The 57,671-nt window shown below is 34.8% G+C and carries 52 protein-coding genes and 1 riboswitch (1 of these 53 running past the window's edge); of the genes, 13 read left to right on the top strand and 39 right to left on the bottom strand.

Annotated elements, in window-relative coordinates:
- The 8 genes from ACEN2H_RS07730 to ACEN2H_RS07695 all read left to right on the top strand — a co-directional run.
- Window positions 1–787, top strand: the 3' portion of a protein-coding gene (locus ACEN2H_RS07730; protein WP_441731751.1) for a Gfo/Idh/MocA family protein. The gene continues 377 nt to the left of window position 1, outside the view; only the last 787 of its 1,164 coding nucleotides appear in the window; its start codon lies beyond the left edge, outside the window; its stop codon occupies window positions 785–787.
- Between the two features lie 31 nt (window positions 788–818).
- Window positions 819–1,871: a sugar phosphate isomerase/epimerase family protein gene (locus ACEN2H_RS07725; protein ID WP_441731750.1), complete on the top strand. Its 1,053-nt coding sequence runs from the start codon at window positions 819–821 to the stop codon at window positions 1,869–1,871.
- Between the two features lie 18 nt (window positions 1,872–1,889).
- A complete protein-coding gene (locus ACEN2H_RS07720) occupies window positions 1,890–2,252 on the top strand; it encodes a c-type cytochrome (protein WP_441731749.1) in 363 nt (120 codons plus the stop codon).
- Window positions 2,253–2,312: 60 nt separating this feature from the next.
- A complete protein-coding gene (locus ACEN2H_RS07715) occupies window positions 2,313–3,782 on the top strand; it encodes a Gfo/Idh/MocA family protein (RefSeq protein ID WP_441731748.1) in 1,470 nt (489 codons plus the stop codon).
- 34 nt (window positions 3,783–3,816) lie between these two features.
- A complete protein-coding gene (locus ACEN2H_RS07710) occupies window positions 3,817–4,539 on the top strand; it encodes a 3-keto-disaccharide hydrolase (protein WP_441731747.1) in 723 nt (240 codons plus the stop codon).
- A 68-nt stretch (window positions 4,540–4,607) separates the two neighbouring features.
- Entirely contained in the window at window positions 4,608–5,834 is a 1,227-nt protein-coding gene (locus tag ACEN2H_RS07705) for a nucleoside permease (RefSeq protein WP_441731745.1), read from the top strand.
- 28 nt (window positions 5,835–5,862) lie between these two features.
- Complete coding sequence (locus ACEN2H_RS07700) at window positions 5,863–6,756, top strand: hydroxypyruvate isomerase family protein (RefSeq protein WP_441731744.1); 894 nt, start codon at window positions 5,863–5,865, stop codon at window positions 6,754–6,756.
- A gap of 23 nt (window positions 6,757–6,779) precedes the next feature.
- Entirely contained in the window at window positions 6,780–7,655 is an 876-nt protein-coding gene (locus ACEN2H_RS07695; protein ID WP_441731743.1) for a sugar phosphate isomerase/epimerase family protein, read from the top strand.
- Window positions 7,656–7,744: 89 nt separating this feature from the next.
- Here the strand turns inward: ACEN2H_RS07695 and ACEN2H_RS07690 are convergent, their stop codons facing one another.
- The 26 genes from ACEN2H_RS07690 to ACEN2H_RS07565 form a co-directional block, all read right to left on the bottom strand.
- Complete coding sequence (locus ACEN2H_RS07690; RefSeq protein WP_441731742.1) at window positions 7,745–8,443, bottom strand: DUF4240 domain-containing protein; 699 nt, start codon at window positions 8,441–8,443, stop codon at window positions 7,745–7,747.
- A 59-nt stretch (window positions 8,444–8,502) separates the two neighbouring features.
- The gene (locus ACEN2H_RS07685; RefSeq protein WP_441731741.1) at window positions 8,503–10,158 is read right to left on the bottom strand and encodes a M1 family metallopeptidase; all 1,656 of its coding nucleotides are present in this window, start codon (window positions 10,156–10,158) and stop codon (window positions 8,503–8,505) included.
- Window positions 10,159–10,208: 50 nt separating this feature from the next.
- A complete protein-coding gene (locus tag ACEN2H_RS07680; protein WP_441731740.1) occupies window positions 10,209–11,423 on the bottom strand; it encodes an ATP-grasp domain-containing protein in 1,215 nt (404 codons plus the stop codon).
- 4 nt (window positions 11,424–11,427) lie between these two features.
- Window positions 11,428–12,858 carry a leucyl aminopeptidase family protein gene (locus ACEN2H_RS07675; RefSeq protein WP_441731739.1) on the bottom strand — a complete coding sequence of 477 codons (1,431 nt, stop codon included), beginning with the start codon at window positions 12,856–12,858 and terminating at the stop codon, window positions 11,428–11,430.
- Window positions 12,859–13,995, bottom strand: a complete 1,137-nt coding sequence (locus tag ACEN2H_RS07670) for an alpha/beta hydrolase (RefSeq protein ID WP_441731738.1) — start codon at window positions 13,993–13,995, stop codon at window positions 12,859–12,861. It abuts the gene before it with no gap.
- A gap of 139 nt (window positions 13,996–14,134) precedes the next feature.
- Window positions 14,135–14,734 carry a bifunctional phosphoribosyl-AMP cyclohydrolase/phosphoribosyl-ATP diphosphatase HisIE gene (hisIE, locus tag ACEN2H_RS07665; protein WP_441731737.1) on the bottom strand — a complete coding sequence of 200 codons (600 nt, stop codon included), beginning with the start codon at window positions 14,732–14,734 and terminating at the stop codon, window positions 14,135–14,137.
- A gap of 70 nt (window positions 14,735–14,804) precedes the next feature.
- Window positions 14,805–15,560 (bottom strand): imidazole glycerol phosphate synthase subunit HisF, encoded by a 756-nt coding sequence (gene hisF / locus ACEN2H_RS07660; RefSeq protein ID WP_441731736.1) that lies wholly within the window; start codon window positions 15,558–15,560, stop codon window positions 14,805–14,807.
- 39 nt (window positions 15,561–15,599) lie between these two features.
- Window positions 15,600–15,962 carry a glyoxalase gene (locus tag ACEN2H_RS07655; protein ID WP_441731735.1) on the bottom strand — a complete coding sequence of 121 codons (363 nt, stop codon included), beginning with the start codon at window positions 15,960–15,962 and terminating at the stop codon, window positions 15,600–15,602.
- A 13-nt stretch (window positions 15,963–15,975) separates the two neighbouring features.
- Window positions 15,976–16,704 (bottom strand): 1-(5-phosphoribosyl)-5-[(5-phosphoribosylamino)methylideneamino]imidazole-4-carboxamide isomerase, encoded by a 729-nt coding sequence (gene hisA / locus ACEN2H_RS07650; RefSeq protein ID WP_441731734.1) that lies wholly within the window; start codon window positions 16,702–16,704, stop codon window positions 15,976–15,978.
- 14 nt (window positions 16,705–16,718) lie between these two features.
- Complete coding sequence (gene hisH, locus ACEN2H_RS07645; RefSeq protein WP_441731733.1) at window positions 16,719–17,300, bottom strand: imidazole glycerol phosphate synthase subunit HisH; 582 nt, start codon at window positions 17,298–17,300, stop codon at window positions 16,719–16,721.
- Window positions 17,301–17,400: 100 nt separating this feature from the next.
- Window positions 17,401–18,537, bottom strand: coding sequence for a bifunctional histidinol-phosphatase/imidazoleglycerol-phosphate dehydratase HisB (gene hisB, locus ACEN2H_RS07640; protein WP_441731732.1), 1,137 nt, complete (start codon window positions 18,535–18,537; stop codon window positions 17,401–17,403).
- Between the two features lie 36 nt (window positions 18,538–18,573).
- Window positions 18,574–18,999, bottom strand: a complete 426-nt coding sequence (locus tag ACEN2H_RS07635) for a DUF2846 domain-containing protein (protein WP_441731731.1) — start codon at window positions 18,997–18,999, stop codon at window positions 18,574–18,576.
- A 25-nt stretch (window positions 19,000–19,024) separates the two neighbouring features.
- Window positions 19,025–20,077, bottom strand: a complete 1,053-nt coding sequence (hisC, locus tag ACEN2H_RS07630) for a histidinol-phosphate transaminase (protein WP_441731730.1) — start codon at window positions 20,075–20,077, stop codon at window positions 19,025–19,027.
- On the bottom strand, window positions 20,067–21,359 hold the full coding sequence (gene hisD / locus ACEN2H_RS07625) for a histidinol dehydrogenase (protein ID WP_441731729.1): 1,293 nt from the start codon (window positions 21,357–21,359) through the stop codon (window positions 20,067–20,069). The genes hisC and hisD overlap by 11 nt, the downstream gene beginning before the upstream one ends.
- 64 nt (window positions 21,360–21,423) lie before the next feature.
- A complete protein-coding gene (gene hisG, locus ACEN2H_RS07620; protein WP_441731728.1) occupies window positions 21,424–22,281 on the bottom strand; it encodes an ATP phosphoribosyltransferase in 858 nt (285 codons plus the stop codon).
- Window positions 22,282–22,575: 294 nt separating this feature from the next.
- Window positions 22,576–23,088: a DUF2231 domain-containing protein gene (locus tag ACEN2H_RS07615; protein WP_441731727.1), complete on the bottom strand. Its 513-nt coding sequence runs from the start codon at window positions 23,086–23,088 to the stop codon at window positions 22,576–22,578.
- A gap of 47 nt (window positions 23,089–23,135) precedes the next feature.
- Window positions 23,136–24,254, bottom strand: coding sequence for a VIT1/CCC1 transporter family protein (locus ACEN2H_RS07610; protein ID WP_441731726.1), 1,119 nt, complete (start codon window positions 24,252–24,254; stop codon window positions 23,136–23,138).
- A gap of 9 nt (window positions 24,255–24,263) precedes the next feature.
- Window positions 24,264–25,382 (bottom strand): efflux RND transporter periplasmic adaptor subunit, encoded by a 1,119-nt coding sequence (locus tag ACEN2H_RS07605; protein ID WP_441731725.1) that lies wholly within the window; start codon window positions 25,380–25,382, stop codon window positions 24,264–24,266.
- An 11-nt stretch (window positions 25,383–25,393) separates the two neighbouring features.
- Complete coding sequence (locus ACEN2H_RS07600) at window positions 25,394–29,728, bottom strand: CusA/CzcA family heavy metal efflux RND transporter (RefSeq protein WP_441731724.1); 4,335 nt, start codon at window positions 29,726–29,728, stop codon at window positions 25,394–25,396.
- Window positions 29,729–29,785: 57 nt separating this feature from the next.
- Window positions 29,786–31,180, bottom strand: a complete 1,395-nt coding sequence (locus ACEN2H_RS07595) for a sensor histidine kinase (protein ID WP_441731723.1) — start codon at window positions 31,178–31,180, stop codon at window positions 29,786–29,788.
- 6 nt (window positions 31,181–31,186) lie between these two features.
- Window positions 31,187–31,849, bottom strand: a complete 663-nt coding sequence (locus ACEN2H_RS07590; protein ID WP_441731722.1) for a response regulator transcription factor — start codon at window positions 31,847–31,849, stop codon at window positions 31,187–31,189.
- A 13-nt stretch (window positions 31,850–31,862) separates the two neighbouring features.
- Window positions 31,863–33,305, bottom strand: a complete 1,443-nt coding sequence (locus ACEN2H_RS07585; protein WP_441731721.1) for a DUF3570 domain-containing protein — start codon at window positions 33,303–33,305, stop codon at window positions 31,863–31,865.
- Between the two features lie 8 nt (window positions 33,306–33,313).
- On the bottom strand, window positions 33,314–33,523 hold the full coding sequence (locus ACEN2H_RS07580) for a DUF4266 domain-containing protein (RefSeq protein WP_441731720.1): 210 nt from the start codon (window positions 33,521–33,523) through the stop codon (window positions 33,314–33,316).
- On the bottom strand, window positions 33,516–34,505 hold the full coding sequence (locus ACEN2H_RS07575; protein ID WP_441731719.1) for an FAD:protein FMN transferase: 990 nt from the start codon (window positions 34,503–34,505) through the stop codon (window positions 33,516–33,518). The genes ACEN2H_RS07580 and ACEN2H_RS07575 overlap by 8 nt, the downstream gene beginning before the upstream one ends.
- A gap of 7 nt (window positions 34,506–34,512) precedes the next feature.
- Window positions 34,513–34,947, bottom strand: a complete 435-nt coding sequence (locus ACEN2H_RS07570; RefSeq protein WP_441731718.1) for a thioredoxin family protein — start codon at window positions 34,945–34,947, stop codon at window positions 34,513–34,515.
- Window positions 34,948–35,582: 635 nt separating this feature from the next.
- Window positions 35,583–36,587, bottom strand: a complete 1,005-nt coding sequence (locus tag ACEN2H_RS07565; protein ID WP_441731717.1) for a zinc dependent phospholipase C family protein — start codon at window positions 36,585–36,587, stop codon at window positions 35,583–35,585.
- Window positions 36,588–36,683: 96 nt separating this feature from the next.
- Between ACEN2H_RS07565 and ACEN2H_RS07560 the strand changes: the two genes are divergently transcribed.
- Complete coding sequence (locus ACEN2H_RS07560) at window positions 36,684–37,421, top strand: YoaK family protein (protein ID WP_441731716.1); 738 nt, start codon at window positions 36,684–36,686, stop codon at window positions 37,419–37,421.
- 54 nt (window positions 37,422–37,475) lie between these two features.
- Here ACEN2H_RS07560 and ACEN2H_RS07555 read toward each other — a convergent pair whose 3' ends face one another.
- The 12 genes from ACEN2H_RS07555 to ACEN2H_RS07500 form a co-directional block, all read right to left on the bottom strand.
- Window positions 37,476–39,503 carry a hypothetical protein gene (locus ACEN2H_RS07555; RefSeq protein WP_441731715.1) on the bottom strand — a complete coding sequence of 676 codons (2,028 nt, stop codon included), beginning with the start codon at window positions 39,501–39,503 and terminating at the stop codon, window positions 37,476–37,478.
- A 77-nt stretch (window positions 39,504–39,580) separates the two neighbouring features.
- Window positions 39,581–40,327, bottom strand: a complete 747-nt coding sequence (fabG, locus tag ACEN2H_RS07550) for a 3-oxoacyl-[acyl-carrier-protein] reductase (protein WP_441731714.1) — start codon at window positions 40,325–40,327, stop codon at window positions 39,581–39,583.
- Window positions 40,328–40,513: 186 nt separating this feature from the next.
- The gene (locus ACEN2H_RS07545; RefSeq protein WP_441731713.1) at window positions 40,514–41,836 is read right to left on the bottom strand and encodes a Na+/H+ antiporter NhaC family protein; all 1,323 of its coding nucleotides are present in this window, start codon (window positions 41,834–41,836) and stop codon (window positions 40,514–40,516) included.
- Between the two features lie 60 nt (window positions 41,837–41,896).
- A riboswitch (SAM-I-IV-variant riboswitch) is annotated at window positions 41,897–41,993 on the bottom strand.
- A 117-nt stretch (window positions 41,994–42,110) separates the two neighbouring features.
- Window positions 42,111–42,533, bottom strand: coding sequence for a hypothetical protein (locus ACEN2H_RS07540; protein ID WP_441731712.1), 423 nt, complete (start codon window positions 42,531–42,533; stop codon window positions 42,111–42,113).
- An 89-nt stretch (window positions 42,534–42,622) separates the two neighbouring features.
- Window positions 42,623–43,495 (bottom strand): succinate--CoA ligase subunit alpha, encoded by an 873-nt coding sequence (gene sucD / locus ACEN2H_RS07535; protein ID WP_441731711.1) that lies wholly within the window; start codon window positions 43,493–43,495, stop codon window positions 42,623–42,625.
- An 85-nt stretch (window positions 43,496–43,580) separates the two neighbouring features.
- On the bottom strand, window positions 43,581–43,943 hold the full coding sequence (locus ACEN2H_RS07530; protein ID WP_441731710.1) for a nuclear transport factor 2 family protein: 363 nt from the start codon (window positions 43,941–43,943) through the stop codon (window positions 43,581–43,583).
- A gap of 2 nt (window positions 43,944–43,945) precedes the next feature.
- Window positions 43,946–44,875, bottom strand: coding sequence for a UDP-3-O-(3-hydroxymyristoyl)glucosamine N-acyltransferase (locus ACEN2H_RS07525; RefSeq protein WP_441731709.1), 930 nt, complete (start codon window positions 44,873–44,875; stop codon window positions 43,946–43,948).
- A 62-nt stretch (window positions 44,876–44,937) separates the two neighbouring features.
- Complete coding sequence (gene efp, locus ACEN2H_RS07520; RefSeq protein WP_441731708.1) at window positions 44,938–45,504, bottom strand: elongation factor P; 567 nt, start codon at window positions 45,502–45,504, stop codon at window positions 44,938–44,940.
- An 80-nt stretch (window positions 45,505–45,584) separates the two neighbouring features.
- Window positions 45,585–46,370: an acyl-ACP--UDP-N-acetylglucosamine O-acyltransferase gene (lpxA, locus tag ACEN2H_RS07515; protein WP_441731707.1), complete on the bottom strand. Its 786-nt coding sequence runs from the start codon at window positions 46,368–46,370 to the stop codon at window positions 45,585–45,587.
- Between the two features lie 83 nt (window positions 46,371–46,453).
- Window positions 46,454–47,842, bottom strand: coding sequence for a bifunctional UDP-3-O-[3-hydroxymyristoyl] N-acetylglucosamine deacetylase/3-hydroxyacyl-ACP dehydratase (locus tag ACEN2H_RS07510; RefSeq protein WP_441731706.1), 1,389 nt, complete (start codon window positions 47,840–47,842; stop codon window positions 46,454–46,456).
- Entirely contained in the window at window positions 47,835–48,878 is a 1,044-nt protein-coding gene (gene lpxD / locus ACEN2H_RS07505) for a UDP-3-O-(3-hydroxymyristoyl)glucosamine N-acyltransferase (RefSeq protein WP_441731705.1), read from the bottom strand. Before lpxD ends, ACEN2H_RS07510 begins: the two co-directional genes overlap by 8 nt.
- A gap of 28 nt (window positions 48,879–48,906) precedes the next feature.
- On the bottom strand, window positions 48,907–50,148 hold the full coding sequence (locus ACEN2H_RS07500) for an HD domain-containing protein (RefSeq protein ID WP_441731704.1): 1,242 nt from the start codon (window positions 50,146–50,148) through the stop codon (window positions 48,907–48,909).
- 202 nt (window positions 50,149–50,350) lie between these two features.
- On the opposite strand from ACEN2H_RS07500, the gene ACEN2H_RS07495 reads away from it, so the two are divergent.
- From ACEN2H_RS07495 to ACEN2H_RS07480, 4 genes are read left to right on the top strand one after another with little or no spacing between them, the layout of a single operon-like run.
- Window positions 50,351–50,851, top strand: a complete 501-nt coding sequence (locus ACEN2H_RS07495) for a GbsR/MarR family transcriptional regulator (protein WP_441731703.1) — start codon at window positions 50,351–50,353, stop codon at window positions 50,849–50,851.
- 18 nt (window positions 50,852–50,869) lie between these two features.
- Window positions 50,870–51,991, top strand: a complete 1,122-nt coding sequence (locus ACEN2H_RS07490) for an efflux RND transporter periplasmic adaptor subunit (RefSeq protein ID WP_441731702.1) — start codon at window positions 50,870–50,872, stop codon at window positions 51,989–51,991.
- A 31-nt stretch (window positions 51,992–52,022) separates the two neighbouring features.
- A complete protein-coding gene (locus ACEN2H_RS07485; protein WP_441731701.1) occupies window positions 52,023–55,196 on the top strand; it encodes an efflux RND transporter permease subunit in 3,174 nt (1,057 codons plus the stop codon).
- Complete coding sequence (locus ACEN2H_RS07480; protein WP_441731700.1) at window positions 55,186–56,586, top strand: efflux transporter outer membrane subunit; 1,401 nt, start codon at window positions 55,186–55,188, stop codon at window positions 56,584–56,586. Before ACEN2H_RS07485 ends, ACEN2H_RS07480 begins: the two co-directional genes overlap by 11 nt.
- A 97-nt stretch (window positions 56,587–56,683) precedes the next feature.
- On the opposite strand, the gene ACEN2H_RS07475 is transcribed toward ACEN2H_RS07480, so the two are convergent.
- Entirely contained in the window at window positions 56,684–57,478 is a 795-nt protein-coding gene (locus tag ACEN2H_RS07475) for a 3-keto-disaccharide hydrolase (RefSeq protein WP_441731699.1), read from the bottom strand.
- Window positions 57,479–57,671 lie beyond the last annotated feature (193 nt).

The following is a 57,671-nucleotide window of genomic DNA, read 5'->3' as shown; positions in this document are numbered from 1 at the left end:
AGACGAAACTGGATTAATACTTTGCTTGACTCATACTTATTCAGGTTATCCAATGGTGAAACAAGCCAAAGCAATGGTTGCAGAGGGGAAATTTGGTAAAATCAGAAAAATTTGGGTGGAATACCCTCAAGGATGGTTAAGCACTTTGTCAGAGAGAGAAGGAAATACACAAGCAGCGTGGCGAACAGATCCAAAAAAAGCTGGAAAAAGTTCAGTTATGGGAGATATTGGAACTCACGCAGCTCAATTAGCAGAATATATTTCAGGAGGAAAAATCACAGATATATGTGCTGAATTAAACACCTTAGTTGAAGGCAGAGTTATGGATGATGATGGAGCCGTTTTACTAAAATTTGACAATGGTGCAAAAGGTGTTTTAATGGCTTCACAAGTAGCAGCCGGAGAAGAAAATGCTTTAAAAATTAGAGTTTACGGCGAAAAAGGAGGGCTAGAATGGTTACAACATGACCCAAATACTTTAATTGTAAAATGGTTAAATGAACCAACTCAAATACTAAGAGCTGGAAGTAATTATAATAATTTATCTTCATTTGCCACTCATAACTGTCGAACTCCAGGAGGACATCCTGAAGGTTATTTAGAAGCTTTTGCAAATATCTATCGGAATTTTGCTTTAACATTATCTTCTAAATTAGAAGGAAAGTTGCCTAGTCCGGAAATGTTAGACTTTCCATCGATTGAGGATGGTTTGCGTGGTATGGCATTTATAGATAGTGTTGTTGCATCGGCACAATCCGAAAAAAAATGGACTCCTTATGTTTTATAGATTAATAATTATTTAAGTTTAGACAATAAATATGACTACAATAAAAGGACCCGCAGTTTTTTTGGCCCAATTTATAAGTGATGAAGCTCCTTTTAATTCCTTAGACGGAATTTGTAAATGGGCTGCAAATTTAGGTTTTAAAGGAATTCAAATGCCTACACATGATCCCAGATTCATCGATTTGCAAAAAGCAGCAGAAAGTAAAACCTACGCTGAGGAATTAAAAGGAAAAATCGCTTCTTATGGATTAGTAATAACCGAATTATCCACTCATTTACAAGGACAATTAGTGGCAGTTCATCCTGCTTATGATGATCTTTTTGATGCTTTTGCACCAAAAAATGTTCGCGGAAACCCAAAAGCAAGACAAGAATGGGCTGTGCAACAATTAAAATTTGCTGCGAAAGCTTCACAAAATCTAGGTTTAAATGCTCATGCCACTTTTAGTGGTTCTTTGCTTTGGCAATATTTTCACCCTTGGCCACAGCGACCTGAAGGCTTAGTGGAAGACGGATTTGCAGAATTAGCTAAACGCTGGCTTCCTATTTTAAATGAATTTGATACTAACGGTGTTGATCTTTGTTATGAAATTCACCCTGGCGAAGACTTATTCGATGGAGAAACCTATGAGATGTTTTTAAAGGCAGTAAATAATCATTCGAGAGCTTGCATTTTATATGATCCCTCTCATTTTGTTTTACAGCAATTAGATTATATAAAATATATCGATTTTTATCACGAGCGAATAAAAGCATTTCATGTAAAGGATGCCGAGTTTAATCCTACTGGAAAACAAGGAACTTTTGGAGGATATCAGAGTTGGGTAAACCGAGCTGGTCGTTATCGTTCACCAGGAGACGGACAAATAGATTTTAAAACTATTTTTAGCAAATTATCACAATACGATTTCAAAGGATGGGCCGTAATGGAATGGGAATGCTGTATAAAAAACCAAGAAGATGGAGCCAAAGAAGGCGCTGAATTTATTCGAAACCACATTATAAAAGTGACTGATAAAGCTTTCGACGATTTTGCTGCTGTTGATGCTAATCCAGCTTTTAACAGAAAAATTTTAGGATTATAAAACTTAAATTAAATTAAAATGAAAATATTATTGCCAATAGGCCTTCTAGCTATGATTTTTTTAACCTCTTTTAAAACAGAAAATGTAAAAGATGATTATATTCAGCCTACAACAATTATTCAAAACACAGCTGCAGAGAAATTAATGGCGAAATCAGACTGTATGGTGTGTCATAACAAAGAAAAAAAAATCATAGGACCGTCCTTTGTCGATATTGCTAATAAATATCCAGCAAATACAAAAAATATTAATTATTTAGTTGATAAAATTATAAAAGGTGGATCTGGAGTTTGGGGATCAATTCCTATGGGTGCTCATGTTGGCTATAATAAAGAAGATGCAAAAACCATTGTTAAATATATTCTCTCTTTGAAAAAATAAGGTTTCTACAGTTTTATTCATAATTAACTCCAATTAACTAATAACTGAAATATCTGCTTTATGAAAGACAAAAATAACGCTATAAAACCGGAAGATAAAATTACTCAAAACCGACGTGACTTTATAAAAACAAGTGCCATCGCAGCGGCATCATTTATGATTGTTCCTCGTCATGTGTTAGGAAGAGGATTTGTAGCGCCAAGCGATCGTTTGGTAATTGCTAGTATTGGTGTCGGTGGCAAAGGACAATCGGATATTGCTATGTTTAGTAAAAGCGGTAAAGCGGATATTGGTTTTCTATGCGATGTAGATACCCGCAGAGCTGCTAAAACTGTAAATGCTTTTCCTAAGGCTAAATTTTATAAAGACTGGCGCGAAATGTTAGATAAAGAGCACAAAAACTTTGATGCAGTCTCTGTATCGACGCCAGATCATAATCACGCCATTCAAACTTTAGCAGCAATGCAATTAGGCAAGCACGTTTATGTTCAAAAACCGATAGCGCATGATTTGTATGAAGCTCGAATTTTGACACAAGCAGCTAAAAAATACAAAGTGGTAACTCAAATGGGGAATCAAGGTTCCTCTAATGACGGTACTAGAATCTTGAAAGAATGGTATGAAGCCGGATTAATTGGTGACGTGCATACGGTTCATGCTTGGACAGATCGTCCGGTTTGGCCTCAAGGAATTCCTTGGTCTACTTTAAAATCAGAAGTTCCAAATGAATTGGATTGGGATTTATGGTTGGGAACTGCTCCATATAAACAATATGTAAACAAATTAGTCCCGTTTAACTGGCGTGGCTGGTGGGATTATGGAACAGGTGCCATTGGTGACATGGGCTGTCATTTAGTAGAGGCTCCATTTAGTGTTTTAAATTTACAGTATGCCAAAGACGTACAATGCAGTGTGGGGTCAGTTTATGTAGATGAATTCAAAAGAGGTTATTTTCCAGAAAGTTGTCCGCCTTCAAGTCACGTAACTTTGACTTTTCCAAAAACAGAAAAAACTAATGGTGACGTTACTTTGCACTGGATGGATGGTGGAATTCAGCCAGAACGTCCTTCTGAGTTAGAACCCAATGAGATTTTTGGAGATGGTGGAAACGGAACTTTATTTATTGGAACTGAAGGAAAAATGATGTGTGACACTTATGGTGAAAATCCACGCTTACTACCTTTAAGTAGAAATGAAAACATCAATGTTACAAAAAAATATCCCCGTGTAATAGACGGTGCTAATGGTCATTATAAACAATGGATTGAAGCATGCATCGCAGGACACGGCAAAAATGAATTAAGCTCTCCATTTGAAATTGCTGGCCCATTAACTGAGACATTATTAATGGCTAATCTCGCAATTAGAGGATATGACGTTCATAAAGAAATTTTAGGTGAAGACGTTTATCCCGGTCGTTCGGCAAAACTATTGTGGGATAATAGCAATATGAAAATTACAAATTTTGATGAAATCAATCAGTTTGTAAAAAGAGATTATCGGGAAGGTTGGAAAAACCTAGTATTATAAATTATCTGAATTTTTTAAATTAATAAATAGTAATATGATCAAGAATACATTTTTAGTCCTAATAACATTTGCAATGATTCAAACTACACACGCTCAAAGAGGTTTTAAGCCAATTTTTGATGGAGAAACTACTGCAGGATGGCACACTTATGGCAAAACTACCGCTGGAAGCGCTTGGAAAGTAGAAGACGGCATTTTACATTTTGATCCAGCTGCTGCCAAAGATGGTGAAGGTGGTGATCTTGTTACTGATAAAGAATACACTAACTTTCATTTAAAATTGGAATGGAAAGTTGCACCAGAATCGAATAGTGGTATTATTTTTTATGTAAATGAAGACTTAGAAAAATATAAAAACACCTACAACACAGGCCTAGAAATGCAAATTTTAGACAATGAAGGACATCCTGACGGGAAAATTGAGAAACACCGAGCAGGAGATTTATATGATTTAATAAAAAGCACTTCTGAACCAGTAAAAGCTGTAGGGGAATGGAATACGGCGCAGATCGTATGCAAGTTCGGAAAGTTAACTTTTGTATTAAATGATGTTTTTATAGTAGAAACCACTCTTTGGGACGATGCATTTAAAGAACTGGTGGCGAACAGTAAATTCGCTGGTTGGGAAGGTTTTGGAATCTTTAAAACAGGGAAGATTGCCTTACAAGATCACGGTGATAATGTCTGGTACCGAAATATCCAGATTAAAGAATGGAATACCATGAACATTACAACCGGATGTGAAAATGGAATGTAATTTATAAAAAAATCGTTTTCCTTACAATAAACCATCAATCAAATCAAAAAATAATTAGCCAAAACCAAATGAATACAACGATCCGATTAAAATTATCTATAATGATGTTCCTGGAATTTTTTATCTGGGGAGCTTGGTTTGTCACCCTTGGAACTTATTTAGGAAGTAATCTAAGTGCTAGTGGCTCAGAAACTGCAGCCATTTTTTCTACCCAATCATGGGGCGCCATAATCGCTCCTTTTATTATTGGTTTAATTGCCGATCGTTACTTTAATGCGGAGAAAATATTAGGAATCCTTCATCTTGCAGGTGCTTTCTTAATGTACCAAATGTATCAATCAGAAGAAGTTGGTATTTTTTATACTTATGTCTTGAGCTACATGATTTTATATATGCCTACTTTGGCTCTAGTCAATTCAGTCTCTTTTAACCAAATGAAAGATCCGGAGAAAGAATTTGCTAATATCAGAGTTTGGGGAACTATTGGTTGGATCATTGCCGGCTTATCAATCAGTTATTTCTTTCATTGGGATTCTACCGAAGGAATAAGTTCAGGTTTACTTAAAAACACCTTTTTACTAGCTGGTATTGCTGCCTTTATTTTAGGTCTGTTTAGTTTTTCGTTACCAAAAACTCCACCTAAAGTGAGTGATGAAAAAATAAAAATTGGAGATATTATAGGCCTTGATGCTTTAAATTTATTGAAAGACAGGAACTTCTCCATCTTTTTTGTTTCGTCTATTCTAATTTGTATTCCGCTAGCTTTTTATTATCAAAATGCAAATCTCTTTTTAACCCAAGCCGGAGTTGAAAATCCAACTGGAAAAATGGCTATCGGTCAAATATCAGAAGCCTTATTCCTTTTATTAATTCCTGTGTTTTTTGTACGATTTGGTTTTAAGAAAACAATTTTAATCGGTATGGTAGCCTGGGCGGTGCGTTATGTTTTATTTGCCTACGGCAATGGTGGAGATTTAAGCTTTATGCTCATTATTGGAATTGCTTTACATGGCATTTGCTATGATTTCTTTTTTGTTTCAGGACAAATTTATACTAATTCAAAAGCAGGAGAAAAATATAAAAGTGCCGCTCAGGGCTTAATTACTTTAGCAACTTATGGTGTGGGAATGCTTATTGGTTTTGCAGTAGCGGGATGGATAACAGATAATTATAAAACTTTAGAAGGAGGTATTAATTGGCAAATGGTTTGGATTATTCCAGCAGGAATAGCCTTTGTTGTCTTTTTACTTTTTGCTATATTTTTTAATGATAAAAAAGAAACTAGATCTGTTTAAGTTTTTACAAACAATTAATAAATAAATCATGAATTCAAACTTAAGTAGAAGATCCATAATAAAAGGAGTTTTAGCTGGCACTGCAGCTTTAGGAATTCCAGGAAGTTTTTCAGCTTATGCTTCGGAAAATGACTTTTTAAAGAAGGAATCAGGTATGCTAAAAGGCAATATAAATCATTCAGTGGCGCGCTGGTGTTTTAGTGATTTTGATATCGAAACTCTCTGCATTGAAGCTCAAAAAATAGGGATAAAAGGAATCGATTTAGTAGGACCAAAAGATTGGCCAATGCTTAAAAAATATGGACTTGAATCTGCCATGTGCAATGGAGCAGAAATTAATTTAGTAGATGGGTTTAATAATCCAAAATTTCATGAAACACTCATCCAAAATTATTCAGAAATGATTCCACTGGTAGCCGAAGCCGGTTATACGAATCTAATTTGTTTTAGCGGAAACCGTAGAAATATAACCGACGAAGATGGTTGGAATAATTGTGTTCTTGGTTTACAAAAATTAATTCCTTTGGCTGAAAAGCACAATGTTATTTTGGTAATGGAATTGCTAAACAGTAAAATTGACCATCCAGATTATCAATGTGATCGAACTTCATGGGGGGTAGAATTAGCGAAGCGTTTGAAATCAGAAAACTTTAAATTGCTTTACGATATATATCACATGCAAATTGATGAAGGCGATATCATTCGAACCATCAAATATAACCATCAGTATATTGCTCATTATCATACTGCGGGAGTTCCTGGTAGGAATGAAATTGACGAAACCCAAGAATTAAATTATAATGCAATAATGAAAGCTATCCATGAAACAGGTTTTAAAGGATTTGTAGCACAAGAATTTATGCCTAAGAACACAGATAAATTGACCTCCTTAAAAAAGGCTATATCAATTTGTGATATATAAAAAAAAACTAATATTTAGAACTCATGATAAAAAGAAGAACTTTTTTAATAAACACCGGATTGGCATTAGGAGCTATAGCTATTGCGCCTACATTTGCTTTTAATTCAACAAAGAGAGCAATTGGAATTCAATTATGGACCTTACGAGATACTTTACCAAAAGACGTTAAAGGAGTATTAGCACAAGTTGGAAAGGCTGGCTTTACAGAAGTAGAAACTTTTGGCTATGCAGCAGACAAAGGCTTTTTTGGTACTTCTGTTAAAGATTTTAAATTGATACTTGATGATAATGGTTTGAAAGCTACTAGTAATCATTTCGATTTTAATTCGATGATTAAAGATGGTTCTACTGATCTTGTGCAAAACTATATAGAAACTGCAAATCAGCTAGGAAGTGAATATGTTACTATTCCTTACATAGTTTCCGAATTACGAGGAACTACTGGAGATGATTACAAAAAACTAGCCTTGCAAATAAATAAAGTGGGAGAACTTTGTAAAGCTGGAGGGTTAAAATTAGCTTATCACAATCATGATTTTGAATTTACAAAATTTGGATCAACCAATGGATATGAGATTTTATTGAATGAAACGGACAAAAACCTGGTTGATTTTGAAATAGATCTGTACTGGGCAGTTCGTGCCGGTCATAATCCTTTACAATTATTCAAAGAGCATCCGGGGCGTTTTAAAATGTGGCATGTAAAAGATATGGATAAAGTTAATCCGGAATGGAATGCAGAAATTGGAACTGGATCAATCGATTTTAAAGCAATTTTCGCTCAAGCGGAATTGGCAGGAATGAAACGCTTCTATTTAGAACACGAATCAAACTACAAACCAAATCCAATAGAATCTGCAGTAACAAGTTTTAATTACATATCTAAATCGTTAATATAAGAATTAAACGATTTATACAAATGGAAAAGCGGTATTCATAAAGGAATTTTTGAATACCGCTTTTTTTTAGATATCAAAAAGAAAATCAACTATTGCTTCCAAAGACTCTTAAACAAAACGGGACATATATTTTTCATAGTTTGCGGCTCTTCAACATTCCAATTAAATTCTAGTAGCGGATAATTTTCATCATTCGTTACAAATTGGTCATAATCAATAAAAGAATATAAATCTTCTCCCGTACTATTTTTGAATGCATTCATTGCCACGTACCAAAACCCCTCAAATTCATACGATTCTTTATCTTCAACAACTTGTTTAATCAAACTGTCCGGATTTGCTTTTACACTATAAAACACCTCTTTGCCTCTAGAGATTAACCAGCATCTAAAGTATTCAAAACCACCATCTGAAATACCAGCACTAACAATATAAGCAGCACACCATAGCTCTGAATTATAAGAATCAAAAAGAAGCTGATCTGTTCTAAGACGAAAACCAACCATTTCAATTGGGGTGAGTTTTTGAATTTCGCTAATCAAAAAAAGCTCTTGGTCTTCTTGATTATCAGTTTCTTTTAATGAATTTTCTATTATCGCCCAATAAATATCTTCATCAAGCATTTTACTTGATTTAGTAAACGGTACTGTATCAAAAGCAACTGTCAAGCTGCCTTCCTGCATTTCGTTGCTATAAATAGACTTCTCTGTAGTTGAATTATTATTTTGTCCAAAAGTAACACAGCTTAACAATAAAAAAGAAAGCAGTAAAGTATATAAATTTCTCATAAAATTGATGGAATATAATTAGGAAAATATTCTATATTCCATTGTAAAATTAGGAAATTTTATTCTGTTATATTGAATCCTGCCACATAAAAATTGTTGTCAATTTCTAATTTTGGGTTTTCCAATGCAATCGTTTCCTGCTTCCAAGTTGTTAGGGGTTTTAACCATTTTTCTTCTCCGTTGATTGTGATTTTTACTGGTATGTCAAAGCCACTAACGCAATTAGTCCAACGAAATCCTAAAGTTTTATCCTTAAAATAATATTCTAATGTAGGTATTCTTGTATCTCTTAAGTACTGATTAAAGAATGGATTTAAATCTAAACCTACTTCAGAACTCAGGTAATCTTCTATTTGTTTAGTAGTGACCGTTTGATGATAAAAAGTACTGTTTAGGCCTATAAGAATAGTTCTCCATTTTTCATCGTCATTTACTATTTGGCGTAAAGTATGTAGCATATTAGCTCCTTTGTAATACATATCGCTGGAGCCTTCGTTGTTAACATTATAGTTTCCAATGATGGGTTTGTCATTCTGGATATTTTTTCTAATTCCTCTAAAATAACTATAACCTGCTTCTTTTCCATAGTAATATTCAACAAAAAGACTTTCAGAATAGTTTGTAAAACTCTCATGAATCCACATGTCAGCGATGTCTTTATAAGTGATGTTGTTAGCAAACCATTCATGTCCCGATTCATGAATGATGATAAAGTCAAATTTTAATCCCCAACCTGTTCCACTTAAGTCTCGTCCACGGTATCCGTTCTTGAAACCATTCCCATAAGTCACAGAACTTTGGTGTTCCATGCCTAAATAAGGAGCTTCAACTAGTTTGTAACTATCTTCATAAAAAGGATAAGGACCAAACCAGTGTTCAAACGCTTTCAACATTCGGGGAACGTCTTTAAATTGTTCTTTGGCTTTCGCTAAATTGTCCCTTAAAACATAATAAGTGCAATCTAAATTCCCTTTTTCGCCCTGATATACTTCTGAGAAGGAAACATAATCACCAATATTTATATTTACTCCGTAATTGTTAATCGGATTAGATACATACCAATTATAGGTTTTTGTTCCATCCTTTAATTTATTGACGCTCAGCAAGCGACCATTGGACACATCCATCAAATCTCCCGGTACATTTACGCTAATAAGCATGTTTTCTACCTCGTCATACATATGGTCTTTGTTCGGCCACCAAACACTAGCTCCTAATCCCTGACAAGAGGAAGCTATAAATAATTTGCCCTTATTATCTTTTTTCCAAGTGATTCCTCCGTCCCAAGGTGGATTAACAGCTACTTTAGGTTTCCCTCCATAAAAAATAGTTAGCTCCCTTATTTTCCCGATTATTTGAGTTGCTTCTAATTCGATAAAAAAAGCATTGCCTTCTCTAGTATATTTTAAATCTTTTCCATCCTGAATTACTTTATAAATATTCATCGGTGACTGCAGATCAATTTGCATACGATTGTACTCTTGCAACACTTGATATTTAATAGTGTTAGACCCTGTAATCGTGCTGTCTGAAGGGTTAACTTTAATATCTAAATGATAGGATTTTACATCCCACCAAGCTCTTTCTTTTGTTATACTGCCCCTCAAGCTATCTTGTCTTGTAAAAGAAACAGTTTCCTTATCTAAAAGGCCTTGTGCTTTTGTACTATTTGAAATAAAAACTGAAATAAAAATAAAAATAAAAAAATTTCTCATGAATTTGGAACCTTTAATACTATTGCTAATTTAGAAACTAAATCATATGATTAATGGAGTTTTGTCACTTTAACTTGTTCTACCACTACGGCATAATCAGCTACCAATCGATCGACATAATCATTCAGCAATTCTAAAACTCTTTCGTTTTTGTCTGACTTTACAACTAAACCTGCATGATATTCCAATGGGACTTTAAAACAAACTTCTGGATCCGAGAAAGAAGATAAATCAGGATCTTGATATTTAGATAAAGTTAATACTATTCCGGCGTAGCCTTTTTTAACTTTTGGCAGGCTGTATTTTTTTTCTTTGACTAAAGCGTCTTCGATTGCAGCCCATTCCTTCCATAGGTTGATGTTTGATGCAGCTTCTACCATTTCGGCCAAATGAGCTCCTCCAACTCGAGATGATGTTTCCAAAAAATAAATTTCACCGTCTTCACTGTTTTTGATAAATTCCGTATGTGCAGCACCGTATTTCAATCCAAAACCTTTCAAGACTTGTTCATTTACCTTTTTTATTGCCTTGTCATCTTCTGAATTATAAGAAATATTGGAACTGCGAAACACACCACCCGCTTGTGATATTTCCATGGGGGTAGCAGAATATTTTGAAGTCAAACTAAAAATAATTTTGCGGTCTAAAATCAAACTATCACAATGATAAACATCTCCAGCTTTGAATTGTTCCAATAAATACTTGAAACGGTTATTTCCCATTTCGTTTATGTGCATCCACAAGCTTTCTTTATCAAATACTTTTATAATTCCAGTTGCAGAAGCTTCAGAGCGAGGCTTTAATACCCATGGAGCCGCAACAGTATCAGCAAAAGTATTAATGTCATGGTCATTAAATAAGGAGCAAAAAGAGGGACTGCTAATTCCACAACTTTTCGCTCTCATTCGCATCGCCAGTTTATCTCTAAAATACCTTCCTGTCGTTTGGCCCATTCCGTCAATTCTCAGGTTTTCCCTAAGATAAGTTGCTTTTTCAACATCATAGTCATCTAATGCTACAATGGCATCTACTTTATTTGATTTCATCAAATTACCGACTCCCAGTAATAAATGCTCAAGGTTCCATTCGATATCATGACCTTCCATGTAGAATATTTCGTCTATAGAGTCATGTGGCCATGGCTTATCTCGCAATTTTTCGCTTGTTACAAGATATACTTTGTTGCCCAAATTTTTTAAGTGAATCAAAAAATCAGCACCCTTAAAATAATTTGAAATACAGATGAAGGTTTTAGCATTTTTCATAAGCTTATAAATTTTCGATGAATTTAGTTAATAAATGAACTCCATACGCAGTGGCATGTTTGCTTTTGGCAAATTCGTCGTCTCCAAAAGCAACGCCAGCAACATCAAGATGTGCCCAAGCTGGATGTTCCTCAGTGAAATATTCTAAAAATTTTGCAGCACTTATGGCGCCGGCGACTGGTTTTCCGCTATAATTCTTTACATCGGCGATATCACTTTCGATATCTTGTTTATAAATATCCCAAAGTGGCAATTGCCAGAGACGCTCCCCAATAGAATCTCCCGCTTCTTGCAGTTTCTTCGACATGGATTCGTTATTGGTAAACAATGCACCGGCTTCATAACCTAAAGTTCCCACACTACTTCCTGTTAATGTGGCAATATCGACAATATATTCCGGCTTGTAATTTTTAATTAAATAAGATAATCCATCAGCCAAAACGAGTCGGCCTTCTGCGTCAGTATCAATAATTTCAATCGAATTTCCACTGTAACTTGTGATCACATCACTAGGTAAAAATGATTTACTATCCACCGAATTTTCTGCACAGGGAACAATTGCAGTTACTTTTATGGGCAATTGTAAATCAGCAATGAGTTGCATAGCACCAAATACTGCACCTCCTCCGGCCATATCACATTTCATATGGACCATTCCTGCAGTTTTTATATTTAGGCCACCAGTATCAAAGCTAATTCCCTTACCCACCAGCCCAACATGTTTTAAACCGTCCGTTTCCACTTTCGGGCTATACTTCATGATGACGAATTGCGGTTCATTTTCACTGCCTTTTCCAACGGCCAGAAATGCTCCTAGCCCTTCTATTTTGCATGCGTCAAAACCCAGAACTTCGACATCGAACCCATATTTAGCGCCCTTATCCAATGCCCATTTCGCCATATATTTTGGAGTAACCTTGTTAGGCGGTAAATCAACCAGAGATAAGGTCTCCAGTTGTGCACGTGCAATTTTTATAGCTTTATTAACCGAATCGGTATGGTCTATTCCAGACAAAATATCTAATTCAAAATCAGTATCTAAAAATGGATGATCATCTTGTTTTTTGAAATGGCCTAAACTGTACGTTCCCAGAAGTAATCCAGAAATAGCGGCTTCAACTTGGTCACTACTGAATTCTGAAGGAAGGAACAAAGCAACATTTTTAGTAAAAGCTTCCTTTTCCTGTGAAGCAATCCTGCGGAATGTCGTTTTTAACGATTTATAATCAATTGATTTTCCTAAACCTATAAATATAAAGGTGTTGTTGTTTTTTTCAGCTAAATAATGGCTGTCTTTTTTTCCGTAAAATACTTTGGAAGAAACCTCTACATCATCAAATTTAATGGGAATCAAGTTTTTGTTGCTGGTTTCAAAAACCGGAACTAAAACTGTTCCAGAGAATTTTTCTAAGTTTTGAATTTTTTTTGTTTTCATTTAATTGTCTTTATCAGTAAAAAAAAGCCATTCAATTGCTTTTGGGAATTCATCACTCCAATAAATTTCGTTGTGTTTCCCCAGTTTATTGATGCTTAAATTAATTTTCATTTTATCTTTTACAACTTCGCTTGAAAGCATGTGGTTTTTAAAGCTTTTGACATGCTCAATCATTGTTTCGCTTTCATCGCCTCCAGCATATAAATAAATTTTAGTGTCTTCGATACTTTCATCCGCGACATTAATTTTCAGATCTGGTTTCACCCAAAGTGAAGGAGAAAAAATCATTAATTTCCCAAATACTTCGGGATAGCGTAATCCACTAAAAATACTGATTAAACCTCCCATGGAACTGCCTCCTATTCCCGTATGTTGCCTTTCCTTTTTTGTTCGAAAGTTACTATCAACATAGGGTTTTAGAGTTTCTGTCACAAAACGAATGTATTTTTTTCCCTGACCTTTCCCTAAGACAGTTTTCCCTACATTGTATTCTTTCAAACGATCTTCTTCGGCATGTTCTATAGCAATAACAATAATTTTACCTATCTTATATTCCGACATTACGGCTAATTTCTTATCAATTTCCCAATTTCCGTATTCGGCATTTTCATTAAATAAATTTTGAGCGTCCTGCAAATACATAACAGGGTAACTTTCGCCTGAATTATCATAATCATGTGGAAGCAAAGCCCATATTTTTCGCGTCTTATTTAGCTGCGGAATTTCAAAAGAATCAGAAATCAGCATTAGCTGTGGCAAGAAATTTTGTTTGAAAGGCAACCAATTTTTCCGCCATCTCGCTACATATTCCTTCTGAATCCCTGTGTGTTTCTTTGTGGATCTGTTTTCCGTGCGATTACCAGCGCTGTCAATTTCTACTTCACTCCAATCTCCTTTGGTAAATTTATATAAAAGAGTCTCTGGATAATCAAAATCGTGGGCAAATTTGTAGTGATACAAGCCCGTGCCAATCTTCTCCATCATAAAATCTTTATCCTGAGTACGCCATTGGTTAAAATTACCGGAAAGATAAACTGGACGTGAATCGTCTTCATCAGTAGTAAGTATCAAATGTAGGCCTGTTTTTATAATGGTATAATTTAAATCTTTAGTGAACATTTTATTATCAAAATTCATAGCTTGCATTGTGGTATTTTTCTAAAATATAAAAAGTAAATATAAGGGATTGTAAATCGATAAAAAAGAAAAAAGAAACCCCGACAGCAAATCAATTCGCTATTGGGGTTTATAAAATATCATTAACCGGTAAATCTTTCTATTTCTGACGACTTTTTAATACATTAATGACATCATTAATTTTAAATCCTTTGGCTTGAAGCAGTATAAGGTAATGAAAAAGTAAATCTGCGCTTTCACTTAGAAACAAATCATCGTTATCATCCTTAGCTTCTATAACCACTTCAACGGCTTCTTCCCCTACCTTTTGTGCTATTTTATTCATTCCTAATTTGAACAAAGAAGCCACATAACTTTTTTCAGAATCGGCGTTATTTTTTCGAAGTTCAATAGTATCCTCTAATGCTGAAATAAATCCATAATCTAATTTATTTTCTGTTTGCCAGCATGTGTCCGCACCAGTGTGACAGGTAGGACCCACAGGTTTTGCTTGAATTAACAAGGTATCACCATCACAGTCATTTTTGATATCAACTAAATTCAAAAAATTTCCACTTTCTTCTCCTTTTGTCCAAAGCCTTTGCTTTGAGCGACTGAAAAAAGTTATTTTCTGAGTTTCAATTGTTTTTTGATATGCTTCGGAATTCATGTAACCCAACATCAAGACTACTTTAGTTTCGCTGTCTTGTATAATTGCTGGAATCAATCCGTCAGCGCTTTTTGAAAAATCTATATTCATTTTTTATTATTTTATGATTGAAAAATTAAAAGATTATCAGATCTGATTTCTTTTCCCTTTTTTCTATGTTCTATAACCTTACCTCGATATTATTGCTCTTTAATTCTTGTTTCAAGGTCTTAATTTGAATTTCCTTAAAATGAAATACGCTCGCAGCCAGAGCTGCATCAGCTTTTCCTTCTGTAAAGCTATCTACAAAATGTCGTATGTTTCCCGCACCACCAGAGGCTATTATTGGGATGTTCACCAATGTCGATAATTTAGCCAAGGCCGCATTGGCAAATCCATTTTTAGTACCGTCATGATCCATCGAGGTAAACAAGATTTCTCCTGCCCCTCTCTCAGCTACTTCCTTAGCCCAGTCAAACAAGTTCAATTCAGTAGGTACTTTTCCGCCTACTAAATGTACGACCCATTCGCCAGCAATCTGTTTCGCATCGATGGCTACAACTACGCATTGGCTTCCAAATTTTTGTGCCAAATCATTAATCAACTGCGGGTTTTTTACTGCAGATGAATTGATAGACACTTTATCGGCTCCATTTTGCAATAAAATAGCAACGTCTTCAACCGATGAAATCCCGCCACCTACAGTAAATGGAATATTAATAGTTGAAGCTACCTTACGAACCAATTCAATCAAGGTTTTTCTCTGCTCTTCCGTTGCTGAAATATCCAGAAAAACTAACTCATCAGCTCCTTCATCTGAATATATTTTGGCCAATTCTGCAGGGTCGCCTGCATCTCGTAAATCAACGAAATTGACTCCTTTTACGGTTCTTCCATTTTTTATATCGAGACAAGGTATTATTCTTTTTGTTAACATTATTTTTTATTTTCAATGCGTATTAACACTACAATTATTTTATATAAACTCACCAAAATGCCAAAGTATACCAGAAGGATCATGCACAAAACACTCTTTTCCCCATTCTAATTCCCGAATAGGAACCAATTTAACACTTGAATATTTAGTTTTAAGTCCTAAATTTAATAATTCAATCCAAAATTGATTCACATTTTCGACCTCCATGAAAACCATTGTGTTTTCTATCCAATCTTTTACAAAAGCATTTTGTAAATAAAACCCAAATCCATCTAAATCAAAATAACAAATGCTTGTTGATATATAGTTTTCTTTAAAACCAAGGTCACGATAAAAACTTCGCGATAAATCAAAGTTTTTGGCACCAATAAACGGACGAATTGATTTTGCTTGATGTTTCATTTTAATTTTCTATTTATACCGATGCTATGATATATTGTTCCAATTGCTTCAACGAAATTCGTCCTTCATAAATCGCTTTTCCAATGATTGTTCCCTCGCAGCCTAACTCGGCTAGTTTTGGCAATTCATCAAAAGTAGAGATTCCTCCTGAAGCAATTAATTTTACCCCTTTGGCTTCCGCCAAAATCTTAGCGTATAAATCAAAGGAAGGTCCTTCAAGCATACCATCTTTGGCAATATCTGTACAAATAACGTACTGTATTCCTTTAGCTTGGTAATTTTGAATGAAAGGAACTAAGTCTTCTTTTGACTCTTCTAACCATCCCGAAATCGCCACTTTTTCATTATTCGCATCCGCACCCAAAATGATTTTTTCGGAACCATATTCGGCAATCCATTTTTCGAAAATCGCTCTATTTTTTACAGCGATACTTCCACCTGTGATTTGGTTTGCACCACTTTCGAAAGCAATCTTCAAATCAGCATCCGATTTTAAGCCCCCACCAAAATCAATTTTTAATTTGGTTTGAGTCGCAATTTGTTCCAATATCTTATAATTGACGATTTGGCTTGATTTGGCACCGTCTAAATCAACCAAATGCAAATATTCTATTCCGTGAGCTTCAAATGATTTCGCTACCTCTAGCGGGTTCTCATTGTATATTATCTTAGTATTGTAATCTCCTTTAGATAAGCGAACACATTTCCCCTCTATGATATCTATGGCTGGTATTATACGCATAATTTGTTTAAAGTTTAAAGTTTAAGGAAATTTCCCAGAATTTTTTCTCCTACATCCCCACTTTTTTCTGGGTGAAATTGGGTTCCGTAAAAATTGTCTTTTTGTAAAGCAGAAGCATATTCAACTTCATAGTTAGTCGTAGCAATAGATTCAGCACAATCAGGTGCGTAGAAACTATGAACTAAATACATGTATTCGTTTTCATTAACTCCCTTAAATAAATCTGATTTAAGGTTATAAATGTTGTTCCAGCCCATTTGTGGTACTTTAACTTTTGGAGAAAACTTGAGTACATCAACATTAAATATCCCCAGTCCTTTTGTATTCCCTTCCTCGGTTTCGTTGCACATCAATTGCATACCCAAACAGATTCCAAGAACAGGTTGTTTCAAAGTTTGTATCAAAGTCTCCAAACCACTTTCTAAAAGCATCTTCATCGCCGAACTTGCCTCGCCTACGCCCGGAAAAATCACCTTGTCGGCTGCCTTGATCTCCTCCGGATTGTTGCTCAAAACCGCTTTATATCCCAATCTTTCAATAGCAAACATAATGCTTTGAATATTCCCCGCTCCGTAATTTATGATTACTATTTTCATTTATTTAATCTTAATGTTGTAAAGTCAAAAGTCATGAGGTCAATTATAAACACCTATTTATAGGGACATTTGACTTTAATACTTTTGACCTTAGGACTTATTAAAGCATCCCTTTTGTTGATGGCAAAATCATTTTTTCGGTATCGCGTTTTACAGCTACCTTAATTGCTTTGGCGAAAGCCTTAAAAATAGCTTCAATCTTGTGGTGTTCGTTTTGTCCTTCCGCTTTGATGTTGATGTTGGCTTTAGCCCCATCAGAAAAAGACTTAAAGAAATGTAGAAACATTTCCGTTGGCATTTTTCCTACCATTTCCCGTTTGAATTCAGTTTCCCACACTAGCCAGTTTCTTCCGCCAAAATCAATCGCTACTTGTGCCAAGCAATCATCCATTGGTAAACAAAAACCATAACGCTCAATCCCTAATTTGTTTCCTAATGCTTTCGCAAAAACTTCTCCTAGGGCAATCGCTGTATCTTCTATGGTGTGGTGCTCATCGACTTCCAAATCTCCTTTTACGAGAACTTCCAAGTCCATTTGTCCGTGACGTGCAATTTGGTCCAACATATGGTCAAAAAAGGCAATTCCCGTTTCGATTTTACTTTTTCCGGTTCCGTCCAAATTTAAATTGATGAAAATATCTGTTTCATTCGTTTTTCTAGAAATCGTTGCTGAACGTGCTTCTAATTTAAGAAACTCATAAATCACTTTCCAATTAGTACTTTGTAAACATATAACCGAATCTAATTCTTCTCTTTTAGCTTCGATTTCACTACTCCCTATACCTTCCGTGGTATTCATGAAAATAGCTTTAGCACCCAAGTTTTTGGCAAGCTCTACATCGGTCAATCGATCTCCTAAAACGAATGAATTGGCTAAATCATAGGCCGGATTATCGATATACTTGGTCAACATTCCAGTTCTGGGCTTGCGTGTTGCTGCATTGTCTTCAGGAAAAGACCGATCTACAAAAATATCATCAAAAAGTACTCCTTCATTCTCAAAAGCCCTCAAAATGAAATTTTGTGTAGGCCAAAAAGTTTCTTCAGGAAAACTGGGCGTTCCCAAACCATCTTGGTTGGTTACCATCACCAACTCAAAATCCAACTCCTTGGCGATTTTAGCCAAATATTGAAATGATTTTGGATAAAATTCTAATTTATCCAAACTATCTAATTGGTATCCTTCTGGTTCTAAAACGATCGTTCCGTCACGATCGATAAAAAGTACTTTTTTCATTTTATATCTTTTTATTAAAAATGCTTTTTTATAATATTACAAACATTTTGTATCCTCTTCCATTTTTGCAATCTTTTGTTTGGCAGTATTTTCAGTTACTTCCTCACAGTAAATATTATTAACAAATACGCCGGTTTCAAATACAAGTTGTACATAAGTAATTTTTCCTGATTCTATTTGAACTTCAAATTTTTCTGCTTTTTCTTTTGATACTTTTCCTCCAAATTGTACAGAACACTCATGTTTACCCACAGGAACTTCATGAACAGAATATTTCTTATTATTCAATTTACAAACAAATTCTCCGTCTATAAATGTTTTAAATGCTGCTGCAGATCCAGTAAAGCCTGTGGAACGTAGAAAATAAATTTTTCCAGTCTCCGTCTTTTCCTTGTCTTGTGCTTTCACTAAGGAAATAAAACTTAATGAAATTAAAAGTGTCACGATCAATTTTCTATACATATTTATTTTATTTAAAAATTTATAACTAGCTAATCGCCAATAATGCATCCATTAATTTTTTATTTTCTTCCGCTGTTCCAATAGTCAATCGCAAGGTATTTTCACACAATGCTTGCGTAGTCCTGTTTCTAATAACAATTCCTTTGGCAATTAATTCATCGTATCTTTTTGTAGCATCATCCACTTTTATTAATACAAAATTGGCCTCGGTGGGATAAATTTTAAAAACAAATTTAACTTCATTTAAGACTTTAAGTAAATCTTCCCTTTGTATTGTAATTGAGTTAATCTCAAATTGGATTTTTTCCTTATCTGCCAATCTTTCTAATGCTCTTTTTTGTGTTAGTTCATTAACGTTATATGGCGGTTTTATTTTGTTTAAAACAGAAATTACCGCACTGGAAGCATAACAAATTCCCAAACGAATCCCTGCCAAACCATACGCTTTTGAAAGAGTTTGCGTTATAATTAAATTAGGATATTCGTCAAGTTCGTTTAACCAACTTTGCTTTTGTGAAAAATCGATATACGCTTCGTCGATAACCACTAAACCTTTAAAATTCTGAAGTATGGTAACTATGCTTTTATCAGAAAAAGAATTCCCGGTAGGATTGTTAGGAGAACATAAAAAGATCATTTTAGTATCATCATCGACAGCATCCAAAATCGCATCAATTTCAGGCTGGAAATCATTTGAAAGCAGTACTTCTCTATTCTCAACTGCATTAATGTTTGCCAAAACTCCATACATTCCGTAAGTCGGTGGTAATGTGATAATGTTATCAACTTTAGGCTCACAAAAAGCTCTGAACAACAAGTCCAATACTTCATCACTTCCGTTTCCAAGTAAGATTTGATTGGTTTGCAAATTTCTTTGTTTTGCCAAAACCGCTTTTACACTACTTTGTTGTGGATCTGGATAGCGATTAACCCCTGTTTGATATGGATTTTCATTTGCATCCAAAAATATCATTTTTGTCGTGTCGAAACCCTCAAATTCGTCTCTGGCAGAAGAATAGGGTTTCATCTTCAGTACGTTTTCACGAACTAAAGTGTTTATATCAAAATTATTTTTCATCTTCAATCGATTTTAATCTTAAGCTAACGGCATTTTTGTGCGCTTGTAAACCTTCGGCTTCTGCCATAATCTCGATAGCCTTCCCTATGTTTTGAATCCCTGCTTTGGATATTTTTTGAAACGTCATCGATTTAGTGAAACTATCCAGATTTACGCCACTATAATTCTTTGCATAACCATTTGTTGGTAAGGTATGGTTGGTTCCTGAAGCGTAATCACCAGCACTTTCAGGTGTGTAATTTCCGATAAAAACCGAACCTGCATTTTCAATACTATCAATATAAAAATCATCGTTAGCAGTGCAAACAATAAAGTGTTCAGGACCGTATTCATTTATCAATTCCAATGCTATTTTATCGTTCTCAACGAAAATTAGCTTTGAATTAGCAATTGCCTTTTCGGCAATCTCTTTTCTTGGTAAAACTTCCATTTGGATTTGAATTTCCTCTTCAACAGCATCGATAAGTTTTTTTGATGTTGAAACCAAAATTACTTGGCTGTCAATTCCGTGTTCTGCTTGAGACAACAAATCGGATGCCACAAAAGCTGGAACAGCTGCATCATCGGCAACAATCAATAATTCTGAAGGTCCTGCCGGCATGTCAATAGCAACGCCAAACTGAGTAGCCAATTGTTTTGCTACGGTTACAAATTGATTTCCAGGTCCAAAAATTTTAAACACTTTCGGTATCGTTTGAGTTCCAAAAGTCAGACCGGCAATGGCTTGAATCCCTCCTACTTTTAAAATTTTAGTGACACCACATAAATGAGCAGCATAAAGAATCGCTGGGTTTATATTTCCTGTTTTATCCGGTGGCGAACACAACACAACTTCTTTGCAGCCCGCTATTGCAGCCGGAACTGCGAGCATCAAAACCGTTGAAAATAAAGGAGCTGTTCCTCCAGGTATATATAAGCCCACTTTTTGAATTGGTCTTTTTTCTTGCCAACAATTTACACCCTCAATCGTTTCGACTTCCACTCGGTTCGTTCTTTGGGCGACATGAAACTTTTCAATATTGCTTTTGGCCAGCTGGATTGCTTCTTTCAGTTCTCCTGAAACATTGGTTATCGCCGTTTCAATTTCTTGATTCGAAACTTCCAGGTTTTCAAAAGTGACGCCGTCAAACATCGAAGTGTATTTTGCAATAGCAGCATCGCCTTTCTTTTGTACTTCCTTAAAAATTTCTTTTACGGTAAGTTCAATATCATCGACAGTCTTTGTCGGTCGCTCTAGTATAGCTGACCATGTCTCTGATTTTGGATTGTATATTTTATTCATTCTAGTTTAATTTAAAGATTCAAAAATAGTTCAATATCTAATTACTACTAAAAAGTATTATAGTTTAAAGCACCATTTTTTCAATAGGGCAAATCAAAATTCCTTCTGCTCCAGCCTCTTTCAATTGGTCAATTACATCCCAAAAAGTGTCTTTGTCAATCACTGAGTGTACACTGCTCCAACCTTCTTGCGCCAAAGGCAAAACAGTTAAACTGCGTAGAACAGGGAGTATCTTACCTACCGCATCTATTTTATCATTAGGTACATTCATCAAAATGTATTTTGATTTTCTAGCTCTTAAAACCGATTCAATTCTAAACTTTAAAGTATCAATTAGTTTTTGAACTTCAGGCGTTACTTTTGGCGAAACCGCTAACACAGCTTCACTTTTATAAATAATTTCAACTTCTTTTAAGTTGTTTTTAAATAAAGTGCTTCCGCTTGATACGATATCGACAATGGCGTCAGCAAGACCAATATTTGGAGCGATTTCTACAGAACCTGAAATTTGGTGAATATCAACTTTTAATCCAAAAGAATTGAAGTATTCGATCACTGTATTAGGATAAGAAGTTGCGATACGCAATCCATCAAGATCTTTTATGGAATTGTATTCAAATGCTTTTGGCACCGCTACAGAAACTTTACATTTTGAAAACCCTAGTTTTTGTATTACTTGAATTCCTTTTCCTTTTTCGACCAATAAATTATCGCCTACAATAGCAATATCAACTACCCCATCAATTAAGTATTGAGGAATATCTGAATTTCTTAAATATAAAACCTCTAATGGAAAGTTAGACGCTTCCGCTTTTAGTTGGTCTATACCATTGTTGATAGAAATACCACAATCTTTTAGAATTTGGATACTATCTTCGTTTAAACGTCCCGATTTTTGAATTGCAATTTTTAATGTACTCATTTTTTTGTTTTTAGTATTCTTATTATTAAATCTGAGTACAAAATGGGCCAATAAAAAACCCGTTTGATGTACTCAAACGGGTTTTAAAATATGATGATTTACATGCATACCATTAACACTTCGCCTGAGAGCAATAATGAAAATGATGATGATGTAACTGTATTGTAAACATAAGTGATTTATAATTTTAGAACTTTAATTCTTTTGCAAATATACATGATATTTTATTGGGAGAGCCATTTTAAATATAACTTAACATGAATTTATTGTTAAATAACTATTTAGTAATTGATTTTAATTAGTTTCACTGCCATCATGACTTTCATTTTTGATATCGTCAACACTTTTTATCAGCGAATTAACACTGTCGTTCCTAATTTCCGTATGACGAATTTCGCCTCCGGAAGTTCCTACTCCTATTGCTACTATGGAAGCAGCAAGCGAAAGAATTAAAGTTAGATATGATAATGTTTTAGCAAATTTATTGTTTTTAACGGAGCTATATAAAGACAATAAGCTGAAAATTCCAGTCGCATATAACAGTATAGCAAATTTCTCAGCGAGCTCTTCATGCTCATGAATTATTTTTTTTCCAATGCTAGGCAAGTCTTCAACTAATTCCTCTGCTCCTTCGCCTGTAGCCATGCTGGCAATAGCGAAAACAGCGGCAATTACAAACAAGACATACGCCGTGTTTTTTACCGAATTGTTCTTTAAAAACAATCCAACTACTAAAATTCCAAAGCCCAAAAAAGTGACTATTATTGGAAAGTGATTTACAGCAAGGTGTAAGTGAGCATCATTCATAATTTTATAATTTTAATAGTACGTTAATAACAACAAACTTAATCAATTTACCCCGCTAATGAAACTCCTATTAGAGAACCAATTCCGTAGGTCACGGCGGCTGCGCCCAATCCGAAAAGCACTTGTCTAAAACCAGAAAAGAACACACTTTTTCCGGTGAGCAAAGTAATTGCAGCACCAATACCAAAAAGCCCTATTACGCTACTCCCCAAACTTAATAAAATGGCATTTTTTCCATTTAAAAACATAAAAGGATAAAGGGGAATAATAGCGCCTATCGAAAAAAGTACAAAAGAAGCAATTGCAGCTTCCCAGGCCGAACCGCCTAATTCTTCTTTATCGATCCCTAATTCTTCTTTAATAATTGCGTCTATTGCCGTTTCTGGACTTTCGAACGCCTTATCGGCAAGTTTTATAGCCTCTTCAATACTCATACCTTTCGCCTGGTACAATAAAACCAACTCTTTTTTTTCTTCTTCTGGAGAAGCTTCGAGTTCTTCCGTTTCTAAATCGATTTGCCTCTGATTCAATTCCCTTGAACTCTGTACTGAAAGCCATTCTCCTAATGCCATGGAAATGGCACCAGCCATTAAGCCTGCAATTCCAGTTAATAATATCGTGTTATTTGATACCGCTGCTCCGGCAACTCCCATCACTAAACTCATATTAGAAACCAATCCGTCATTCGAACCTAAAACGGCGGCGCGCAATGCATTACCGCCAACGGATTTATGACGACTTTCAAACTTTGATAGAAAACCTCCTGAAACATTAAAAGCCGCGTTTTCATTAACCGCTTGAATTATTTTGAGATGATTGTGTTCAAAACCCGTTGGTTTTTCTCCACTTTCTATTTTATTTTTTAAAGCATTAACCGCAAATTGCTTCTCAATATCGGACAAGCTACTAATTATAGATCCGTAACCAAAAACCTTTCCTAATTTCAGCTGAAACTTAGCTCTTGAAGATGGCAGCGGCATTTTATAATTGGGTTCTAAACCCAGTACTTTAGCTAGCATGTGCTCTGCATGCCCTTTTTCGATTTCACCAAGACTTTGCAGGACCCGAACTAAATTATCGTCAGTTTGTATGGCGGCGATACTTTCATACAAAAAAGCTGTGTCAACCTCAGTTTGCAGTTGACCTTTTAATTTATTTAAATCCATAACTTTTTATTAATTAACCAAATCAAAAACACCTTTTACTAAAATTTTAGATGAAGAATTAATTTGAGTCCCTGAAAGAATTTCAACAAATTTTTCTAACCGCTCCCCAACTTTAACCGGCACTTTTTTGAAGGAGAAACGATTGTTTTTATCTTCTTTCAATAAAAGTACGAAGTTTTTATTGTTTTCAGTTATCAACGCTTCGGCAGGAATCGCTAATGCCTTTTTTGAATCAACGACAATTGCCGCTTCAACAAACATCCCCGTTATTAATTTTTGTTTCATATTTTCATCTAAATGACCGTGAACATTGATAGTTCTATCATTGCCTTCAATCGATTTACCTACTAAATGTACTTTAGCATGAAAGACTTCATTTGTGGCTTCTGGAACTGTAAAATTAATATCTTGATCTACTTTTACCTTTAAAATGTCTTTTTCGAAAACATTCAATTCTAAGTGCAGATGACTGTTTTGAATAATTTCAAGCATTACATCTGAAGGGGCTACATACATCCCTACATTTGCTTTCATAACAACAATGTCTCCTGAAATCGGGGAAAAAATCGTAATTACTGAAGTTAATTTCCCTTGTTCTACATTAGAAGGACTTATATTTAACAACTTCAATTTAGCCCTAAGACTTTGATACATCCCTTTGGCTCTGCGATAATCGCTTTCCGCTTTCAAGTAATTTTTTTGAGAAGTAATTTTTTCATCAAATAGGGTTTTCTGGCGTTCATATTCTGATTTTAAATACTTAATTTGCTCAGCTACCTCAAGATATTCTTTTTGAATATCTAGAAAATCTGTATTTTCCAACGTCAATAAAGCCTGACCTTTAATAACCTTATCTCCAACCAATAATCTTGTCGACTTAACGTTACCGCCAACAAAAGTAGTCACTTGGGCTCTGTTTTGCGGCGGAACATCTATTTTACCTGAGGTTTTTACGGTTACTTCAAAGTTTTGCACCGTTGGATTCGCAATTTCCATTGCAGATGATTTAAATTGATTAGTTGTAACGCTAATTATGTTCTCATCTTTAACTGCGATTTCTTCTGCTTTCTTATCCTTACAGGAAAACAAAACAATTGACAGGGCTAATAGATATATAGATTTATTCATTTTTAAAATTTTTAGAAATTAAGGTATTGTGCATCAAGTTGGGTTCTGTTGAATTGAAGTACGTTGTCCAAGTACTCTGCTTGAATGTCAGTTGCATTTTCTAAACTTTGGATGTATTGAAAGAAGTCAATTTCGCCATGTTTATAACTTAGATTCCCCACCTTGATGATTTCATCCGACAACTTTTTTCCGTATTGATTATAGTAATTGATCGCTTCCTGATATTTCGCTAATTCATTCTTTTTTTGGTCGATAAACTGTTCACGCTTTCGTTCTTCATTTTGCTTTTGTTGCTCCCAACTTTGCAATTCAAGTTGCGCAACTTTTGATTTCGAAATATTACCTGAAAATAAAATCGGAACCCCAATCCCAATTTGGAAGCCATTTATTGATTGTGACAATCCTTTATTTGACCCTCTGAAATACTCCATATTAAAATCAGGTAGCCAATGTTGCTTTTGGAGGTTGATTTGACTTTTATAACTGTTCGTAACACTCTCTAAGTAATCTATATGTATATTTTTACTTAATTCATTAGTTAAAATTAGTATTGGAGTTAACGAATTGTTTGTTATAACTATTTTTTCATCCTTTTGAATTAATGAATACAATAAATCATACTGTGCTTTTTTGTCGTTCCCAATCTGCAAAAGCTTCGTTTTTATTTGTCTAAATTTAGCTTGCGCGGTGATTTTTTCAAGATAATTTGTTTCCCCTAATTCGAATCGTCTGTCGCTTGCTTTTGAAAAGTTTTGATACAAACTATCTAAATACAAATACAAGTTTTCTTGATTTTGTAAATACACGATTTGATAATAGACTTTGGAAATTTCTAATGAAAGTTTATTTTTTTGAATTTTAAAGATGGCTTTTTCCTTTTCATATTCAGTCGTATTTAGCTTCTTTTGCGCTGAATAAACCGTTGGAAATGAAAAACGTTGTTGTATTCCAAAGACATTCAACTGCTCATTATTGAAGGCTAAGTTGTTTTGATCAGAATTATAATAAATATTGGTTTTTTCAAATGTAAATGCACTATTTATGTTCGCCTGATATTTATCTACCTGTAATTGAGCTGCTTTTAACCCTTTATTACTATTGACAGCACTTACTATCAAACTATCTAATTCTTTATTGGTGCTTTGTGAAAAAGCAACTGAACTACTTAATATCAGTAAAATAATGTAAGTTGTGCTGCGATGTTTTTTGAATTTAGGTTTTTTGAAGTCTTTTCCATCAAAATATTTATAAAGAATGGGTAATACAACCATCGTTAAAATAGTTGCTGTAAACAATCCTCCTATTACTACTGTTGCCAGAGGTCTTTGTACCTCGGCCCCCGCAGAAGATGAAATGGCCATGGGTAAGAAACCTAGTGCCGCAGCCGCAGCAGTTAATAATACGGGACGTAATCTATCTGTGGTACCTTTTAAAATAAGTTCATCAATGCTATTCATACCCTGGTGCTTTAGTTCTTTAAAATGTTCAATCAACACTATTCCGTTTAGAACTGCGATACCAAACAGCGCTATAAACCCTACTCCCGCCGAAATACTAAATGGTAGCCCCCGCATCCATAAAAACAGTACGCCTCCAACTGCAGATAACGGTATAGCGGAGTAAACCATTAAGGCTTCTTTGACAGAACCAAAAGCAAAATACAATAAAATAAATATTAAGAATAAAGCGAGCGGAACAGCAATCATCAGTCTAGCTTTCGCACTTTGTAAGTTTTCAAATTGCCCTCCATATTCAACAGAATAGCCCGTGGGCAATTTAATTTCAGTATTTACAATTTTTTGAATATCAGTTACTACACTTTGCAAATCTCTGTTTCTTACATTTATTCCTACCACTATTCTTCTATTGGTATTGTCCCTAGATATTTTAGCAGGACCTTCAGTGTATTCTATGTTTGCTAGTTCCTGCAAAGGAATTTGTTCTCCTGAAGGAGTTGCTACATATAGATTTTTTAAATCATTTATATCAGTACGATTGGCTTTATCTAAACGAATAACCATATCAAAGCGTTTTTCACCTTCAAATACATTGCCTACCGTTTTTCCCGCAAATCCAAGGGTAATCATATCGTTTAAATCCGAAATATTCAAACCATACCGAGCAATTTTAGAACGGTCATATTGTACCACCATTTGGGGCAATCCTTCTGTCTTTTCAACAATAATATCAGATGCTCCTTCCACTTTTTCAATCGCTTTTTTAATTTCTTGGGCCTTTCTAGCCAAAACATTCAGATCTTCACCGAATACTTTTACGGCTACATCTGATCTCGTACCAGATATTAACTCATTGAAGCGCATCTCTATAGGTTGTGTAAATTCGATTTCCATATTTGGGATTTCTTTTGAGATAGCCGCTTTTATTTTGTCCGCTAGCTCATCTTTGCTAGTAGCAGAAACCCATTCCGATTTTGGTTTTAGTTTTACAATCACATCACTTTCTTCCATGCTCATAGGATCTGTAGGAACTTCAGCAGCGCCAATCCTACTTACAACTTGCTCAACTTCCGGAAAATTTTTCAGGATAATTTGCTCAATTTTAGTTGTTGTAGCAATCGTTTTTGTTAATGTTGTCCCCGTTTTTAGGACAGGCTGAATAACAAAATCCCCTTCATCCAGTGTTGGAATAAACTCTCCTCCCATAGTCGTAAATAAAGCCACGGCCATTAAAAGTAGTCCTACAGCACCATACATAACTTTTTTAGTATTACTTAATGCCCAAGTGATAACAGGTAGATACCAGGAATTTAATTTGCAAATTAACTTACTAGATAAAGAATTTGGGGTTTCTTCTTTTGGTTTTAAAAACAAAGAAGAGGCAACTGGAACATAAGTAAAACAAAAAATCATTGCTCCTACCAAGGCAAAGCTAAAAGTCATAGCCATGGGCTTGAACATTTTTCCTTCGATGCCAGAAAGAGAGAGGATAGGAATAAAAACGATGAGGATAATCAACTGACCAAAAATAGCCGAATTCATCATTTTTGAAGCACTCTTATATGTTATCTGGTCAATTTTAACTTGTCTATCTTCTTTTGAAAGAGGGCCTAATTGAGCTGCTTTACTGGCGATCTGAAATGCAATAAACTCTACTATAATAACTGCCCCGTCTATTATTATTCCAAAGTCAATAGCTCCTAAACTCATTAGGTTAGCATCTATGCCAAAAATATTCATCAATGAAATTGCAAAAAGTAAGCACAACGGAATCACTGAAGCTACAACTAATCCGGAACGCCAATTTCCTAATAATAAAACCACCACAAAAATCACGATTAAACATCCTAAGAGAAGGTTCTCGGCAACAGTAAAAGTTGTTTTAGCGACTAACTCACTACGTTCCAAAAAACCATTGATATAAACACCTTCCGGCAGTGACTTTTCAATTAAGGCTATTCTGTTTTTTACATCGGTAATTACCTGCTTAGAATTAGCTCCTTTTAGCATCATCACTTGCCCCAATACCTTTTCACCTTCTCCATTACCTGTTATAGCGCCAAAACGGTTAGCGGTACCAAAACGGACATCAGCGACATTTTTAACATAAATGGGCAGTCCATTGACGCTTTTAACCACGATGTTTTCAATCTCTTTTAGCGATTTTACTTTCCCTTCAGCACGTATAAAATAACTTTGGTTGACTTTTTCAATATATGCTCCACCGGCAATACCATTGTTTTTTTCAAGTGCATTAAAAACATCTATGGTAGATATATTCATTGCTTTTAAACGTGATGGACTTATTGCAATTTCATATTGTTTCAAATACCCTCCCCAAGTATTAATTTCAACAACTCCTTTTATTCCTGAAAGTTGCCGCTTAATTACCCAATCTTGTATTGTTCTTAAATCGGTGACAGAATATTGATTTTTAAATTCAGGTTCTACTTCCAAAGTGTATTGATAAATTTCCCCAAGGCCTGTAGTTATGGGGCCCATCTCTGGAGTTCCGAAACCAGCTGGAATTTTATCTGAAGCTGACTTGATTTTTTCCGCAATTAATTGTCTAGGCAAATAGGTTCCCAAATCATCATCAAACACAATAGTTACCACAGATAATCCAAATTTTGAAATAGAACGAATTTCTTTTACACCAGGCAGATTAGCCATCTCAATTTCTACGGGATACGTAATATATTGCTCGATGTCTTGCGTAGAAAGGTTTCGTGAAGTTGTTATTACCTGTACTTGATTGTTAGTGACATCAGGAACCGCGCCGATAGATATATTAAATATGGAGTAGACTCCAAATCCAAAAATACCCAAGGTGAACAGTAATACAATAAGTTTGTTTTTAAGACTAAAAGCAATTATTTTTTCGAGCATTTTTTCTACGTTTTGTCGTACAAAGATACATTTAAAACCAGATATTTATCTTAAGAACTACTTAAGGTCTTCTTCGTACAAGCTTAAAATAACTGAAGTTCCAATATCTTTTTGGCTAGAAATATGAATATCAACCGCAAGCAATGCACATAACTTTTTAACAATTGACAAACCTAGACCAGTTCCCTTTATTTCCGGATGATCAGTGGAGTCAGATCTAAAAAAAGAATTGAAAACTTTCTCTACATCTTTTGAATCAATACCTATTCCAGAATCGACTATACTACATTCTATTTTATTAATACCTTTTGATATATTTATCGTTAATTTAGAGCTTGTATTAGAGTACTTTACAGCATTCGAAATCAAATTGTTTATTATGATGGAGAATAGATAAGTATCAGTCTTAATATAAAAGTCTTGCGAGAAATTTGTAACAATCTGAATTTCTTTAGCCTTTATGGAGCTTGAATATCTTGAAAGAACATCAAGAATTACCCCATTTAGGTACAGGCGATTTAGTTTTAAGCTCTGTTTTTGATTTTCAAAACGCGCCAGTAATAATAGCTGGTCTGCCAAATGGTTTAAGCGATCAACTTCGGCGACACAAAAGTTTATTTTCTCTTGATATTCCTCAGGACTTCTCGGTTTTCTTACTAATACCTCTAGAGTTCCTTTAATAACCGTCAAGGGTGTTCTCAATTCATGAGAGGCATCTGAAGTGAATTGTTTTTCTCTTTCAACAGCGGTTTCTATTCGATCTAAAAGATTGTTTATTGTTTTCGATAATACATGTAACTCATCTTTTTTTCGTGGTAATTCAATCCTAGATTTAAGATTATCTGTAGTAATTATATTAGACGTTGCTATTATTGCGCTAATCGGTTTTATACTTCTTCCCGCTATAAACCTAGCTATAAGAAAAAGTATAATTAATATTAATGGATAGGCGATAATTAGTATTTCTGAAAGGTTCTGAAGTACTACTGATGCTCCTTCAAGAGACATAGCAATCAATAAATAGCCTACTTTTTTGTTCTGTGAAATAATAGGAACTTGGATTTGTCGAATTTTATTATCCAGTAAATTAGTATCAAAGAGTTCATTATCTTCAAAGTGGGAATTGAAAATTAGATTTAGCTTTTTTAGATTAGGTGATTTTTGTATCAGTTTTCCGTTTTTGTCTAAAAATTGAATAAAAACTGGATTTACATCAACAGTATTGTGTTCTCTTTCTTTCCATTCGTCTTCATGAGTAAGATGAAAAGAATCATTTGAAACCTCTATCTCTTTCAAGTGATGTGCCACCTCAATAGAAATGTCGCTATTAATATGGCTGTAAACACTTAATTGTACAATAGTATAAATCACCGCGAATACTACAAAAATTAATAAAGCTGTAGTAACAATGTAATTAAAAGCTATTCTATTTTTAAATGAAAACTGCTGCATTATTTATTAGTCATTTGCGATATACCCTATTCCTCGAACTGTTTTTATATAGTCTTCTTCTATTTTTAAATTTAACTTTTTCCTGATAGCATTAATAAAAACATCAATAACACCAGTATCATATTCAAAGTGAATATCCCAAACATCTGCTATAATTTGGTTTCTTGCGCAGACCTTCCCTTTATTTTTTACTAAGTAACAAAGCAATTCAAACTCTCTTTGGGTTAAAGAAACTTCTCTCTGATCTACTGTAACCAAATGTTTCGCCAAATCTATTAATATAGTTCCTAGAACTAATACATCACCTTCCTTTTCTTTTCTAAAATGAACTTTTATTCGTTCTACCAATTCTTCAAAACTAAAAGGTTTTTTTATATAATCATTAGCACCTGCCTTCAAGCCTTCTATTGTTTCCTGAACAGTATCCTTAGCTGTCAAAAATATAATTGGAGTATTACTGTCCTTTATTCTAATGGCTTTACATAAATCCAACCCACTCATTTTTGGTATCATCCAATCTAATAAAACAAGATCAAAAGTCGTAGTTTGAACTACTTCAAAGCCTTGAATTCCGTCAAAAGCAGTAGTGACTTCGTATCCCTCTTCCTCCAAGCCTTGCTTAAGGAACTGTACTATCCCTACTTCATCTTCCACTATTAAAATATGCATTTTCTCTTTGTATTTATTCTATTACAAACTTAAACCCCATCGAGGCAATATTTGCTGATAGTCCATCGCTTCTTTCATAGTGATTCAATCGTAAATCTATTGATTTCAATCCTAAAATAAAAATTTTGGCTTGAGTAAAAATATCGGTGTACGTAAAACCGGCACCGTATTGATTACTGCCGAATTTGGAAAGATCATAATCCGACGTATAATATTTTTCAGTTGAAAGATGCTGTTCGTAGGGCGCGAAATAATTGGATGCCGTTTGAGTATAATAACGGTATAGTGGGTATGCAGTAAACTTTGAACTTATTTTTATCGGCAGTTCTATTGATACAGTATGTGCTTTAATACCCCAATTGTCCTCATAATACCTATAATAAGTTCTTGCTACTACATATTCATTAATATAAAAATTAAGCCTTGCTCCTATGGGCACTTTAAATCGTGAGCTTGGCAACCTTTCTTTATCATCTGCTAATTGATAAACACCTATATTAGCCGCAGTTTCATAAACAGGAATATACTGAGACTGTCCAATATAATAGTTTGCCTTATCAGCAAAATAAACCCTCTGGTACGGCGTTGCCAATAATCCCTCTTGCTTTAAAACATCCATAAAAACTGATAACTGAATTTTTTTCGTCAGGATTTGAGAAAAGGCAATAGAAGCCGAATAGGAATTTCGATTTGAATTTGAATAGGATGTAAATGCCGACGGTGAATAAGCTGTTGATTTAACACCATTTTGGTCCAAAATAGACACGCCAGAGAAAAACCCATTATTTTGAAAACCAGAACCGTAAGTATCATATTCATGTAATTCTGTTGGGTAAATCGGTCTCCACTGATCTAAATAAGCATTGGCTTTCAAGCTTATCTCCGTATTTTTCTCATTGAAAAGTTTAGTAAAACCGCCTCCAAAACCTATGGAGGTATAGTCATACTCATTAGAGAACGAAACATCTGCGTTCCAAATTGTATTTCTACTATCAGAACTATGACTGTAATTTGCAGAAACGGAAGCTAGTTGATCACTGGCCGAAGCTCCAGAAGAGGCTAGCCAAGGAGTTCCATAAGGACTATTAGTAGCAGCCTTTCCATTTGAAATTTTATCATCATACTCTCCGCCACCAGATGCTCCAGTAGCATTATACGGATTGATATTACTAGATGACGCTGACGTATAAGTAGATATTCCTACATCTATAGTTAAAACATCATCATCATTAATAGGAACCGCTACTACTATATTTGAGGCAATATCTGTTAACTTTTCTGATCCAATTCCCCCACCAACCGGCGAATGTGTTCCGTCTTGTTTATAATAACTCAATAAAAAATCTACTTCTGTATTTTCTAAAACTCTTTTTTTAAAAGTAGTTGGATTATCTTTTTCTTGTGCAAATCCAGTGAAACTTATTAAAGTAACTAATGCAATTAGTGTGTTTTTCATCTTTATAATTAATTACATCCACAACCACCACCTGTTTTTCCTCCATTGGCTCCAGCCGCAGCTTCGCGGTAAACCTGAAAACTAGTTTCATACCGTTCAGCAGGTTTTGCCGCCAATTTCATGTCAGGATCATTAATATACAATTTATCATATTCTTTAACTGCTACACAAGATTGCATCGCTAGCAATAAAACTAGAAAAAAAGGCCATTTATTCATTTTTATATTTTTTTAAATCTATATTTTTTGATGCGGATATTTTGCCGTTTTCTTCGACGTATATGCAGCCAACACCCGGAAGTTGATTTACTAAATCGAGCCCTACATCAACCCCAAGAACAAAAATTCCTGTCGCTAATGCATCGGCCAGTTCAGTTGATTTTGCAAAAACAGATACACTAACAACACCTGAAGCGGGATAACCGGTGCGAGTATCTATAATATGTGAGTACCTTTTACCGTTGAATGTGACATATTTTTCATAAGTACCAGAAGTTTCAACAGCGCTATCTTCTAAAGGAAAAGTAGCAAAAATTTTATCTTTATTTAAAGGATTCTTGATACCCACTTTCCATTTGTCTCCATTGAGTTGCTTCCCCCAGGTATTTATGTCACCTGAAATGTTTACAATTCCGGCCACAACTCCTTTATCAATTAACATGGCTTTAATTTTATCAGCAATAAACCCTTGACCGATTCCGCCTAAACCCAATTTCATTCCTTCATTCTTTAGAAAAACAGTGTTATTTTTAGAATCCAGAATAATATTTTGGTATCCTACTCTTGAAACGGAGTTTTTGATTTCTTCTGGCGTTGGCATCTTAGTCATGCTACCATCAAACTTCCATATTTTATCCATTGAAGCGTAACTGATATCGAATGCCCCTGAAGTTAATTCAGATATTTTAATAGCTCGTTGTACCAGATCAAATACCTCTTGGGGTACTTTTACAGCTTTGATCCCTGCATTTCTATTTACTTCAGAAATTGGAGTTGTAGGGATCCAGTCGGAAATCAAATGTTCTAATCGAGTCGTTTCGGCTACTGCCATATCTATATAGCTGTCAGCTTCTGGAGTATCTTTAGCAACTATGGTCATTTCAAAAGGACTTCCAAGCATTGATAAAGTTCTTCTATGTGTGGCCTGCGATGAGGCAAACATAAAACTTAATAAAAACAATAATAAAACTGATCTTTTCATTAGCAATTTATTTTAGAAAAGAATTAAGTGTGTCTATATATTCTTCAGGAGTTACATTTTTATAACTCTCTTTTCCTAATACTTTTCCTTTTCCATCTAGAACAACTACCAAAGGAAAAATCCCTTCCTGATTATATTTTTCCGCTAGACTTTGATTTTGTTTTTTTAATTCTTCAGGCAATTGATTTTGTTTCTTTTTAGGAAAGTCAGCCCTCTGAAGGATGTAATTTGTTAATGCATACTTTTTAAATGCCTCAGATTGCCAAATTGTTTTATCCAATTTTATGCACGGAGCGCACCAATCCGAACCCGAAAAAACCAAAATAATTGGCTTGTTTTGCGCTATGGCTTCCGCCGTAGTTTGGCTAAAGTCAGTTTTCCAATTTTGTGAATACCCTACTGTTGCGAAGAACAGTAATAAGAAGGCTATTTTATTTTTCATTTTATTTAATTTTAAACTTAATCACTATTTAATACTTAAATATGTTACAAATTTAACTTAAATCACTGCAACTTATTCTTGAATTCATTGTTCTTAAGCGTAAATTAAGAATACATAGCTGAGTAAATCAGTAGTTCGTCCTACCCCATAATTTAATCTTATAAAAGAAATTACGATGTCTTTTGTAAAACAGATATAGCTTGCTTATTTTTTATGTTGCAGATATTTTATAAAATTACAAACCTCCTTCATCCTGTTACATAATTACTTTCAGTTTTTTTTACTTTTAGTATTTAGAATGCTAAAGGCAGGTCAATCCGATAGAAGTTATTTAATAGCGGAATACAAGCCTATAGCTTTTATTAAAAACTATTCGATCTTGGCTTCTATATTGCATAAGAAATAATTATAGGAATCGCAGTTACCTTCAATTCTTAGATAACTTTCAAAAATCATTTTAAGTATATTACGATTAGAAACTCCTAGCTAAATAGAAACTTAATTAACAAATCTCTTAAGCTCTGCCAACCAGCATCGTATATAGTGAATACAAGGAAAACACCTCAAAATAAAGCAAATAATTATGATCCTATGAAATTGAATTCACAGGCTTATAATTATTTGCTTAAAATCTTTTATTCTGCGTCTTTATCGCTTTCAATTCCGAATAATTCTCCTTTTTTGAAAAGTTTTATGTCATTTTTTAATGCCTTGCTATTACGCTTTGTAAGCACATCTACATCTAAATTACTCAAATCAGGTTTTCCTGCATTTACCCAAGCCGTATACCAGAAACTTGCAGTTGCAGTTACTGCTTTCTTCATCTGGCTTTCCACCATTCCGTTTAACGCGGTGTGAAATTGCCCAGCGTAATCATCTGTATATTTTACTCCATTGTATTTGTTTTTCACAACAGCACCTTGCGCATCTGTTACAAAAATCTCATGTACACCCAAAGACGTCCTCAGTCCTTTATCAGCAGCCAACAATACAGGTACTAAACTATGTGTATCATGAATTATTTCCCAGGTCGCCTTGTCAACGTCCTCATAATAGTGTGCAGGAGCTACCGTAAATTTATAATCTTTTACAAACAACTCCGGTAATCTACTTTCCCATAAAGAATGGATTCCCTTTTGATCAGATTTTTGACCATCGTGATTGTCTGAAGTATGCAAAGGCATGTGGGCATCAGCAATATAATGACCTAAATCTGCCGCTATAAATAAGATCTCTGATTTACGTTTTTCTTTAAAAGCAGTAGTTAGTTTAGCCATCATGTCTTGAATATGCCACGGCAGAGTTCCATTTTTAGACAAAAACTTTTCGTCATATTTCTTTTTAGCTTCGACCATAGTTTTAGGGAAACTATCAACAGAGCCAAAGTTTTCCATGTCAAAATAATGTCTTGGGTTCTCTGCTTTGTCTTGCAGAATATATTTCCTCAGGTCCGGAACAGTTGATTCTTGGGTAATAAAGTCAATATGGTTGTAAAAGAAGACTTGCAGTGGTTTTGGAAGTGCCATAACTGCTGCTTTATTGATTCTTTCGTGCCCCACAATACCCCACGATAGGCTCAGGAAAGAAATAGCTACTGCAGTTAACACCAACATCGTAGGCTTAAACTTAAATTTTTTCATTACATTTAATTTTATGTGGTACAAATGTATTTTTTTTTGTACAATTCGAAGACAATGAGTTTAAGATTATTTTAATTTAAAGAAAAATATACAAATATGTTTCGCCATCAAGGAAAAAACAGAACTTTCATCCATGACTTACGTTTGGCCACTTTACTTTCATTTGTTGCGGGAATAGTAAATATCACTGGAGTTTTGGCCGTAAATACCTTAACAACAAATGTTACGGGGCACTTCGCTTTTTTCGCAGAAGAAGTGATCAAATACAACTATGCCGCAGCGTTCAGCTTTTTTGTTTTTACTCTTTTCTTCTTAATGGGAGCCTTCACGTCTAATTTTTTGTCTGAATTGGTTGCAATTAAACGACCAGGTTTACCACATGTAATCCCAATCGCACTCGAGATTGCAATTTTGACCACAGTCGGTTTTTTTGGCATGCAATCTGATTTGTCTTCACTTGAAGGGAAACTGATAGCCTTTTCTATGCTTTTTGGCATGGGAATCCAGAATGCCTTAGTGACAAAAATATCTAAATCAACGGTAAGAACAACGCATTTAACTGGGCTTTTCACTGATTTAGGCATCGAGTTATCACAGTTGTTTTTCTATAAGCATAAGAATGAAAGAAAAAGGCTGAACGCCAGCATCTACTTGCGCTTGTCGATAATTGTTTTCTTTTTTATTGGTTGTATTTCTGGAGGATTTTTGTATACGTTTATTGAAATAAAAACACTTTTTGTTGGATCTTTTTTTCTTTTAATAGCGCTCATTTATGATTACATCCGCTTGAAATTCTTCGTAATAAGAAGGAAAAAATTCACACACAACATTTAATAAAGGTATATCCCTAATGCGAAAATGGACTTCCTAATAAATGATTAATAACATTTACAGTAAGCCATTATACTTTCTCACAAACCATTCCGCAGCAAGCGTCAGGCCGATAAAAAGACACAACCAAGACCAATCAATCAAAGGAGTCCTTGTAGAATTGTTTTTTTCTATTGCTTTATAATCTTCATCATCCAAAAGACTTTTAATTAAGCTATCTACTTGATTCGATAAGTACCCTTTCCCACTCGTTTGAGTTGCCAATTGCTTCAGTTTCTCAAAATCAGGATTCACAAACTGTTTTTCTATATCAAAATCTAAAATTTCAAAACGACCGGAATAGCTTGTCATTGAATTGAGTTCTTTGACGGAAAACTTATAATTACCTGCAATCAGTCCATCTAGGTTTACTTTATAGAAGTTCTCACTTTTTAATAATTCATAGTTCTTGACCTCCTTAGTCTCTGTGTTGACTAAAGAAATACTTAAGCGTGCCTTTTCATCGAATTCATAATTTTTGTTAAAATATTGCGCGCTAATTTCAATAGCTTCTCCCGAATTATAAAAACTTTCATGATTGACAACCAAAGATTTTTTGGAATTGTTAGATGCCAAAAACTGTATTGTTTTGTCGATAAAAATATCAAATTTCTCAAAGGATTGATTTTCGACATGACTTTGTAGTCGCCATTTCCAAATATTTTCGCCCAAAAGGAAAGCTGTACGCCTACCTTGGGTTTCCCCAAAAGCCATTAAAGGCAAATTGGTTTCTAGATTTCTTATTTTTGAATATAGCAAAACAGAAACGTTTCCGGTAACAGCTGCAGTTCCATACTTATTCTCTAAAGGCGGAAAATTTTCAAAGTCAATATTATCTAGAGCAAACAGATTAAACTGGGGATTGAATGCGGCTAAATAATCTTCTTTCTGGTTACTCATCTTAAATTCTAAGCTATTTTGTTGCTGGTTTAAATATGAGAAGTCAGTGTTCGTTCCCGTAATTATAAATGTATTAATCCCAGCCGATTTATTTTCTTCAAAAACCTGTTTAAATTCAGCAGTTGGCTGGTAAATTATTAAAACATCATAATCACGCAATTGTTTTATATCCTGAGGTTTAAAAACGGTAACCTTACGCTGTGCATTAGATTCAATTGCTCGTTTTAAAGAACCAACATCAGGATGATTTAAAGACGAGATGATAGCTATATTTGTCTTCTGATCCATGACCTCTATAGCAAAATTTTTAGTGTTATTATAGGTGTTTATCTCCATTTCCATGGAAGAAATAGTAGCTTTAAAAACTTGCGAGCCCACTTTATTTGCCGGTAACAATACATTGATGACAGCCGTTTTTTTAGATGGTGTAAACTCAATTTTTTCCTTAGCCAAAACTGAATTCCCTTGCGATATAGTAAAATCTGCAGATATGTTTTTGCCTCCCGAATACTGCAAAAACACTTCTACAGGAAATTTGTTTTTGTAAAATGCATATTTATTTACATTCAGTTGATTTATTTTTAGATCAAATACCTTTGTGGTATCTCCTAGAACTATGGGAAACACTTTATTGGAAGTATCAAAACTATACACGTAATCGTTCCCGGAAGTTTGGTTTCCGTCGGTAATAATAACTGTGGGAAAGATTTTATTTCTATTATTCTTTTTAAGATTTGTAGCAATCAAGTCTAAGTTGGTTTGCGTGCCTTTAAAATCAAATTTATCCGATTCCTGAAATTCACTATCAAATCGATACGACTGAACGTCAAATTTCTCCTGCAAGCGTTTATCATTGACTAATGTTTGATACACTTCAACGGAGGTTTTATCTGCATTCAAAGCTACTATCGAGCTTGAATTGTCAACCACGACTGATAATAGAGGTTTTACTATCTCTGTTGAATTCTTAGTAATTATAGGATTGATCAGCAATAGCAGCACACCAAAAATGGATATAAATCGCAAAAAAGCCAAAAACAAAATCAATTTCGATTTGTTTTCGGCTTTGTAATAATATTGGAAAAACGATAAAATTCCAGCTACTAACAAGGAAAGAACTATTAATAGTGTTGTATTTAAAGTCATTCTTTTTTATTTAAATATAGTGCAAATTCAGAACTTTTAGATCATTTAAAATTCATCATTTATAATTTAAAATAATTTTAGGTAAGCATTCCTCCACATACATTCAATACTTGTCCAGAAATATAAGAACTCATATCCGAAGCTAAGAAAAGGCAAGCATTGGCAACGTCTTCAGTCGTGCCACCACGTTTCAATGGAATTCCATCTCTCCATCCTTGAACCACATCTGCATTTAATTTTGACGTCATTTCCGTTTCAATGAATCCGGGTGCAATTGCATTACAACGAATGTTACGAGAACCCAACTCAAGTGCTACAGATTTTGTAAAACCAATAACTCCTGCTTTAGAAGCTGCATAATTTGTTTGACCTGCATTTCCTTTTACTCCCACCACACTACTCATATTAATGATAGACCCTGAACGTTTTTTTAGTAAAGTTCTTTGAACAGCTTTCGTCATATTGAAAACTGATTTTAAGTTCACGCCTATAACTTTATCAAAATCTGCTTCAGACATTCGCATTAGCAAATTGTCTTTAGTTATGCCAGCATTATTGATCAAAATATCCACAGTACCAAAATCAGCAATTACAGCATCAACCATAGTTTGCGCCTCGTTAAAATCGGCAGCGTTTGACTGATATCCTTTTGCTTTAATACCCAAAGCATTCAATTCGTTTTCTAATGCTAAAGCAGACTCAACAGATGAACTGTATGTAAAAGCAACATTTGCTCCATGTTTTGCAAAAACTTCTGCAATTCCCTTTCCAATTCCGCGACTTGCTCCTGTTATAATGGCCACTTTTCCTTCTAGTAATTTCATATTCGAAAATTAATTTAATTTTTATTTGAAGCTATTCCTGCTATCCGCTTCAATCTTTTATGTCCGCTGTCGCGTACATAAAAGGATTTCCACTGCTATCAGGGCTATCTTATAGTGTTCAAATATAGAATAATTCCTTTTTTAAAAAAAATTTCAATTTCATTTAGCATCTAAATTTTATGATTTTTAAATATCAAGAAAACGCTTCACTAATTTATCCCAGAAAGAACTATAAATCGCAACTAAGGTAAAAACCAATAAAAACAGATGATACCAAGCGTTGGTCAGTAAGTCCATAAAATCAAGTTTACCATCAGCAAAACTTAGAATCAACAATACTTGTGCTCCATAAGGTAAAATTCCTTGAATAACGCAGGAAAAGATATCAAGTATTGCAGCCGTTTTTTTAGGACTCAATGCATATTCATCACTGATTTCCTTCGCAATTCCACCTGTTATAACAATCGAAACCGTATTATTGGCAATAGCCACATTGGTAAAACCAACCAATGCACCTATTCCGGCCTGCGCCGATTTTTTGCTTTTAATGCGTTTCTTGATCTGATGTAATATGTAATCAATTCCTCCAGCTTTATCCACCATCGCGGCTAAACCGCCAGTTAGCATCGATAATAAAAATATTTCGGTCATACTCGTAAATCCTTCATATATTTTTTGGGCAAATACCAATAGAGTGAAATGATTTCCAAAATAGCCAATCACTCCAGCCAATAGTGTTCCAATAATCAATGTCGAAAAAACATTTACACCAACCAATGCAAGGACAATGACTAAAACATATGGAATAATGGTAATCCATTCAAAACTGCTCTTAGGAATCGGCACAGCTATTATATCTGAGTTTAATCCCAAATAGAAAAACAGCAAAATAGTAATAACTGCTGCAGGAAAAGCGATAAACAAATTTATCTTGAATTTATCCTTCAATTCACAACCTAGAGATTGAGTCGCGGCAATTGTAGTGTCCGAAATCATCGAAAGATTATCCCCTAGCATTGAGCCTCCCAGCAAAGCGCCTGCAATCAGAGGCAGTGATGCTCCGCTAGAATTAGCTAGATTAACAGCTATAGGCCCTATAGCAACAATAGCACCCACAGAAGTTCCTGTAGCTGTCGATAGAAATGCTGCAATTAAAAAGATGCCTAAAGGAAAATACGCGACGTCAATAGTATTGATGCCAAGGTTTACAACAGCATCTACACCTCCCGTTGCTTTACTGACAACAGCAAACGCTCCAGCCAAAAGATAAATTAAACACATGGTCATAATTTTACTCTCTCCGCAACCAGCTATCAAAGTAGCAGATTTTTCATCGGCTGAGCTCCTGAACATAAGAAAAGCAGCAATAATGCCAATTAATACTGCAACTGGGGCGGGTAAAGAATAAAAGTCATCTAGCCAAATACCAGCTCCTAAAAACGTAAAAATGAAAATCAATAAGGGAATTAAAGCGTAGGCACTTCCTTTTTCTTTCAATGAATGGGTCATAAAGTAGTTTTAAAATGAAATAATGATAACGAAAAACTACAGCTAAAAAGAATGGGAATGTAAAACAACATTTTTTCCAAAGAGTTTGGCTTATCGTTTTAGCACCTTGCTTGTCTTTGCAGGTTGCTATCCTATTAAAGGATTCGTGATAACGGTGGCAAAAGTACTTAATTCTTTATGAAATCATTTCTCTTTTATCAAAAAAAAAAAAAAAGCGCCACAAAATGCAGCGCAATATTAGAATCGTTTATTCAAACGAGAATACTATTTTGTTTTAAAAAGCGACATTCCATTTTGGTAGCCTTCCGTTTTCATCTAAAAAGTTTTGTAAAACTTGTCCTTCTACAAATGTTGGAATCCCTTTCGACTTATCGTTGAATGTTTCATACCACACTACTTCTAAAGTACTGATATCTTCTTTAGCCATTTGTGCTGGCCAAGAATATTTTCTTCCTGTTTTTGCAAATTGATGCCCTTCAACAATTTTTTCTTTCAAACCACCATTTTTGATTTTCAAAGAGCCGTCATTTTGAACAGTTCCAGTAGAACCTACCATGATCAACTCTTTTTCATCTCCAACTGAATAAACCAAAAATACGCCACTTCCTTCAGAAGCATTGCAAACTTGTTCTAAACTATCAGCTGCTGTAAAAGTAAAACTATCGCTTACTTTAAACTTTTTCAATTCTTTGTGCATCTTTCTTTTGTATTAATTTTAAATAAAATGCCTCACAGAACACAGTGAGGCATTTTTATAATGAATTGAAATCATTAATAATTTTTCAATTATCCAATAACCTCTTTTACTTTCTTACCAATTTCAGCTGGAGAATCCACAACGTGTATTCCACATTCTCTCATGATTTGTTTTTTAGCTTCTGCCGTATCGTCAGATCCGCCTACGATAGCACCTGCATGACCCATTGTTCTTCCTGCTGGAGCGGTAACTCCTGCAATGAAACCTACAACTGGTTTGCGGTTACCATCTGCTTTAATCCAATGCGCAGCATCAGCTTCTAATTGACCACCTATTTCACCTATCATTACGATACATTCAGTTTCCGGGTCATTCATCAACAATTCCACTGCTTCTTTCGTAGTTGTTCCAATGATAGGATCTCCACCAATACCGATAGCTGTAGTGATTCCTAATCCTTGTTTTACCACTTGATCAGCTGCTTCGTAAGTCAAAGTTCCAGATTTAGATACGATACCTACAGTTCCTTTTTTGAAAACAAAACCCGGCATGATACCAACTTTAGCCTCTCCTGGAGTAATAACACCTGGACAGTTTGGCCCAATTAACCTTGCGCTTCTTTCTTTTACGTAAGCATTTGCTTTAATCATATCAGCTACGGGGATTCCTTCCGTAATTGCTATAATCACTTTTATTCCAGCGTCTGCAGCTTCCATTATTGCATCAGCTGCAAAAGCAGGTGGTACAAAAATAATAGTTGTATCAGCACCAGCTTGTTCAACTGCGTCTTTTACCGTATTGAAAACTGGACGATCTAGATGAGTAGTACCCCCTTTTCCCGGAGTTACACCACCAACAACATTAGTACCGTACTCGATCATTTGAGAAGCATGGAAAGTTCCTTCGCTTCCTGTAAAACCTTGAACAATAATTTTGGAATCTTTATTAACTAAAACACTCATGATATATATTTTATGTGATTTTTAAAAATTGTGCTGCAAAAGTAAGGTTTTGAAAATTATCTGACACCTTTCCTATCAAAATATATTATGATATTTGACTCATTTGATAACCTCTGTGTAATTTATTGTCTTTTATTTGCCAAATTGATATAAAATTTGCCAACAACATCTCTTCCCTTGGATTCTCTACTGTTTTTACAAAATGGGCATAACGCACAGTAATCATATCGTTTTCTGCGATAATGTGGCTTATTCTTATTTTAGAACGAACGTAAGCTTTAGCTAGTTCATCGGATAAATTCACAAGCGAATCAAAATTCAGCTGTATGAAACCCTTACTACTATTCCAATCTACTACTACATCAGGATGTAAAAATTCCTTAAGAACGGCACTGTCTAAAAGAGCATCTGATTTGTAGAACTCTTGAACGATTTCTTTTGCTGTCATAATTATTTCAATTTATTTAAAATCTCTGGGATCTTTTTAATATTGGCCAATTGCTTCAACTTTTCTCTAGACTCTTCTATCGGAGTTCCAAAATAAGTTTTCCCTCCCTCTACTGATTTTGTTACTCCTGTTTGACCAAGAATTACGGCTTTTTCTCCAATTGTTATTCCGCTTGTAGTACCTACTTGTCCCCAGATCGTAACTTCATCTTCAATAATTACGCAACCTGCGATACCTGTCTGGGAAGCTATCAAACATTTTTTTCCTATCACTGTGTCATGACCTACATGCACCTGATTATCAATTTTTGTTCCTTCACCAATGATTGTGTCACCAGTAACTCCTTTGTCAATAGTACAAAGGGCACCAATTCCTACATTATCTTTTATTACTACCCTACCGCACGAAAGTAATTGATCAAAACCTTCCTCTCGCTTTTTATAATAAAAAGCATCAGCACCTAAAATGGTACCGGCGTGAATAATTACGTTATCTCCAATGACGGTATAGTCATATATAGAAACATTAGAATGTATCATACAGTTTCTACCAATAACAACGTGGTTTCCTACGAAACTATTTGGCTGTATTACAGTCCCTTGACCCACTATCGCTGAAGCAGCAACTGATACATTACAGGACTGAAAAGGTTTGAAATGCTTCGTTAGCTTATTAAAGTCCCTAAAAGGATCGTCAGATATCAGAAGCGCTTTTCCTTCAGGACAATCTACTTTTTTATTAATTAGAATAATAGTTGCAGCTGATTTTAATGCTTTATCATAGTACTTAGGATGATCGACAAAAACGATATCTCCTCTTTCTACGACATGAATTTCGTTCATACCTAAAACTTCAAAATTCTTATCACCTATAGATTCGCACTTAAGCAAATTTGCGATTTCTTGTAAAGAATGTACTTTATTAAATTTCATAAATTTAGTGTTCATAGATCAGTATTCAGCCCAATTGCAAACTGAATACTGACCATTGCAAGCTATTCTTTAACGCGTTCCATGTAAGAACCTGACGCAGTATCTATCTTTATTTTATCTCCTTCATTTATAAATAAAGGCACGTTTATGGTAGCACCTGTTTCCATAGTTGCTGATTTTGTGGCATTTGTAGCCGTATTTCCTTTAATTCCAGGTTCAGCATATGTTACTTCAAGAATAACTGAAGGCGGCATATCTACTGATAAAGGCAAATCAGTCTCTGTATTGATACTTACCATTACGGTTTCTCCTTCTTTTAATAGATCTGGTGAATCCAAAATATTTTTATTCAAAGATATTTGCTCGAAGTTTTCAGTATTCATAAAATGAAAATCATCCCCTTCAGGATATAAATATTGAAACTTATGGTTTTCAACTCGTACTTCTTCAATTTTATGTCCTGCTGAAAAGGTATTGTCCAATACTTTTCCATTACTTAAACTTCTAAGTTTCGTCCTTACAAAAGCAGGCCCTTTTCCTGGCTTGACATGAAGAAATTCGATGATTTTGTAGATGTCATTGTTATATTTAATGCACAATCCATTTTTGATGTCTGATGTAGAAGCCATTTTATTGTTTTTTTATTGATTCGTCTATTTGTTGATTCGTTTATTTGTCTAATATATAAAAAATCAAACAACTAATTTTTTTAATAATTTCCAGTGTATCCTTTCATAACTCCTCTAGATGAATTTCTGATGAAATCCAAGATTTCGTCACGTTCAGGAGTTGCTTCCATCTCCGCTTCAATAATTCCTATTGCCTGTGTAGTGTTATAATTTTTTTGGTACAAAATTCTATAAATGTCTTGAACTTCTTTAATTTTTTCAGTTGTAAAACCCCTTCTTCTAAGGCCTACAGAATTAATCCCAACATAAGACAAAGGCTCTTTCGCCGCTTTTGTAAATGGGGGAACGTCCTTTCTAACTAATGAACCGCCAGAAATCATGGCATGGTCGCCAATATGGATAAACTGATGCACTGCTGCCAATCCGCCAATAACAGCAAATTTACCAACAGTTACATGTCCTGCTAAGGCCACACCATTTACAATTATTACATTGTCACCGATATGACAGTCATGGGCGATATGTGCCGTTGCCATAACCAAACAATTCTTTCCGAGTGTTGTCTGACCAGATGCTATCGTACCACGGTTGATTGTAACGCACTCTCTAATGGTACAGTTGTCACCAATGATAGCAAGTGACTCCTCTCCACCAAACTTTAAATCTTGTGGAATTGCAGATATAACTGCTCCAGGAAATATATTACAATTTTTTCCAATTCTTGCGCCTTCCATAATGGTAACATTAGAACCTATCCATGTTCCATCGCCAATAACTACGTTATTATGAATAGTCGTAAAAGGCTCAATGACAACATTTTTGGCTATTTTCGCGCCAGGATGAACATATGCTAAGGGTTGATTCATCTACTTATTTTTATGTTTTTTTTTTATATTCGTGATAAAAAATTTGAACGTTTAATTCCGTGTTTCTTACCCTAATTTTAAATTTATTGCTTTTTGGCAATTTGAGCCATTAATTCTGCTTCTGCAACCAGCTTTCCATTCGCGTAAGCGTTCGCCTGCATATGACAAATCCCTCTTCTGATAGGCGTAATTAAATCGCATTTAAATATCAAAGTATCACCAGGTAACACTTTGTGTTTGAATTTGACGCTGTCTATTTTCATAAAGTAAGTTAAATAGTTTTCTGGATCCGGAACAGTGCTTAACACTAATATCCCTCCGGTTTGTGCCATGGCTTCAACAATTAAAACACCTGGCATAACTGGAGCTTCTGGAAAATGGCCTACAAAGAAATTTTCGTTCATTGTCACATTTTTCATTCCAACCACATGACTTTCAGACATCTCTATAATTCTATCAATCAACAAAAATGGAGGTCGATGAGGAAGCACTGACATAATTTTGTGAATATCCATCAAAGGCTCCAAATTTAAGTCAAAAACTGGAACGTAATTTCTTTGTTCTATTTTAATAATTTTTGCCATTTTCTTAGCAAATTGAGTATTAACAAAATGACCTGGCTTGTTAGCGATAACTTTACCTTGTATTTTTGTTCCAATCAAAGCTAAATCTCCAACTACATCCAGCAGCTTGTGTCGAGCAGCTTCATTAGGATAATGCAAAGTAAGGTTGTCTAATATTCCATTAGATTTTACGTTAACGGTGTCTTTTCTGAATGCCTCCTTCAAGTTCTTCATTGTAGATTCAGATATCTCTTTATCAACATATACGATGGCATTATTCAAGTCGCCTCCTTTAATTAAACCATTGTCTAACAATTCCTCTAATTCATGTAAAAAACTAAAGGTTCTTGATTCAGATATTTCCGTTTTAAAATCAGCAATACTTTTCATATTGGCATTCTGCGTACCCAATATTTTAGTGCCAAAATCAACCATGGCAGTAACGCAATAATGGTCACTTGGCATAATCAATATTTCACTTCCCGATTCTTCATCAGTAAAAGAAATAACTTCTTTTACTACATATACCTTTCGTTTTGCATTCTGCTCTTCGACTCCAGCTTTTTCGAGAGCTTCCACAAAGTACTTGGAAGAACCATCCATTATGGGTAGCTCAGAAGCATTTAACTCGATAATCACATTGTCCAAATCGCAACCCACTAATGCCGCCAGAACATGTTCTGGGGTTTGGATTTTTACTCCTAGTTTTTCTAAATTGGTTCCTCTTTGTGTATTAACAACATAATTCGCATCAGCTTCAACAACAGGCTGCCCCTCTAGGTCTACTCTTACAAAAGTGAATCCATTATTGATTGGAGCCGGCTTGAAAGTCATTTCGACTTCTTTACCGGTGTGTAAACCGACTCCAGTAAGAGAGATTTCTGCCTTGATAGTCTTCTGTTTAACCATTATTCCCTTTTTTTTGTTTTATTATTTGTTTCTTTAATTCTTCTATGTCTGCGACAATTTTCGGCAAGTTTTTAAAATAGACATATGATTTACTAAAATCATTGTAACCAAATGTTGGACTTCCTTGCAAGATTTCATCATCTTTAATATTCCTGCCAACACCAGATTGCGCTTGAATTCGAACATTATTTCCTATAATTAAATGCCCTGCAATTCCTACTTGTCCACCGATCATGCCATTTTTACCAATTTTAGTGGAACCAGCGATACCCGTTTGCGCGGCAATCACTGTGTTTTCGCCTATTTCGACATTATGGGCAATCTGAATTTGATTGTCAAGTTTTACCCCTTTTCTTATAATGGTAGAGCCCATTGTTGCCCTATCTATGGTAGTGCAAGAACCAATATCCACATTGTCTTCTATAATAACGTTGCCAATTTGGGGTATTTTTTTAAACGTGCCGTCAGTATTAGGCGCAAAACCAAAACCATCCGCACCAATTATAGCACCAGAATGAATGGTGCAATTGTTTCCGATCACCGTTTCTGAATATACTTTTGCACCTGCAAAAATAATCACATTATCCCCAATTAAAACGTTATCCCCGATAAAACAATTAGGATAGATCTTAACATTATCACCAATCACGACGTTTAAACCTAGATAACTAAAACTGCCTAAATATAAATTTTTGCCATATTTAGTGTTTTCCGAAATAATCGATGGCTGTTCTATTCCGATTTTGTTTCCCCTCGCCTGATCATAAAACTCTAATAATTTTGAAAAAGCCATATAGGCATCATCAACTTTTATTAATGTTGTTTTTATTTCTGCTTCTGCTTCAAAGGTTTTATTCACTATCGTAATAGTAGCCTCTGTTTTATAAATGAAGCCATTGTATTTAGGGTTCGATAAAAAAGTCAATGAACCCATTTTTCCTTCTTCAATTTTAGATAACTCATGAACTTCAGCATTGGGATTCCCAACGACCTCACCTTCCAATATCACTGCTATTTGTTCTGCTGTAAATTTCATCCCGACAAAAATATAAAAAAAATAGATTTTAAATGTTGATTTCTACAAGTTGTTTTGGGAAACAAATGTAATATTTAGTAACCGATTTCGATAATGATTTTAAATTCAGCTGGTCAGAAGATTCTATTACATCCTCGACAGTCCTGTCTTTTTTCAAAATTCGGATTGGTTCCTGAACCTTACTATAAGCTTGATTTTTTATCTTTCCCTTAAAAATAAAAAAATTAGTTTCCGCAATACTTATGTTATTTTCCAAAGCAAAACGTTCCTTCAAAGGCTGTAAGTCTTCTACAGGCACTTTTTCACTTGTTAATTTTATTTTCAATAAATCCCTATTGATGATCATCTTGCTTAACGACGATAAAATAAAATCTTCATGGCGTTGCCATGACTTTAAAGCGCTAATAATATCAAAATCATCCAATTGAGAAAACAAATCCAAAGTCTCTGTATCGAATGTTGCCAGTGTAATTTTGTTTTGTAAAAAAAACAATAGCGGATCACTGCAAGGCAAAGTCACTCCTTTTAATGTAAGTTCTTTGGCACGTTTTAATATTCTGGTCAAAATTAACTCCGCTACCAAACTAGTTTTATGCAGATAAGCCTGCCAGTACATCAGTCGCCTAGACATTAGGAATTTCTCTACTGAATAGATTCCTTTTTCTTCAATAACCAAAACATCATCCACCACATTCATCATTTGGATTAATCGCTCCGAATTGACATTTCCTTCCGCAACGCCTGAGTAGAAGCTGTCACGTTTTAAATAATCCATTCGATCCATATCCAATTGACTCGATATAAGCTGCAACATGAATTTTCTATGATAATCTCCTTCAAACACCTGAATGGCTAAATTTAACTGACCATTAAATTCTACATTCAATTGATGCATAAACAACAACGAAATTTCCTCATGATGTACGTCCTCCACGATACTTCTTTCCATCGCATGAGAAAATGGTCCGTGCCCTATATCGTGTAACAAAATGGCAATATACAAGGCATTTTCCTCTTCAGAGCTGATAGAAACCCCTTTAAAACGGAGTACTTCTACTGCCTTTTGCATCAAATGCATGCAGCCCAAAGCGTGATGAAAACGGGTATGATTCGCCCCTGGATATACTAAGTAAGATAATCCCATTTGAGAAATCCTTCTTAAACGCTGGAAATAAGGATGTTGTATTAGGTCGTAAATTAATGCATTCGGGATGGTGATGAACCCATAAATGGGATCATTAAATATTTTTAGCTTATTGATTTGACTCACTATAACTTTATTTTAGGTCAACAAATATAGTCAAATTTAGACCTTATTAATAAAAAGGGGTATCTGATAGCTGTTTCAGTCCAAAGTGATTTGTTTTCTTACATTAAATTTAGAAAACAGCAATTCTGATAAAATTAACATAACATTAAGTTCGATTGGTTCGGTCTTTTACGAACCAATCGTACATTTACAAAAAATTTGTATGGACAATCTCCAAAAAGAAAGAGAGGAAATCATTGAAATACTTGGTATTCATTTTGAGTCTTTATATAAAATTCCTCCATTAGCTGGAAGGATTTTGGGGCTATTAATTGTTGATGGGTGCAAATCAGGATTATGTTTTGAAAACATAGTCGCAAAACTAGCAGCAAGTAAAAGTTCTATATCAACCAATATCAATTTGCTCCTTAAAATGGAACGGATATATTATATTACAATAACAGGCGACAGAAAAAAATATTTTAAATCAGCTCCATTAAGTAACAGATTAACTAGTTACTTAAAAATGATAGAAGCAGAAAGTATCGTCATTAATAAAATGCATGATTATCGAAAAAAAACAGCCTCTTCGATTGAAGAACAATGCAATCTGGAAAATATCATTTCGTATAAAAATCATCTGTTAGAAGTTGAAAAATCACTTCAAAAAACAATAGCTGAATTTAAAAAGATAGAAATAAATAATACCAATAGTAACAATTAATAAATAAAATTCAATAAAATGAAGAAAATTTCATTCCCAATAATAGCTGTTTTACTCATATTTTCATCTTGTGGAAAAAAAGCAGAACAACCACCATTACAAGGACCAGTACCGTTTGCTGTTCAAAAAATAGTTAAGGAAGATGCTACCGTTTACCAAGAATTTACTGCTAATATTGAAGGACAGCAAAATGTAGAAATACGACCAAAGGTGAATGGTTTTATCGAGAAAATATATGTAGATGAAGGACAACTAGTTAAAAAAGGACAAATCCTTTTTAAATTAGAAACACAAATGCTTAACCAAGATGCTTCTGCTTCAAAAGCGATGGTTCAAGCTGCTCAAGTTGAAGTGGATCGCTTAAAGCCACTTGTAGATCGAAACATTATTAGTAATGTACAATTAGAAACTGCTAAAGCCCGATTAGCGCAAGCTAAAAGCGCTTATGGAAGTGTTGTAGCAAACATTGGTTATGGCACTATCTATTCTCCTGTAAACGGCGTGATTGGTAGCCTTCCCTATAAAGAAGGTAGCTTAGTTAATCCTACTTCTGAAATGGCTTTAACAACTGTTTCCGATACTAGGAATGTACGCGCCTATTTTACTATGAATGAAAAACAACTGCTCTCCTTTAATAAAATTTTTAATGGAACGACTGCTGCCGATGCACTAAAGTCAACTCCTGAAGTTTCTTTAATATTAGTTGACGATTCAGAATACGAACAAAAAGGTAGAATTACTACTATGAATGGATTAGTAAACCCTACAACAGGCACAACTGAATTTAGAGCTGATTTCAAGAATCCAAAGGGGCTTTTAAGAAGTGGTAGTAGTGGAATTATTCGTTTACCAATAGTACAGAACGATGTGGTTGTCGTACCTCAAAGAGCTGTTTTTGAAGTACAAGGAAATAAAATAGTGTATGCTGTTGAGCAAGGAAATAAAGTAAAGTCAAGAATTATTGAAACCAATGGAACTTCAGAATTGAATTTTATTGTAGTTAATGGCCTTAATAGCGATGATGTAGTTGTAATTGAAGGAGCTTCGAAACTTAAAGATGGAATGCAAATTATTCCTAAATCAGCAAGCCCACATGAAGGTCAATCTAAAGTGGTTGCTACTCCTTCGACAATAAAATAAACAAAAGCAATAATCGCATAAAGAAAATAAAATGTTAAAAACTTTTATAGAGAGACCTGTACTCTCAACAGTAATATCAATCATAATTACCATTTTGGGTGTTTTAGGATTGATGTCCTTACCCGTCGAAGAATATCCTGAGATTGCTCCGCCTACCGTTCAGGTTTCAGCGACTTATACTGGAGCTAATGCAGAAACTGTATTAAATAGTGTAGTCATTCCGCTAGAAGAAGAAATAAATGGTGTTGAAGGTATGACTTATATGACTTCGACAGCTGCAAATGACGGATCCGCAAATATTTCTGTTTATTTTGGATTGGGGACAGATCCCGATATTGCTGCGGTAAACGTTCAAAATAGAGTTGCAAGAGCCACAAGTAAATTGCCATCATCGGTAGTTCAAACGGGGGTAACCACGATTAAAAGTCAAAATAGTGCTTTAATGTTCTTTGCTTTGTATTCGAACAATAAAGACTATGACGAAGTTTATATTCAGAACTACGCTAAAATTAATTTGGTTCCAAAATTACAACGTGTAAAAGGAGTTGGTCAGGTAAACGTAATTGGAGCTAAGGATTATTCGATGCGAATATGGATCGATCCCGAGAAAATGTCCAGTTATAATATCGCACCACAAGATGTTCAGGCTGCTTTGCAAGAACAAAACGTGGAGGCAGCTCCTGGTAAAATTGGCGCAAATGCTGAAGGTATTTACGAATATGTAATTAAATATAAGGGAAGACTTAGTGAAGTAAAAGAGTACGAAAATATTATAATAAAATCAATTGGAAATGGTAATTTCCTGAGACTTAAAGATGTTGCAACGGTAGAACTTGGTGCTTTCAATTACGGAACCAAGAATATAGCCATGGGTAAAAAAGGTGTAGTAGTGGGAGTTTTTCAAACTTCTGGTTCGAATGCTCAAGATATAGCGACTGAAATAATGTCTATTTTAGAAGAATCTAAACCTGATTTTCCTGCAGGAATTGATTATATCATACCATACAATTCTAAAACATTTTTGGATGCTTCAATTGATAAAGTAATAAGTACTTTGATTGAAGCCTTTTTATTGGTTTTCTTAGTAGTTTATTTATTCTTGCAAGATTTTAGATCTACGCTAATTCCGGCAATTGCGGTTCCAGTAGCTATTATTGGTACGTTTTTTTTCCTACAATTATTTGGATTCTCGATCAATATGTTGACATTATTTGCCATGATTCTTGCCATTGGAATTGTCGTCGATGATGCTATTGTCGTCGTCGAGGCCGTCCATGCAAAACTAGACGAAGGTGCAAAATCAGCTAAAGAAGCTACTCTCTCTGCAATGGGTGAAATTTCTGGAGCCATTATTTCGATTACACTTGTAATGTCAGCAGTATTCATTCCCGTTTCCTTTTTAAGTGGACCGGCAGGAGTATTCTACCAACAGTTTTCCATTACTTTAGCAATCGCTATTTTGATTTCTGCGGTAAATGCTTTGACTTTAAGTCCTGCTTTGTGTGCGTTACTGTTGAAACCGCATGCAGACTCTAAACATCATAATGCAAATTTTAAAGATCGTTTTTTCATTGCTTTCAATACCAATTTTGATCGAATGAATAAAAAATATGTGAAATCATTAGGATTTTTAACTCGCAAAAAATGGATCGTTGTCGTGGCTCTTTTTGTGTTTTCTGGAATTACGGTCTTTCTTTTCCAAGTCACACCTTCAGGATTTATACCAAATGAAGACCGCGGAATCATCTTTGCCGATGTGACATTACCTCCCGGTTCTACTCTAGAAAATACGCAAAAAACGGTTCAAGAATTAGATTCTATACTTGAATCCATGGATCTTGTAGAAGCAAGAATAAACATTGTAGGTTTTAGTCTGCTAAATAATATTAACGGAGGTTCCTATTCTTTCTCCGTAATTAAATTGAAAGACTGGGGGGAACGTACCGAGGATGATCAATCTGTAGATGCTGTAGTAAAACAATTATTTGCTAAAACTGCAGATATTAAAAGTGCTAAGATATTATTTTTTACCCCTCCAAGCATTAGAGGATTAGGTACTACTGATGGTTTTGAATTAAAAATTGAAGACAAAGGAAATGATGATTGGCAAACTATAAGTAAAGTGAGCAATGAGTTTCTTGGGGAATTAATGAAGCGACCTGAAATACAGTACGCCATTACTAATTTCAATCCTAATTTTCCTCAATATCAGATGGACGTTAATGTGGAGAGAGCTAAGGATGCGGGTGTTGAAATTACAACAATATTTAATACAATGCAGGGGTACTATGGTGGTTTGTACACAACCGACTTTAACAAGTTTGGTAAGCAATACCGCGTAATGATTCAGGCAAAATCTGAAGATCGTGCTAACCTTGAATCTATTAACAACATCTATGTAGTTAATAACAGTGGACAAAAAGTAGCGATAAGTCAGTTCGTAGATTTTAAAAGAATTTACGGTCCTGAAGCTGTCTCTCGTTTTAATATGTTAAAATCTGTAAATGTAAACGGGAAATCAAATCCCGGATTTAGTAGTGGTGACGCCATTAAAGCTGTTCAGGCAGTTGCTGCACAACATTTACCCAAAACCTATACTTATGAGTTTTCCGGATTAACCAGAGAAGAAATTATAGCAGGAAATCAAGCAATTGGTGTGTTTTTATTAAGTTTGATATTTGTGTACTTTTTACTAAGTGCTCAGTATGAAAGTTATTTAGTTCCGCTATCTATACTACTTTCATTACCAGTTGGTGTATCAGGAGCAATTGGTTTTGTCTATATAGCAGGATTAGAAAACAACATCTACTTTCAAGTCGCCCTGATTATGCTTATTGGATTACTCGCCAAGAATGCTATTTTGATTGTCGAGTTCGCCATACAAAGGCGACGCAATGGCATGGACTTAACAAAAGCGGCGATCGAAGGAGCACGTGCTCGTTTACGTCCTATCTTAATGACCTCATTGGCTTTCATCTTCGGTCTATTACCATTGGCACTAGCTTCTGGAGTAGGTGCTGTAGGTAACCGTTCCATTGGTATGGGAGCTGTAGGAGGAATGTTAGTAGGTACCCTATTAGGGATATTTGTTATTCCTGTTTTATTTGTAATCTTCCAAGGCTTGCAAGAACGTATTAGCGGTAAACCAATAGTAGTTAATCAAAAAAATGATGTTGCACCTTTAGATAAAGAAAATGAAAAATAAAATATACAGAATCGCAGTATTAACTGTGACAGCAACGGTAATGCAGTCGTGTTTTGTTGCTAAAGAATATAAACGACCAGAATTAAAAACGGAAAATTTGTATCGAAATGAAGTAGTGTTATCAGACACTACTTCATTAGCTAATGTCTCTTGGGACAAGGTTTTTACCGATCCCCTTTTACAGGGATACATTTCAAAAGGATTACAAAATAATCTGGATGTGCGCATCGCTATGCAAAATATTATTGCCGCACAAGCCACAATGAAACAGGGAAAAGCGGGCTACTTCCCTAGCCTATCTGTAGGGGCTGATTGGACACATCAATCTATATCAAAAAATAGCCAATCTGGTACGTTCTTGCAAACTCTCGATGTTGACCAGTACCAATTAGGAGGGAGTCTCTCGTGGGAAGCTGATATCTGGGGTAAAATAAGAAGTAATAAACGCGCAACTAACGCCGCATACCTACAAACAACAGCAGTAAATCAAGCTATAAAAACGCAATTAATTGCAAATATAGCCACGATTTATTACCAATTAGTTTCAGTTGATGAACAAATTAAGGTGGCCGAAGAAACTTTAATTAATCGTGAGAAAAGTGTCGAAACGATTTTAGCATTGAAAAAAGCGGGGAATGTTACTGAAGTTGGTGTAAAACAAACCGAGGCACAAAAATACGCCACGGAGATCATTATTGCCGATTTAAAAAACAGTGTTGTCATCCTTGAAAACACATTTAGCACACTATTAGCTGAGCCCTCGGCAAAAATTGAACGTGATACTTTTGAATCTCAAAATATGCAACCCGCAATAACAATTGGTGTTCCAGCTAATTTGTTGCGAAACAGGCCTGATGTTATTGCTGCTGAGTACAATCTGATTACCAACTTTGAAATGACTAACGTTGCAAAAAGTGGTTTTTATCCAAGTTTAACATTAACTGCTAGTGGTGGCTTTCAAAGTATTGACATAAAGGAATGGTTTAGCGCCAATTCTATTTTTGCAAATGTTATTACAGGATTAACACAACCCATTTTCAATAGAAGGCAAGTAAAAACCGCGTTGGAGATCGCCAAAGCTAATCAGGAAAAAGCCTATTTACAATTTGAGCAATCCTTACTTACGGCGGGCAAGGAAGTCTCGGATGCACTAGCGCAATACAAAAACGAAACTTATAAAATTACGATTCGTGAAAAACAGGCAGACGCATTAATAAAAGCAAGTAATTACTCAGAAGAATTATTAACCTACGGTTTAGCTAATTACTTGGAAGTATTAACTGCTAAAGATGCTGCTTTAAATGCTCAATTAAGTTTAGTAGATAATAAATTCCAACAATACAAAGCAGTAGTTCAATTGTATAGAGCCCTTGGTGGTGGATGGCAATAATAGTAAAACTTGATAAAATTATAATAGGTTAATTAATTCGAAGAAAGCCACTAAGTATTGTACTTAGTGGCCTTTTTTATGAAAATAAATATGCTTTTTACAATCTTCTTATCCAGATATTTCTAAATTGTGTTTTGCAACCATGTTCTTGTAACGAAATCACATCTTCTCCGTGAGAGGAAGGATAATTATGTAAACCTGAGTAAAGGGTCAATCCATTGATAGTTGCATTATTTTGTACCAAAACACCATTATGAAAAACAGTTATTCTTGCTGGAGCATCAATCAATCCATTCGCTTTAAAACGTGGTGCGGTGTAAACAACATCATAACTATTCCATTCTAAAGGTGTTTTCATTGCATTAACTAAGGGCGGATGATCTTTGTAGATGCTTCCTGCTTGCCCATTGCTATACGTTCTATTGTTATAGGAATCCAATACTTGTAGTTCATATCTGTTTTGAAAAAATACACCGCTATTCCCTCGCCATTGTCCACCATCTACCACCACATCTGGAGCACTCCACTCTATGTGTAATTGACAATCGCCGAATTGCATTTTTGTCTGAATTCCGCCTGAACCAGAAACTACCTCCATATAATCGTTATCAACAATTTTCCATACAGCAGGTTTTTCAATATCATTTTGACTTACCCATTCATCCATGTTTTTACCATTAAATAAGACAATGGCATCCGAAGGTGCCTCTCCTTGCTTTTTTCCTGGTGTAACTATTTTTACTTCCGGTTCCCAAATTTCAGTCATTTCTGGTTTCATTGCCATAGGTGATACTTCTGGTGGGGTATCAATTACCGTATGCTGCGCCATTAGAGCTGTACTCGAAAACAAAACTACTATTCCAAAATAACCACTTATTTTTCTTGATTTCATAACTACTTAATTTAATAAAGGATAAAAATATAATAAAACCGCTCTGTTTTTACACTAAATCTGAAAAAACACAATGTTATTATCAATTTATTTAGATAAACATTCCTTCGCTGTTGTGGTCTAACCCCCTAATAATCGGACTTTAACATTTTAAGTTTTACAAACATACAAAATAAGTAAATATCTTTGCTTT

This window comes from Flavobacterium sp. W22_SRS_FP1, assembly GCF_052113685.1.
Lineage (GTDB): Bacteria > Bacteroidota > Bacteroidia > Flavobacteriales > Flavobacteriaceae > Flavobacterium.
The sequence above is the reverse complement of the archived record's forward strand: the minus strand, read 5'-3'. Positions and strand labels throughout refer to the sequence as shown.

Excerpts from the sequence above, each read along its gene's own strand:
- ACEN2H_RS07725 (WP_441731750.1), top strand. The coding sequence starts at position 819 with ATGACTACAATAAAAGGACCCGCAGTTTTTTTGGCCCAATTTATAAGT.
- ACEN2H_RS07720 (WP_441731749.1), top strand. The coding sequence starts at position 1,890 with ATGAAAATATTATTGCCAATAGGCCTTCTAGCTATGATTTTTTTAACC.
- ACEN2H_RS07715 (WP_441731748.1), top strand. The coding sequence starts at position 2,313 with ATGAAAGACAAAAATAACGCTATAAAACCGGAAGATAAAATTACTCAA.
- ACEN2H_RS07710 (WP_441731747.1), top strand. The coding sequence starts at position 3,817 with ATGATCAAGAATACATTTTTAGTCCTAATAACATTTGCAATGATTCAA.
- ACEN2H_RS07705 (WP_441731745.1), top strand. The coding sequence starts at position 4,608 with ATGAATACAACGATCCGATTAAAATTATCTATAATGATGTTCCTGGAA.
- ACEN2H_RS07700 (WP_441731744.1), top strand. The coding sequence starts at position 5,863 with ATGAATTCAAACTTAAGTAGAAGATCCATAATAAAAGGAGTTTTAGCT.
- ACEN2H_RS07695 (WP_441731743.1), top strand. The coding sequence starts at position 6,780 with ATGATAAAAAGAAGAACTTTTTTAATAAACACCGGATTGGCATTAGGA.
- ACEN2H_RS07690 (WP_441731742.1), bottom strand. The coding sequence starts at position 8,443 with ATGAGAAATTTATATACTTTACTGCTTTCTTTTTTATTGTTAAGCTGT.
- ACEN2H_RS07685 (WP_441731741.1), bottom strand. The coding sequence starts at position 10,158 with ATGAGAAATTTTTTTATTTTTATTTTTATTTCAGTTTTTATTTCAAAT.
- ACEN2H_RS07680 (WP_441731740.1), bottom strand. The coding sequence starts at position 11,423 with ATGAAAAATGCTAAAACCTTCATCTGTATTTCAAATTATTTTAAGGGT.
- ACEN2H_RS07675 (WP_441731739.1), bottom strand. The coding sequence starts at position 12,858 with ATGAAAACAAAAAAAATTCAAAACTTAGAAAAATTCTCTGGAACAGTT.
- ACEN2H_RS07670 (WP_441731738.1), bottom strand. The coding sequence starts at position 13,995 with ATGAATTTTGATAATAAAATGTTCACTAAAGATTTAAATTATACCATT.
- hisIE (WP_441731737.1), bottom strand. The coding sequence starts at position 14,734 with ATGAATATAGATTTTTCAAAAAGCGCTGACGGATTGATTCCAGCAATT.
- hisF (WP_441731736.1), bottom strand. The coding sequence starts at position 15,560 with ATGTTAACAAAAAGAATAATACCTTGTCTCGATATAAAAAATGGAAGA.
- ACEN2H_RS07655 (WP_441731735.1), bottom strand. The coding sequence starts at position 15,962 with ATGAAACATCAAGCAAAATCAATTCGTCCGTTTATTGGTGCCAAAAAC.
- hisA (WP_441731734.1), bottom strand. The coding sequence starts at position 16,704 with ATGCGTATAATACCAGCCATAGATATCATAGAGGGGAAATGTGTTCGC.
- hisH (WP_441731733.1), bottom strand. The coding sequence starts at position 17,300 with ATGAAAATAGTAATCATAAATTACGGAGCGGGGAATATTCAAAGCATT.
- hisB (WP_441731732.1), bottom strand. The coding sequence starts at position 18,537 with ATGAAAAAAGTACTTTTTATCGATCGTGACGGAACGATCGTTTTAGAA.
- ACEN2H_RS07635 (WP_441731731.1), bottom strand. The coding sequence starts at position 18,999 with ATGTATAGAAAATTGATCGTGACACTTTTAATTTCATTAAGTTTTATT.
- hisC (WP_441731730.1), bottom strand. The coding sequence starts at position 20,077 with ATGAAAAATAATTTTGATATAAACACTTTAGTTCGTGAAAACGTACTG.
- hisD (WP_441731729.1), bottom strand. The coding sequence starts at position 21,359 with ATGAATAAAATATACAATCCAAAATCAGAGACATGGTCAGCTATACTA.
- hisG (WP_441731728.1), bottom strand. The coding sequence starts at position 22,281 with ATGAGTACATTAAAAATTGCAATTCAAAAATCGGGACGTTTAAACGAA.
- ACEN2H_RS07615 (WP_441731727.1), bottom strand. The coding sequence starts at position 23,088 with ATGAATGATGCTCACTTACACCTTGCTGTAAATCACTTTCCAATAATA.
- ACEN2H_RS07610 (WP_441731726.1), bottom strand. The coding sequence starts at position 24,254 with ATGGATTTAAATAAATTAAAAGGTCAACTGCAAACTGAGGTTGACACA.
- ACEN2H_RS07605 (WP_441731725.1), bottom strand. The coding sequence starts at position 25,382 with ATGAATAAATCTATATATCTATTAGCCCTGTCAATTGTTTTGTTTTCC.
- ACEN2H_RS07600 (WP_441731724.1), bottom strand. The coding sequence starts at position 29,728 with ATGCTCGAAAAAATAATTGCTTTTAGTCTTAAAAACAAACTTATTGTA.
- ACEN2H_RS07595 (WP_441731723.1), bottom strand. The coding sequence starts at position 31,180 with ATGCAGCAGTTTTCATTTAAAAATAGAATAGCTTTTAATTACATTGTT.
- ACEN2H_RS07590 (WP_441731722.1), bottom strand. The coding sequence starts at position 31,849 with ATGCATATTTTAATAGTGGAAGATGAAGTAGGGATAGTACAGTTCCTT.
- ACEN2H_RS07585 (WP_441731721.1), bottom strand. The coding sequence starts at position 33,305 with ATGAAAAACACACTAATTGCATTAGTTACTTTAATAAGTTTCACTGGA.
- ACEN2H_RS07580 (WP_441731720.1), bottom strand. The coding sequence starts at position 33,523 with ATGAATAAATGGCCTTTTTTTCTAGTTTTATTGCTAGCGATGCAATCT.
- ACEN2H_RS07575 (WP_441731719.1), bottom strand. The coding sequence starts at position 34,505 with ATGAAAAGATCAGTTTTATTATTGTTTTTATTAAGTTTTATGTTTGCC.
- ACEN2H_RS07570 (WP_441731718.1), bottom strand. The coding sequence starts at position 34,947 with ATGAAAAATAAAATAGCCTTCTTATTACTGTTCTTCGCAACAGTAGGG.
- ACEN2H_RS07565 (WP_441731717.1), bottom strand. The coding sequence starts at position 36,587 with ATGAAAAAATTTAAGTTTAAGCCTACGATGTTGGTGTTAACTGCAGTA.
- ACEN2H_RS07560 (WP_441731716.1), top strand. The coding sequence starts at position 36,684 with ATGTTTCGCCATCAAGGAAAAAACAGAACTTTCATCCATGACTTACGT.
- ACEN2H_RS07555 (WP_441731715.1), bottom strand. The coding sequence starts at position 39,503 with ATGACTTTAAATACAACACTATTAATAGTTCTTTCCTTGTTAGTAGCT.
- fabG (WP_441731714.1), bottom strand. The coding sequence starts at position 40,327 with ATGAAATTACTAGAAGGAAAAGTGGCCATTATAACAGGAGCAAGTCGC.
- ACEN2H_RS07545 (WP_441731713.1), bottom strand. The coding sequence starts at position 41,836 with ATGACCCATTCATTGAAAGAAAAAGGAAGTGCCTACGCTTTAATTCCC.
- ACEN2H_RS07540 (WP_441731712.1), bottom strand. The coding sequence starts at position 42,533 with ATGCACAAAGAATTGAAAAAGTTTAAAGTAAGCGATAGTTTTACTTTT.
- sucD (WP_441731711.1), bottom strand. The coding sequence starts at position 43,495 with ATGAGTGTTTTAGTTAATAAAGATTCCAAAATTATTGTTCAAGGTTTT.
- ACEN2H_RS07530 (WP_441731710.1), bottom strand. The coding sequence starts at position 43,943 with ATGACAGCAAAAGAAATCGTTCAAGAGTTCTACAAATCAGATGCTCTT.
- ACEN2H_RS07525 (WP_441731709.1), bottom strand. The coding sequence starts at position 44,875 with ATGAAATTTAATAAAGTACATTCTTTACAAGAAATCGCAAATTTGCTT.
- efp (WP_441731708.1), bottom strand. The coding sequence starts at position 45,504 with ATGGCTTCTACATCAGACATCAAAAATGGATTGTGCATTAAATATAAC.
- lpxA (WP_441731707.1), bottom strand. The coding sequence starts at position 46,370 with ATGAATCAACCCTTAGCATATGTTCATCCTGGCGCGAAAATAGCCAAA.
- ACEN2H_RS07510 (WP_441731706.1), bottom strand. The coding sequence starts at position 47,842 with ATGGTTAAACAGAAGACTATCAAGGCAGAAATCTCTCTTACTGGAGTC.
- lpxD (WP_441731705.1), bottom strand. The coding sequence starts at position 48,878 with ATGAAATTTACAGCAGAACAAATAGCAGTGATATTGGAAGGTGAGGTC.
- ACEN2H_RS07495 (WP_441731703.1), top strand. The coding sequence starts at position 50,351 with ATGGACAATCTCCAAAAAGAAAGAGAGGAAATCATTGAAATACTTGGT.
- ACEN2H_RS07490 (WP_441731702.1), top strand. The coding sequence starts at position 50,870 with ATGAAGAAAATTTCATTCCCAATAATAGCTGTTTTACTCATATTTTCA.
- ACEN2H_RS07485 (WP_441731701.1), top strand. The coding sequence starts at position 52,023 with ATGTTAAAAACTTTTATAGAGAGACCTGTACTCTCAACAGTAATATCA.
- ACEN2H_RS07480 (WP_441731700.1), top strand. The coding sequence starts at position 55,186 with ATGAAAAATAAAATATACAGAATCGCAGTATTAACTGTGACAGCAACG.
- ACEN2H_RS07475 (WP_441731699.1), bottom strand. The coding sequence starts at position 57,478 with ATGAAATCAAGAAAAATAAGTGGTTATTTTGGAATAGTAGTTTTGTTT.